Source organism: Rhodococcus sp. IEGM1339 (assembly GCF_050321925.1).
Classification (GTDB): domain Bacteria; phylum Actinomycetota; class Actinomycetes; order Mycobacteriales; family Mycobacteriaceae; genus Rhodococcus; species Rhodococcus pyridinivorans.
On record NZ_JBNQFT010000007.1, the window covers coordinates 115,344 to 158,381 of the forward strand.

The 43,038-nt window shown below is 68.3% G+C and carries 41 protein-coding genes, 2 tRNA genes and 1 other RNA gene (1 of these 44 cut by a window edge); 19 read left to right on the forward strand and 25 right to left on the reverse strand.

What is annotated here, in order from left to right; all coding sequences use genetic code 11:
• The 3 genes from ACQR3U_RS10240 to ffs form a co-directional block, all read right to left on the reverse strand.
• A protein-coding gene (locus ACQR3U_RS10240) for a hypothetical protein (protein ID WP_269572346.1) crosses the window boundary here: on the reverse strand, positions 1-452 show its start. It extends 898 nt beyond the left edge of the window; 452 of the gene's 1,350 nt are visible here — the first part of the coding sequence; its start codon is at positions 450-452; the stop codon falls past the left edge of the window.
• 390 nt (positions 453-842) lie between these two features.
• Positions 843-2,135, reverse strand: coding sequence for an aminotransferase class I/II-fold pyridoxal phosphate-dependent enzyme (locus ACQR3U_RS10245; protein ID WP_269572347.1), 1,293 nt, complete (start codon positions 2,133-2,135; stop codon positions 843-845).
• A gap of 47 nt (positions 2,136-2,182) precedes the next feature.
• Positions 2,183-2,277, reverse strand: an RNA gene (gene ffs, locus ACQR3U_RS10250) — signal recognition particle sRNA small type.
• Positions 2,278-2,393: 116 nt separating this feature from the next.
• On the opposite strand from ffs, the gene ACQR3U_RS10255 reads away from it, so the two are divergent.
• Both ACQR3U_RS10255 and ACQR3U_RS10260 read left to right on the forward strand, forming a co-directional pair.
• Positions 2,394-2,481: transfer RNA gene (locus ACQR3U_RS10255), tRNA-Ser, on the forward strand.
• Positions 2,482-2,566: 85 nt separating this feature from the next.
• Positions 2,567-2,830 carry a hypothetical protein gene (locus ACQR3U_RS10260; protein ID WP_230810466.1) on the forward strand — a complete coding sequence of 88 codons (264 nt, stop codon included), beginning with the start codon at positions 2,567-2,569 and terminating at the stop codon, positions 2,828-2,830.
• 44 nt (positions 2,831-2,874) lie between these two features.
• On the opposite strand, the gene ACQR3U_RS10265 is transcribed toward ACQR3U_RS10260, so the two are convergent.
• Positions 2,875-3,936, reverse strand: coding sequence for a GmrSD restriction endonuclease domain-containing protein (locus ACQR3U_RS10265; RefSeq protein ID WP_230810467.1), 1,062 nt, complete (start codon positions 3,934-3,936; stop codon positions 2,875-2,877).
• A 138-nt stretch (positions 3,937-4,074) separates the two neighbouring features.
• Between ACQR3U_RS10265 and ACQR3U_RS10270 the strand changes: the two genes are divergently transcribed.
• Both ACQR3U_RS10270 and ACQR3U_RS10275 read left to right on the forward strand, forming a co-directional pair.
• Entirely contained in the window at positions 4,075-4,740 is a 666-nt protein-coding gene (locus tag ACQR3U_RS10270; protein WP_230810468.1) for a YoaK family protein, read from the forward strand.
• Positions 4,741-4,792: 52 nt separating this feature from the next.
• On the forward strand, positions 4,793-5,377 hold the full coding sequence (locus ACQR3U_RS10275; RefSeq protein ID WP_024102753.1) for a TetR/AcrR family transcriptional regulator: 585 nt from the start codon (positions 4,793-4,795) through the stop codon (positions 5,375-5,377).
• 52 nt (positions 5,378-5,429) lie between these two features.
• Here the strand turns inward: ACQR3U_RS10275 and ACQR3U_RS10280 are convergent, their stop codons facing one another.
• On the reverse strand, positions 5,430-6,167 hold the full coding sequence (locus ACQR3U_RS10280) for a 3-hydroxybutyrate dehydrogenase (protein WP_230810469.1): 738 nt from the start codon (positions 6,165-6,167) through the stop codon (positions 5,430-5,432).
• Positions 6,164-7,552 carry an MFS transporter gene (locus ACQR3U_RS10285; protein ID WP_033097941.1) on the reverse strand — a complete coding sequence of 463 codons (1,389 nt, stop codon included), beginning with the start codon at positions 7,550-7,552 and terminating at the stop codon, positions 6,164-6,166. Before ACQR3U_RS10285 ends, ACQR3U_RS10280 begins: the two co-directional genes overlap by 4 nt.
• Positions 7,553-7,675: 123 nt before the next feature.
• On the opposite strand from ACQR3U_RS10285, the gene ACQR3U_RS10290 reads away from it, so the two are divergent.
• The 5 genes from ACQR3U_RS10290 (at position 7,676) to ACQR3U_RS10310 (ending at position 12,251) form a co-directional block, all read left to right on the forward strand.
• The gene (locus tag ACQR3U_RS10290; protein ID WP_006552513.1) at positions 7,676-8,575 is read left to right on the forward strand and encodes a LysR family transcriptional regulator; all 900 of its coding nucleotides are present in this window, start codon (positions 7,676-7,678) and stop codon (positions 8,573-8,575) included.
• A 9-nt stretch (positions 8,576-8,584) separates the two neighbouring features.
• Entirely contained in the window at positions 8,585-9,517 is a 933-nt protein-coding gene (gluQRS, locus tag ACQR3U_RS10295) for a tRNA glutamyl-Q(34) synthetase GluQRS (RefSeq protein WP_019290296.1), read from the forward strand.
• 86 nt (positions 9,518-9,603) lie between these two features.
• Positions 9,604-10,530, forward strand: a complete 927-nt coding sequence (locus tag ACQR3U_RS10300; RefSeq protein WP_229566828.1) for a hypothetical protein — start codon at positions 9,604-9,606, stop codon at positions 10,528-10,530.
• Positions 10,531-10,641: 111 nt separating this feature from the next.
• Positions 10,642-11,394, forward strand: a complete 753-nt coding sequence (locus ACQR3U_RS10305) for an RDD family protein (protein WP_230810470.1) — start codon at positions 10,642-10,644, stop codon at positions 11,392-11,394.
• Between the two features lie 125 nt (positions 11,395-11,519).
• Positions 11,520-12,251, forward strand: a complete 732-nt coding sequence (locus ACQR3U_RS10310) for a queuosine precursor transporter (RefSeq protein ID WP_064061104.1) — start codon at positions 11,520-11,522, stop codon at positions 12,249-12,251.
• Positions 12,252-12,270: 19 nt separating this feature from the next.
• Here the strand turns inward: ACQR3U_RS10310 and tgt are convergent, their stop codons facing one another.
• From tgt to ACQR3U_RS10325, 3 genes are all read right to left on the reverse strand, one after another.
• Entirely contained in the window at positions 12,271-13,530 is a 1,260-nt protein-coding gene (tgt, locus tag ACQR3U_RS10315) for a tRNA guanosine(34) transglycosylase Tgt (RefSeq protein WP_230810471.1), read from the reverse strand.
• Positions 13,527-14,765 carry an MFS transporter gene (locus ACQR3U_RS10320; RefSeq protein ID WP_060653995.1) on the reverse strand — a complete coding sequence of 413 codons (1,239 nt, stop codon included), beginning with the start codon at positions 14,763-14,765 and terminating at the stop codon, positions 13,527-13,529. Before ACQR3U_RS10320 ends, tgt begins: the two co-directional genes overlap by 4 nt.
• 160 nt (positions 14,766-14,925) lie before the next feature.
• Positions 14,926-17,667, reverse strand: coding sequence for a calcium-translocating P-type ATPase, PMCA-type (locus tag ACQR3U_RS10325; RefSeq protein WP_064061111.1), 2,742 nt, complete (start codon positions 17,665-17,667; stop codon positions 14,926-14,928).
• A 148-nt stretch (positions 17,668-17,815) separates the two neighbouring features.
• Here ACQR3U_RS10325 and ACQR3U_RS10330 point away from each other — a divergent pair, with 148 nt between their 5' ends.
• Positions 17,816-18,235 (forward strand): pyridoxamine 5'-phosphate oxidase family protein, encoded by a 420-nt coding sequence (locus ACQR3U_RS10330; protein WP_006552520.1) that lies wholly within the window; start codon positions 17,816-17,818, stop codon positions 18,233-18,235.
• A gap of 36 nt (positions 18,236-18,271) precedes the next feature.
• A complete protein-coding gene (locus ACQR3U_RS10335) occupies positions 18,272-19,138 on the forward strand; it encodes a cation diffusion facilitator family transporter (RefSeq protein WP_170318520.1) in 867 nt (288 codons plus the stop codon).
• A 4-nt stretch (positions 19,139-19,142) separates the two neighbouring features.
• On the opposite strand, the gene ACQR3U_RS10340 is transcribed toward ACQR3U_RS10335, so the two are convergent.
• Positions 19,143-19,745: a LysE/ArgO family amino acid transporter gene (locus ACQR3U_RS10340; protein WP_006552522.1), complete on the reverse strand. Its 603-nt coding sequence runs from the start codon at positions 19,743-19,745 to the stop codon at positions 19,143-19,145.
• A 72-nt stretch (positions 19,746-19,817) separates the two neighbouring features.
• Here ACQR3U_RS10340 and ACQR3U_RS10345 point away from each other — a divergent pair, with 72 nt between their 5' ends.
• Positions 19,818-20,699 carry a LysR family transcriptional regulator ArgP gene (locus ACQR3U_RS10345; RefSeq protein ID WP_230810472.1) on the forward strand — a complete coding sequence of 294 codons (882 nt, stop codon included), beginning with the start codon at positions 19,818-19,820 and terminating at the stop codon, positions 20,697-20,699.
• Between the two features lie 80 nt (positions 20,700-20,779).
• Here the strand turns inward: ACQR3U_RS10345 and ACQR3U_RS10350 are convergent, their stop codons facing one another.
• The 6 genes from ACQR3U_RS10350 to ACQR3U_RS10375 form a co-directional block, all read right to left on the reverse strand.
• The gene (locus ACQR3U_RS10350; RefSeq protein ID WP_230810473.1) at positions 20,780-21,757 is read right to left on the reverse strand and encodes a MarR family transcriptional regulator; all 978 of its coding nucleotides are present in this window, start codon (positions 21,755-21,757) and stop codon (positions 20,780-20,782) included.
• Positions 21,758-21,960: 203 nt separating this feature from the next.
• Positions 21,961-23,850 (reverse strand): ABC transporter ATP-binding protein, encoded by a 1,890-nt coding sequence (locus ACQR3U_RS10355; RefSeq protein ID WP_064257243.1) that lies wholly within the window; start codon positions 23,848-23,850, stop codon positions 21,961-21,963.
• The gene (locus ACQR3U_RS10360) at positions 23,847-25,574 is read right to left on the reverse strand and encodes an ABC transporter ATP-binding protein (RefSeq protein WP_006552526.1); all 1,728 of its coding nucleotides are present in this window, start codon (positions 25,572-25,574) and stop codon (positions 23,847-23,849) included. Before ACQR3U_RS10360 ends, ACQR3U_RS10355 begins: the two co-directional genes overlap by 4 nt.
• Before the next feature lie 94 nt (positions 25,575-25,668).
• Entirely contained in the window at positions 25,669-28,005 is a 2,337-nt protein-coding gene (locus tag ACQR3U_RS10365; protein ID WP_230810474.1) for an MMPL family transporter, read from the reverse strand.
• A 67-nt stretch (positions 28,006-28,072) separates the two neighbouring features.
• Entirely contained in the window at positions 28,073-28,666 is a 594-nt protein-coding gene (locus tag ACQR3U_RS10370; RefSeq protein ID WP_006552528.1) for a TetR family transcriptional regulator, read from the reverse strand.
• A 96-nt stretch (positions 28,667-28,762) separates the two neighbouring features.
• Positions 28,763-29,227, reverse strand: a complete 465-nt coding sequence (locus tag ACQR3U_RS10375; protein ID WP_019290305.1) for an RrF2 family transcriptional regulator — start codon at positions 29,225-29,227, stop codon at positions 28,763-28,765.
• 197 nt (positions 29,228-29,424) lie between these two features.
• On the opposite strand from ACQR3U_RS10375, the gene ACQR3U_RS10380 reads away from it, so the two are divergent.
• Positions 29,425-30,372 carry a sterol desaturase family protein gene (locus ACQR3U_RS10380; protein ID WP_039586724.1) on the forward strand — a complete coding sequence of 316 codons (948 nt, stop codon included), beginning with the start codon at positions 29,425-29,427 and terminating at the stop codon, positions 30,370-30,372.
• On the opposite strand, the gene ACQR3U_RS10385 is transcribed toward ACQR3U_RS10380, so the two are convergent.
• Together ACQR3U_RS10385 and ACQR3U_RS10390 are read right to left on the reverse strand one after the other, a co-directional pair.
• A complete protein-coding gene (locus ACQR3U_RS10385) occupies positions 30,353-31,039 on the reverse strand; it encodes a YceI family protein (protein WP_006552531.1) in 687 nt (228 codons plus the stop codon). The genes ACQR3U_RS10380 and ACQR3U_RS10385 overlap by 20 nt on opposite strands.
• Positions 31,040-31,048: 9 nt before the next feature.
• On the reverse strand, positions 31,049-32,593 hold the full coding sequence (locus ACQR3U_RS10390) for an MFS transporter (protein WP_230810475.1): 1,545 nt from the start codon (positions 32,591-32,593) through the stop codon (positions 31,049-31,051).
• A 98-nt stretch (positions 32,594-32,691) separates the two neighbouring features.
• Between ACQR3U_RS10390 and ACQR3U_RS10395 the strand changes: the two genes are divergently transcribed.
• Positions 32,692-33,234 carry a TetR/AcrR family transcriptional regulator gene (locus ACQR3U_RS10395; RefSeq protein WP_230810476.1) on the forward strand — a complete coding sequence of 181 codons (543 nt, stop codon included), beginning with the start codon at positions 32,692-32,694 and terminating at the stop codon, positions 33,232-33,234.
• Positions 33,235-33,297: 63 nt separating this feature from the next.
• On the opposite strand, the gene ACQR3U_RS10400 is transcribed toward ACQR3U_RS10395, so the two are convergent.
• Positions 33,298-33,792 (reverse strand): metallophosphoesterase family protein, encoded by a 495-nt coding sequence (locus ACQR3U_RS10400; RefSeq protein ID WP_006552534.1) that lies wholly within the window; start codon positions 33,790-33,792, stop codon positions 33,298-33,300.
• A gap of 76 nt (positions 33,793-33,868) precedes the next feature.
• On the opposite strand from ACQR3U_RS10400, the gene ACQR3U_RS10405 reads away from it, so the two are divergent.
• A complete protein-coding gene (locus ACQR3U_RS10405) occupies positions 33,869-34,666 on the forward strand; it encodes an SDR family oxidoreductase (protein ID WP_006552535.1) in 798 nt (265 codons plus the stop codon).
• 143 nt (positions 34,667-34,809) lie between these two features.
• Positions 34,810-35,355 carry a hypothetical protein gene (locus tag ACQR3U_RS10410; protein WP_039586726.1) on the forward strand — a complete coding sequence of 182 codons (546 nt, stop codon included), beginning with the start codon at positions 34,810-34,812 and terminating at the stop codon, positions 35,353-35,355.
• Here the strand turns inward: ACQR3U_RS10410 and ACQR3U_RS10415 are convergent.
• The 4 genes from ACQR3U_RS10415 to ACQR3U_RS10430 form a co-directional block, all read right to left on the reverse strand.
• Positions 35,309-36,112 carry an alpha/beta fold hydrolase gene (locus ACQR3U_RS10415; RefSeq protein ID WP_230810477.1) on the reverse strand — a complete coding sequence of 268 codons (804 nt, stop codon included), beginning with the start codon at positions 36,110-36,112 and terminating at the stop codon, positions 35,309-35,311. The two genes, ACQR3U_RS10410 and ACQR3U_RS10415, sit on opposite strands and share 47 nt — an antisense overlap.
• A 248-nt stretch (positions 36,113-36,360) precedes the next feature.
• Positions 36,361-36,451, reverse strand: a tRNA-Ser gene (locus ACQR3U_RS10420).
• A gap of 46 nt (positions 36,452-36,497) precedes the next feature.
• Positions 36,498-36,974: a nucleoside deaminase gene (locus tag ACQR3U_RS10425; protein WP_006552538.1), complete on the reverse strand. Its 477-nt coding sequence runs from the start codon at positions 36,972-36,974 to the stop codon at positions 36,498-36,500.
• Complete coding sequence (locus ACQR3U_RS10430) at positions 36,975-37,535, reverse strand: tRNA adenosine deaminase-associated protein (protein WP_024102735.1); 561 nt, start codon at positions 37,533-37,535, stop codon at positions 36,975-36,977.
• Between the two features lie 48 nt (positions 37,536-37,583).
• Here ACQR3U_RS10430 and ACQR3U_RS10435 point away from each other — a divergent pair, with 48 nt between their 5' ends.
• On the forward strand, positions 37,584-38,546 hold the full coding sequence (locus tag ACQR3U_RS10435; RefSeq protein ID WP_024102734.1) for a prephenate dehydrogenase: 963 nt from the start codon (positions 37,584-37,586) through the stop codon (positions 38,544-38,546).
• Positions 38,534-39,880 (forward strand): amidase, encoded by a 1,347-nt coding sequence (locus ACQR3U_RS10440; RefSeq protein ID WP_039586730.1) that lies wholly within the window; start codon positions 38,534-38,536, stop codon positions 39,878-39,880. The genes ACQR3U_RS10435 and ACQR3U_RS10440 overlap by 13 nt, the downstream gene beginning before the upstream one ends.
• Here ACQR3U_RS10440 and ACQR3U_RS10445 read toward each other — a convergent pair.
• Both ACQR3U_RS10445 and ACQR3U_RS10450 read right to left on the reverse strand, forming a co-directional pair.
• Positions 39,877-40,476 (reverse strand): putative glycolipid-binding domain-containing protein, encoded by a 600-nt coding sequence (locus ACQR3U_RS10445; protein ID WP_072740572.1) that lies wholly within the window; start codon positions 40,474-40,476, stop codon positions 39,877-39,879. The genes ACQR3U_RS10440 and ACQR3U_RS10445 overlap by 4 nt on opposite strands.
• A gap of 86 nt (positions 40,477-40,562) precedes the next feature.
• The gene (locus ACQR3U_RS10450; protein ID WP_230810478.1) at positions 40,563-41,582 is read right to left on the reverse strand and encodes a hypothetical protein; all 1,020 of its coding nucleotides are present in this window, start codon (positions 41,580-41,582) and stop codon (positions 40,563-40,565) included.
• A 146-nt stretch (positions 41,583-41,728) separates the two neighbouring features.
• Between ACQR3U_RS10450 and ACQR3U_RS10455 the strand changes: the two genes are divergently transcribed.
• On the forward strand, positions 41,729-42,844 hold the full coding sequence (locus tag ACQR3U_RS10455) for a GIY-YIG nuclease family protein (RefSeq protein WP_006552544.1): 1,116 nt from the start codon (positions 41,729-41,731) through the stop codon (positions 42,842-42,844).
• The last annotated feature ends 194 nt before the right edge of the window (positions 42,845-43,038 follow it).

A 43,038-nucleotide genomic window follows, 5' to 3' on the forward strand; every position in this document is an offset into this window, starting at 1 on the left:
AACACGTCGTTCAGGCAGGCGTCGGCGGTCAGTTCGAAGGGCGCGAGGAACTCGCCGAGCACCGGGCGCAGACCGGCGCCGTCGCGGTCCTGCAGCGGGTCGCTGCGCCAGTCGACGAGCGGCGACCCGTGGTCCGACAGCGATTCCAGCGCCAGGACGAGACCGTGGCCGGGGACGTCCCACAGCGACACGCACGTCGCGGGGTGTCCCACATACGGTCGGGTCGTGTCCGGCGCCTCACGCAGCGACCCCGTCGACGCACCGAACGAGATCTCCGGTCGTGTCGGGTCGACGACGTGCCGGAACGCGAGCAGGCACGGCGGACGCACACCGTGGTCCGCCTCGGGCTGCTCGGCGATGCGTGCCGGCAGGAAGGGCTCCACCTTCTCGACGGGTGGGACCCGCGGGGGCGTCTCGGGCGCCGCCTCGATGTCGAGCGCCAGTAGGAACACCTTCAGTACACCGAGACACCCCGTGACAGATCCGACGGCCGATACGCCGACTCCGGAATTCACGAGAGCGCGGTTTTCCATCACACTCACCACTTCCGAACCCGCCGCACGGTATGCGGCGACCCTGACCAGCGAGTATGTCAGGTCGGTAGGGGAAAGCAAGTCGTGGTGACGGCGGGCACCGAGAATGCCCCGACCAGGGCCGATCCGAGTTGTCCACCGCCCGTCCACGTGTTGTGCACAACCTTATCCACAGGCTGGGAACAAACTCACACCCGGAGTGCAGATTCTTGTCGACGGAGGTACGCAACAAAGAATCGAGGCTCGCAACGCCGGCAGTGACTGCCGATGTTGCGAGCCTCGTCCTCGCGTTGCGTACCTACCCACGCACTACTTGTCGGCGAGCGCCTTCTCCGCTGCGGCCAGCAGCACGCAGGTCGCGACACCGTCCATGGCCTTCTCGAGCTCACCGAGCGAAGGGAAGCTCGGTGCGAGGCGGATGTTCTTGTCCTCGGGGTCTTTCTTGTACGGGAACGCCGAACCGGCACCCGTCAGCGCGATACCCGCCTCCTTCGCCAGGGCGATGACGCGGGCCGCCGTGCCCTCGACGACATCGAGGCTGATGAAGTAGCCGCCCTCGGGCTCGGTCCACGACGCGACCTTCGACGTGCCGAGACGCTCCTCGAGGATGCGGCGCACGAGCGCGAACTTCGGCGCGAGGATCTCGCGGTGCGTGGCCATGTGGGCACGCACACCGTCGGCGTCGCGGAAGAAGCGCAGGTGACGCAGCTGGTTGACCTTGTCGGGACCGATGGTCTTGATGCCCAGGTACTTCTGGTACCAGGCGAGGTTCTCGGTGGAGCTGCCGAAGAAGCTCACGCCCGAACCGGCGAAGGTGATCTTCGAGGTGGACGCCAGCGCGAACACGCGGTTCGGGTGACCGGCCTGCGCGGCCAGACCGAGGATGTCGATCGCGGGCGCGAGGTGCTCGGTGAGCGGGTGCACCGCGTAGGCATTGTCCCAGAAGATGCGGAAGTCGGGAGCGGCCGTCGGTATCGACACCAACTCGCGGGCGACCTCCTCGGAGTACACCGCGCCGTTGGGGTTCGAGTAGGTCGGCACAGCCCACATGCCCTTGATCTGCGGGTCGTTCGCGACGAGATCGGCGATGAACCGCACGTCGGGGCCGTCCTCGCGCAGCTGCACGGGGATCATCTCGATGCCGAGCGACTCGGTGATCGCGAAGTGCCGGTCGTAGCCGGGCGCCGGACACAGGAACTTGACGACCGACTCCTGCGACCACGGGCGCGGCGAGTCGACGGTGCCGTGCAGCAACGACCAGACGACGAGATCGTGCATGATCTCGAGGCTCGCGTTATTTCCTGCGACGAGGTTCTCGACCGGGATGTTCAGCAGCTCGGCGAAGATCGCGCGCAGCTCGGGCAGGCCGGTGAGGCCGCCGTAGTTGCGGGTGTCGGTGCCGCTGCCGTCGCGGAAGTCGTCGGCACCCGGCAGCGACAGCAACTCCGCGGAGAGGTCGAGCTGCTCGGGCGAGGGCTTGCCGCGGGTCAGGTCCAGCGTCAGCTTCTCCGACTTCAACCGTTCGTAGTTGGCGGACTGGCGCTCGTGCTCTGCAACGAGTTCCTCATGGCTCATCAACCCGTACTGGGTCTGCGTAGGCATGCGGAGGGACCTTTCACCGTGCACGGCGACACGGGCATCGGCGGAAATTAAGAGGACCCCGCGCACCCGGCAGAGCCCGTTGACCCTTGCTGCCTTCCGGCCCTGGGGGAGTTCACAGGATGCGCGCCGCGCGGGATCCATCGGCAAGTGTAGAGGAACGAGCGCCTCGGCGGCGAACCCGCCCCCGCAGCACCCCTGAATCAGGGTGCGACGTGCCCGTTTGGCAAGTTGGGGTCTCCATTCGGTATGCTTCCCCACGGAGGATTCGCCTAGTGGCCTATGGCGCTCGCCTGGAACGCGGGTTGGGTTAACGCCCTCAGGGGTTCAAATCCCCTATCCTCCGCCACGGAACCCCGTGGGGCGCACAGCGTCCCACGGGGTTTCTGCTTTTCCGGTCCCCCTGTTCGCGTACCGGGCCGATCTCGGGCACGATGCGTCTCGTGACCGCGGACGACAATTTCCCGCTCGCCGGCGACGCCGACCACGAGCAGGCTTCGGTCTGGGTGGAGATGCTGGACCGGGAGATCGACGAGGTGTCCGCAGCCATCGAGAAGACCGGACAGAAAGCCCTCGCCGAACACCGGGTGGGGGCCGTGGACCGGGCGCGCCGGTTCGACGCCGAGGTCCAGCGGCTGGGCGCCCAGCTCCGCGAGCTGCACCGCATGCGCCGCAATCTCACCCACCGCTTCAGCTGACCGAGAGATCACGGCGGTGCGCTACTCGCAGGCGCTGCAGTGTGCTACTCGCAGGCGACGCCGTCCCCGTCACCGTCCATCTTCGGCCGGTAGCCGGGCTCTCCCACATACAGCGGTGCGGCTCCCGCGGCCCGGGCCGCCGCGCAGTTCTTGTAATACACCTCCGCCGGAGCAGGGGCCGGCTCGGCGGGGGCGGGTGCAGGTGCAGGAGCAGGAGCAGGTGCAGGAGCCGGCGAGGGTGCCGGCGCAGGTGCGGGCGCCTGGCGCGTCGTCGTGGTGGGCGCGGGTGCAGCTGCGGGAGCCCCACCTCCGCATTCGGTGAGGACCCGCGCCATCGCGTCGTGCTCGGCCTGCGTCACCCACAGGCCGTAGATCGCCTTGACCTCGATCTGCCGCGCGACATACGTGCAGCGGTACGCGCGGTTCGGCGGCAGCCAGGTGGCGGCGTCGCCGTCGCTCTTCTGCTGGTTGGTCGGCCCGTCCACGGCCTGGAGGTTGCGCGGGTCGTTGGCGAAATCGGCCCGGGTGCCCGCGTCGAGTTGCTGCGCTCCCTTCTGCCACGCGTCCGACAACGCGACGACGTGGTCGATCTGCACCGCGGTCGAGGTGTCCTGCCCGCGGGTGAACGCGATCGTCGTACCGGTGTACAAGTCGTTCAGGGTTCCCGACGCGACGACGCAGTCGCGGGTACCGGGCCGGTAGACGATATCGACGAGGTCGCGTCGCAGGATGTCGTTGCGGGTGTCGCAGCCGTTGCCCCCGAACTCCACCGACACGTCGTCGCTCCACGCCTGGCCGAACAGGTCGCGGCTGTACCCGGTCTTGGGCGCGCGCCCCTTGATCGGCAGGGTCGCCAGCCGGGCCAGGGCCTCCGACGAATCCGCCGACGCTGCCGGGTTCGGTGCGGTCGTCGAGGTGGAGCGCGTCGTGGTGGGGGACGGTGTCGTCGTGGGGGTTTCGGAGCTCGGCACCGGGGACCGTTCGGAAGTCGCCGCCGGAGCGACGGAAGTGTCCTCGGCGGTCGAATCACAACCGGTGAGGGTCAGACCCGCGACCGTCGCGACGACGAGCAGGGACAGCCGGGACGACAAGCGGGGCAAGGACATCGAGGGAACTCCTGAGAACGACAGCGCCGGACGGCTCCCCTTGTCCATCGCGCCCACAACGCCCGGTCGTTACACCGCGTAAGTATCCGCGAGCCGACGTCGTCGGCATCCGGCGGGAACGGTTCCTACTATCGTCTGGTGGTCGGTTACGGCAGGCAGTTGCAGGGACTCGCGATCGCGTTGTCCTCTCTCGCAGGGTTCATCGATGCCCTCGGTTTCATCACCCTGGGCGGCGTCTTCGTGTCGTTCATGAGCGGCAACTCCACGCGCTTCGCGGTCGGGACGGCCGACGGTGCGTGGCAGACGGTCACCCTCATCGGCGGTGTGCTCGCGCTGTTCGTGCTCGGAGTGATTCTCGGCAGCGTGGTAGCGGAACTGACCGACCGAGACCGACGGACCCGCAAGACCGCCGTCCTCGCGACGGTGACCGTGTTGCTGACGATTGCCGCCGCGGCCGTCTTCGTGGACTGGACGCCGGTCGCCGTGATCGCGATGACCTTGGCCATGGGAACGGAGAACTCGGTGTTCCGGCGGCTCGGGGAGACGACCATCGCCCTGACCTACATGACGGGTGCGCTGGTCAAGATCGGGCAGCGGATCGCGGCGGCGTTCTTCGGTGGTCCGCGCTGGAGCTGGCTGCCCTATCTGGGCCTGTGGGGCGGCCTGGTGACGGGCGCCGTTCTCGGCGCGCTCGCCCACCGGGTGCTGGGGCTGCACGCCCTGTGGATCGCAGCGGCATTCGCAGCCGCCCTGACGGTGTCGGTCCGTTTCCTCTCAGATCGCGAGCTCACCGACGGGGTGTGATTCCCGCCTCCCGTACGTTCGTATGGTGGAGAGCTCGGCTACGGTGCTCCCCATGCGCACGCGCCCCTACATCACCACCAGCCCCACCAGGCTTGCTGCGGCCCTGCTCGACGTGGCCGCACGCAACGGTCTCGACGCGGCGAGTGTGCGGGAGGTGGCCAACGAGGCAGGGGTCTCGATCGGGGCGGTGCAGCACCATTTCCCAACCAAGGACGAGATGCTCGCGTACTCGTTCCGCACGCTCTCGGACCGGGTGCTGAACCGGCTGACGAACGTCGATCCCGACATCGATCCGGCGCGCACCCTGTTCTCCGCGCTCAGCCAGCTGCTCCCCCTCGACGAGGAACGTGGCAGCGAGGTGCACGTGATGTCGGCGTTCGCCGTGCGGGCGGTCACCTCCCCCACGCTGAGCGCCATCCGCACCGCCACCCTGTTCACGATCCGCACGGGCATAGCGCGCGTATTGATCCGCGCCGGTACACCCGACCCGGAGACCCGGGCCGCTCTGCTGCTCTCGGCCGCGAACGGGCTCGCACTCGACGCGGCGGCGAGCCCCGAGCTCTACCCGCGCGAGTATCTGACCCACGCTCTGCACGCCCAGGTCCAGCTCGTCCTCGACGGCGCCGACGCGCACTGACCCGCGCCCCGGAATCCGGGACGCGGGTCGGTGATTGAGTCGGACCGTCCTGTCAGTGGGCCGACCAGCCGCCGTCCATCGTGTACGACGCGCCGGTGACCATCCCGGCTTCGTCGGAGGCCAGCCACGACACGAGCGAGGCCACCTCCTCCGGCTCGACCAGCCGGGTCACCGCCTGATCGGAGAGCAACACATCCGAGAGCACGCGATCCTCCGGGATGTCGTGCGCGCGGGCCTGTTCCGAGATCTGCTTCTCCACCAGCGGGGTGCGGACGTAACCCGGATTGACGCAGTTGCTCGTCACGCCACGGGGACCGCCTTCGAGCGCGACGACCTTGGAGAACCCCTCGAGGCCGTGCTTGGCAGTGACGTACCCGGCCTTGAACGCCGACGCCCGCAGCCCATGGACCGACGAGATGTTCACGATCCGGCCGAAGCCTCGCTCGTACATGCCGGGCAGCGCGGCCTTCACGAGCAGGAAGGGCGCCTCGACCATGAGCGTCTGGATGCGGCGGAAGTCGGCGAGGGCGAAGTCCTCCACCGGCCGCACCACCTGGATGCCGGCGTTGTTGACGAGGATGTCGACGTCGAGGCGGAGACCGTCGAGGCCGTCGGTGTCGAGCAGGTCGACACCCCACGCCTCTCCCCCGATCTCGTGGGCGAGCGTCTTCGCGGCGACCTCGTCGACGTCGGCGACGGTCACGCGGACTCCCTGCCGGGCGAGGGCGCGGGCGCAGGCCGCCCCGATCCCGCCGACACCACCGGTCACGAGTGCGGTGCGGGCCCTCATGCCGAGATCCTGGCGTTCTCGGCGGCCTTCTTCTGGGCGACCGTTTCCGCGTCCGCGGCGTCGATGTCGCGCAGCGAGATGCCCTTCGTCTCCCGGGCCACGATCACCGCGACGATCGTGATCAGCGACGAGCCGAGCAGATAGAAGGAGATCGGGACCGACGACTCGAAGCGGCTGAGCAGACTCGCGGCGATGATCGGGGCGAGCGACCCTGCGACGATCGAGGTGACCTGGTAGCCGAGGGAGACGCCCGAGTAGCGCATGCGGGTCGGGAACATCTCCGCCATGATCGCCGGCTGCCCCGCATACATGAACGAGTGGAAGACGAGTCCGATGACGATCGCCGAGATGATCCACGCACTGTTGCCGGTGTCCATCATCGGGAAGGCGAGGAAGCCCCAGGCACCGGCGGTGACGGCACCGATCATGTAGACGGGACGGCGTCCCAGCGTGTCCGACAGTCGTCCGACCATCGGGATGATCACGAAGTGCACGGCGTGCGCGGCGAGCATCCACCACAGGATGTGGCTGGTGTCGGCACCGACGACGATCTTCAGATAGGTGATCGAGAAGGTGACGACGAGGTAGTACATGACGTTCTCGGCGAACCGCAGGCCCATGGCCGTGAACACGCCGCGCGGGTAGCGCTCGAGCACCTCGAAGACGTTGAACGACGTCTCCTTCAGCTTGTCGGCCTCCTGCTGCGCCTCGAGGAAGATCGGGGCGTCGGTGACCTTGGTGCGGATGTAGTAGCCGATCAGCACGATGACGGCCGAGAGCCAGAACGCGACTCGCCAGCCCCACGACAGGAAGGCCGATTCGGGCAACGTGGTGGTGAGGACGAGCAGGACGATCGTCGCGAGGAGATTGCCCATCGGCACACCGGCCTGCGGCCACGACGACCAGAATCCGCGCGAGCGATTGGGGCTGTGTTCGGCGACCAGCAGTACCGCGCCGCCCCACTCGCCGCCGACCGCGAAGCCCTGGATGAACCGGAGCGTCACGAGCAGTGCCGGCGCCCAGTACCCGATGGCACCGAAGGTCGGCAGGCAGCCCATCAGGAAGGTCGCGACGCCGACCATGATGATGCTGGTCTGCAGCAGCTGCTTGCGTCCGAACCGGTCACCGAAGTGGCCGAAGACGATCCCACCGAGCGGCCGGGCGACGAAGCCCACGGCGTAGGTGACGAACGCCGCGATGATCGCGTCGAGTTCGTTGCCGCCGTCGGGGAAGAAGACTTTGGCGAAGACGAGGGTCGCGGCGGTGCCGTAGAGGAAGAACTCGTACCACTCGACGACGGTGCCCGCCATGGACGCACCGACGACCCTGCGCAATGCCGACGGTGAACTCTCCGGTCCATCCGTTCGTGCCTGTTCGACGCTCATGCCTGCACCCTCCCGGGACGCTGTGTGACGGGGAACACTTCCAAACACATATGCCGAGTATCGGTACGCACATTTGCATCCACAATGACGCGATTCGCAGATGCGATCTGCAAAGCTGCACACATGAGCGTGCCCTCGGCCGATGACCTCCTCGTCCTGCTCGCCGTCGGGCGCAGTGGCAGGTTCACCAGCGCCGCCGACGACCTGGGCGTCAACCACACCACGATCTCCCGGCGGATCGCCGCGCTCGAGCGCAGCCTCGGCGGTCGCGTGCTCACGCGGTCGGCGGCGGGATGGGAACTGACCGACCGCGGTCGCGAGGCGCTCGAGGCCGCCGAACGCATCGAGGCCGCGGTCGGAAGTCTGCGGAACCCCCGGGGTGAGCGCCGCCTCGAGGGCGTCGTGCGTATCTCCGCCACCGACGGCTTCAGCGCCTACATCGCCGCCCCGGCCGGCGCGCTCGTGCGGCAACGCCATCCGGGTATCTCCGTCGAGATCGTCGCGACCACCCGTCGCGCCTCACAGCAGCGGTCCGGCATGGACATCGAGGTGGTCGTGGGACGCCCGCAGGTGCATCGGGCCGAAGCGCACCGTCTCGCCGACTACAACCTGGGCCTGTATGCCTCGCGCGATTATCTCGCCACGCACGGCTCCCCGTCGTCGGTCCGCGACCTGCGTGAGCACACCCTCGTGTACTTCATCGATTCGATGCTGCAGGTCGACGATCTCGACGTCGCGCGGCGCATCGCCCCCGACATGCAGGATTCGATCAGCTCGACGAACGTGTTCGTGCACGTCGAAGCGACCCGCGCCGCCGGAGGACTCGGTCTGCTGCCGTGCTTCATGGCCGATCGGCACCCCGATCTCGTCCGGGTCCTGCCCGGCGAGGTCGAGGCGCGTCTGGCCTACTGGCTCGTCGCACGCTCGGAGACGCTGCGGCAGCCGGAGGTCGCGGCCGCGGTCGCGGCGATCCGGGAGGTCGTGCACGCCCAGCGAGCGGTACTCCTGGGGGTCGCTCGATAGAGTGCACGGGTGTCACTTTCGGACGAGGACGAAGCAGGAGCGGGTCGCTTCGCACCGAGTCCCTCCGGCGACCTGCACTTGGGCAATCTGCGCACCGCCGTCCTGGCGTGGTTGTTCGCGCGGTCGACCAACCGTCGGTTCCTGGTCCGCGTCGAGGATCTCGACCGGGTGCGTCCCGGCGCGGAGCAACGCCAGCTCGCGGATCTCGCGGCGATCGGTCTCGACTGGGACGGCCGGGTGGTCCACCAGTCCCGCCGCCGGCGCCTGTACGACGAGGCGATCGCGCGGCTCGAGCAGGCCGGTCTGACCTACGAGTGCTACTGCACCCGACGCGAGATCCTCGAGGCCACCTCCGCACCCCACGCCCCTGCGGGCGCCTATCCGGGCACCTGCCGCAACCTCACCGACGAGCAGCGGGCCGAGCGCCGGGCCTCCGGCCGCGCCCCCGCGATCCGGTTGCGGGCGACCGAGGAGTGGTTCACCGTCCACGACCTGCTGCACGGAGATTTCACGGGCATCGTCGACGATCTCGTGTTGCGCCGCAACGACGGAACCCCCGCGTACAACCTCGCAGTGGTGGTGGACGACGCCGACCAGGGCATCGATCAGGTGGTACGCGGAGACGACCTGCTCACTTCCGCGCCCCGGCAGGCCTGTCTCGCACACCTTCTCGGACTGTCGGAACCCGTCTACGCGCACGTGCCGCTCGCGCTCGACAAGGAGGGTAAGCGACTGGCCAAACGGGACGGCGCGGTGACACTGGCCGATCAGCTCGCGCTCGGTCACACGGCCGCCGACGTGCTGGGCACGATCGCCGTGTCGCTGCGACTCGCCGACCCCGGCGAGCCCGTGTCGCCGGAACTGTTGCTGGACCGCTGGAATCCCGTGAGACTCCCCCGCGATCCGTGGGTGTTCACCCCGTCGGAGGAAGGCATCCGATAGGACACGATGCGGACATAGCGGATGCGGACCCGAGGTGATGTCCGTACTCTCTCGGAAGTGTCCGATCCCGGAGACGAGAGGCAGCCATGACCACCGGTGGTTACGACCCGAATCAGGATCCGAAGAACCCGGGTGGTTATCCGCCACCCGGAAGCTATCCGCCGCCCTCGGGCGGTGGCACTCCCCCGCCGGGTGGGAACTATCCGCCGCCCGGCAACTACCCCCCTCCGGGGAACTACCCCCCGCCCTCGGGTGGCAACTACCCGCCGCCGGGTGGGTCCTACCCGCCGCCGGGGAACTATCCGCCTCCCCCGTCGGGTGGTGACTACCCGCCCCCTCCGGGTGCGTACGGCGCCGGGAGCTTCGGTGGTCCGCCTCCGAATCAGCTGAGTGTCGGCGACGCGATCTCCTACGGCTGGTCGAAGTTCAGCGGTAACGCCGGCGTGTGGATCGTCTTCATGCTTGCCGCGTTCGTCATCCAGGGCCTGATCAGCGGCATCTTCAACGGGTTCGACTTCACCGGTGAGGCGACGGACTTCACCCTGCTGAGCGCCATCGGCAGCATCGTCTCGGCGATCGTCGGATACCTGATCCAGGCCGCCTTCGTGCGCGGTGCGCTGGCCGAAACCGACGGGCAGCGCCCCGCTTTCGGGACGTTCCTCCAGATCGGCCCGATCGGTGCGGTCATCCTCGCAGGTCTGCTCGTGGGCATCGGCACGTCGATCGGTCTCGTGCTGTGCATCCTCCCGGGCCTGGTGTTCGCGTTCTTCGCGTGGTGGACGATGCAGTTCGTCATCGATCGCAATCAGGATGCCGTCACCGCGATCAAGTCGAGCTTCAATGCCGTCAAATCGAATGCGGGAACGCTGGTGTTGCTCGCCCTCGCACTGCTCGGCATCAATCTCCTCGGTGCCCTGTTGTGCCTGATCGGCCTGCTGGTCACCGTGCCGGTGTCGATCATCGCCGTCACGTACGCCTACCGGGTCACCACGGGTGGTCCCGTAGCGGCCTGACACAAACCCCGGCGGGACCCTCCCGTCGCATCCGTAGGCATATCTACCGACGCGCCACGGCACGCTGTACCGTGGCGCGTTGCCATGCCGATCGCGACAAGGGAGACATAAGTGACCACTGGTGGCTATCCACCCCCTCAGCAGGATCCTCGGGCGACGGGCGGTCATCCCGGCGCCCCCTCGTACGGCGCCACCCCGCCCGATTACACCCAGCAGTTCCCGCAGTACGGCGCGCCCCAGAACGGTGGCCCCCAGTACGGCGCTCCTCAGTACGGAACCCCGCAGAACGGAACGCCCCAATTCGGTGCGCCCCAGTTCGGCGCTCCTCAGTACGGTGCACCCCAGTACGGGGCGCCGCAGGACGGTGGGTTCGGCGGCCCGGGATTCCCCGGCCCGGATCCGAATTTCGGTGCCGGCACCCCGGGGGAACTGCTCCCGCGTCTCGGCGCCCGCATCATCGACGGCCTCATCGTTGGTATCCCCATGGGGATCCTGAGCGCGATCATGATCCTCGCGAGCGGTGGAAGCGGTTTCGTGGACTTCTTCATGACGGTCGTCAGCGGTGTCGTCGCCTTCGGCTACTGGACGTACATGGAGTCCGCTCGGGGCGCGACGATCGGCAAGAAGCTCCTCGGCTTGTCGGTCGCCGGCCCTGCCGGTGGTAACCCCACCCTCGAGCAGGCCGCCAAGCGCAACGCCTTCGTCGCGCTGCAGATCCTCACCGGCGTCCCGCTGCTGGGCTTCCTCGCCGGTCTGCTGTCGCTCGCCGCATACATCGGTATCGCGGTCACCATCGAGCAGGACGGCAACAAGCAGGGTTTCCACGACAAGTTCGCCGGCGGCACCCGGGTACGTAAGTCCTGATCTCCCGTGCGCTCCGGGTCCCGTCCTCGTCAGGACGGGACCCGTTCGTCGCATATGGGGTGTTCGCGCACGTACAGACGGTCCGCAACTTCGTGATCACCCCGCGGAGATGCTTGGATGTCCGGGTGACCGAGCACGGATCGAACACCTCCCCCGCCCTCTTCGACCACGCCGCCTTCGCGCGCGTGGGACGCAGCCCGTACACGGGGATCGTCGTGCTGTTCACCGCGGTGCTGATGATCTCCAACATCTCCGCGACGAAGGGCATCGCGTTCTTCACCGGCTCCGAACTCACCGTCGGGCCGCTGCAGATCCTGCCGATCATCACCGACGGCGGGTTCTTCCTGTTCCCTCTCGCCTACATCCTCGGCGACGTGCTCAGCGAGGTGTACGGCTTCGCGGCCACCCGCCGCGCCGTCTTCTACGGCTTCGGGGCGGTCGCGCTGTCCGCGCTGTGCTTCTGGATCACGCAGCAGCTGCCCCCGGCCGACTTCTACGCCGGTCAGGAGTCCTTCGAGAACGTCCTCGGTGTGGTGCCCCGGATGTTGATCGCCGGGCTCGCCGGGTACGCGGTCGGGCAGTTGCTCAACTCGTACGTGCTCGTCCGCATCAAGGAACGCACCCGGGAGAAGCACCTGTGGGCGCGGCTGATCGGGTCGACCGTCGTCGGCGAGTTCGCCGACACCCTCATCTTCTGCTCGATCGCCGCAGGGGCCATCGGCATCACGACCTGGGCCGACTTCGTCAACTTCGTGATCGTCGGGTTCCTGTGGAAGACGCTGGTCGAGATCGTCGTGCTCCCGGTGACCTACCGCGTGATCGCGTACGTCAAGGAGCGCGAACCCTCCTACGCCTGACGACTCACGCCCTGACGACTCAGGCCCGACGCCGGCTCGCGTAGAACCGGCCGAGCGTCTCGGCCTTGAACTCGGCAAGCGTGCCGTTCTCCATGTTCGACCGGATGTCGTCGACGAGGCGCACCGTGAACCGTTCGTTGTGGATCGTGCACAACGTCGAGGCGAGCATCTCCTTCGCCTTGAACAGGTGGTGGATGTACGCGCGCGTGTAGTTCCGGCAGGTGTGGCAGTCGCAGTTCTCGTCGATCGGCGTGAAGTCGCGCCGGTGACGGCTGGTGTTGATGTTGAACCGGCCGTCGGGGTGGTAGATCGCGGCGTTGCGCGCGACCCGCGACGGATTGACGCAGTCGAAGGTGTCGACGCCCTGCTCGACCGCGACGAAGATGTCGTCGGGTTCGCTGATGCCCAACAGGTGTCGCGGCTTGTGCTCGGGCAGCTCCTCGGTGCACCACCGCACGATCGTGCCGAGATTGTGCTTCTCGAGCGCACCGCCGATGCCGTAGCCGTCGAATCCGCGGCCGGTCTCGCCGACGATGGACTCGAGGCCCCGGCAGGCCTGTCGTCGCAGGTCCTCGTACTGCGCGCCCTGCACGACGCCGAACAACGCCTGGTAGGGGCGGCGAGCGCGTTCGGCGGTGAGCTTCTCGTGCTCGGCGATGCACCGCACCGCCCACGCCTGGGTCCGTTCGAGGGAGCGTTCCTGGTAGCCGCGGGTGTTCATGAGAGTCGTGAGCTCATCGAAGGCGAACATGATGTCGGCGCCGAGCTCGTGCTGGATACGCATCGACACCTCGGGGGTGAACCGGTGCCGCGACCCGTCGAGGTGCGATTTGAAGGTCACCCCGTCGTCGTCGACGTGGGCGAGCCGCTCCTTGCCCTTGGCGATGACGTCGTCGTTCTGGACACCGACGGACTCCATCGCGATGACCTTCTTGAACCCGGCTCCGAGCGACATGACCTGGAAGCCGCCGCTGTCGGTGAAGGTCGGACCGGGCCAGTTCATGAACTTCCCGAGCCCGCCGGCCTCGTCGACGATGTCGGAGCCGGGCTGCAGGTAGAGGTGGTAGGCGTTGGCGAGCAGCGCCTGCGAGCCGAGCTCGGCCATCGTCTCGGGCAGCACCGCCTTGACGGTCGCCTTCGTGCCCACCGGGACGAAGGCCGGGGTGCGGATGTCTCCGTGCGGGGTGTGGATCGTGCCCGTGCGGCCGAGTCCGTTGTCGAGACGCGCTCCGACCGTGAAGAAGGGATCGGGCGGGGTCGGAATGCTGGAATCGGTCACTTCCGTATCCAATCACGTCGGGAAGGTGCGGCCTTCTCGCGGCGGCGGACGGAGATCGCGAACACGGCGACACCGGCGAGCGCCAGCAGCACACCGACCGCGGCGGGAGCGGTGTAGCCGAACCCGGCCGCGATCACGACCCCGCCGATCCACGCACCGAACGCGTTGGCCAGGTTGAACGCGGCGTGGTGCAGCGACGCCGCGAGCGTCTGGGCGTCCTCGGCGACGTCCATCAACCGCACCTGCAGGGCCGGGCCCACCGCGGCGCATCCGACACCCAGGCCGAAGACCATCACGAAGGCGGTCCACGGGTTGTGGGCTGCGGCGACGAACAGCGCGAGCAGCACCGCGAGCGAGGTGATCGACGCGTAGACGCCGGGGATCACACCGCGGTCGGCGACGCGACCACCGATGGCATTGCCGACGACCATGCCCACGCCGAAGAGCATCAGCGCGACCGGCACCAGCGATCTCGACACTCCGGCGACGTCGGTCAGCGTGGTGCTGATGTAGGTGTACACCGCGAACACACCACCGAAGCCGATGACGGCCACGGCGAGCGTGAGCCAGACGGTGCTGCTCTTCAACGCCCCGAGTTCGACCCGCACGCTGGTCGTCGGTATCGACAGTGTCGGCACCCAGGCGGCGAGAGCGACGACGGTGGCCACTCCGATCACCGCGACCAGCACGAACGCCGCGCGCCAGCCCAGCGCCATGCCGAGCCACGAGGCAGCGGGCACCCCGACGACGTTCGCCACCGACAGCCCCATCATCACCAGCGACACCGCCCGCGCGCGGCGACCGGGTCCGGCGAGGTGCGCCGCGACCAGTGCGGCGACCCCGAAGTACGCGCCGTGCGGCAGGCCGGCGACGAAGCGGGAGACGACGAGCAGACCGTAGTTCGGGGCCAGCACCGTGGCGGCGTTCCCGAGGGTGAACGCGACCATCAGCGCGACCAGCAGTGTCTTGCGCGGCACGCGGGCGGCGATCGTCGCGATGAGCGGGGCACCGACGACGACACCGGCCGCGTAGGCGGAGACGACGTGGCCCGCGGTGGGTTCGGAGACCCCGATGCTCGTCGCGATCTCGGGGAGCAACCCCATGGCGACGAACTCGGTGGTTCCGATCCCGAACCCACCGAGGGCGAGCGCCCACATCACGAGCGTGCGCGCGGGATGTCCGGAGTCGGTGTGGGCAGGATCGTCGAGTGGGCGGCCGGAAGCCGTGGTGGTCATCGGTGAGGAAACCTTCGATCTGTCGAGGGTCCGGAGCCGGAGGTCGTGCGGGCCGGGACGCGGGCGCGCTGGGGAGCGACGCGGGGGCAGCCTCCATTCTGGGGCAGTCCGGCCTCACACTTCTCCCCGTGGCGACGTGAGTTCCGCCATCTCCCGATCGTCAGGTGAGGAAGGTCGTATCCGCCCGCTCGGCCCTGCGCGCCTCGATCCTCCTGGCGACGAACTTGCCGATCTCGTCCACCCACAGCACGGACGAGCCGACGGCGACCGCGAGCAGCCACTGCTCGGAGGTGAGCGAGGTGGTGTCCATGAATCCCTGCAGGGCGCCGAGTTGCACGACGCAGATCTGAAGGACGACGACGGCGCCGATCGCGATCCAGATGGTGTGGTTGGTGAACGTCTGCGCCGAGAACACCGATCCGAGATCCGAGCGCACGTTGAACAGGTTGAACACCTGGTAGAAGACGAATGTCGTGAACGCGAGGGTGGTGGCGAACAACGGGTCGGATGCACTGTCGGGGAACAGTTCCGGCCCGAAGTGCAGGACCGCGATCGTGCCCACCGTCATCACGATGCCGAGGCCGAGGATGCGCTGGACCCGGGAGCGTTCGAGCAGCGCCTCGTTCGCGGGCCGCGGTCGTCGCCGCATCGCGTCGGGGGCGGTCGGGTCGACACCGAGCGCGAGCGCCGGCGGTCCGTCCATGATGATGTTCACCCACAGGATCTGCAGTGCGCTGAAGGGCGCGCCACCCGCGAGGCCGAGCACACCGGCCGTCAGGAAGATCAGGACGAAGCCCCACGCCGTGGTGAGCTGGAACTTCACGAATTTGATGATGTTGTCGTAGATTCCGCGTCCCTCGGCCACGGCGGCGACGATGGTCGCGAAGTTGTCGTCGGTGAGGATCATGTCCGCGGCGCCCTTGGAGACGTCGGTTCCCGTGATGCCCATGGCCACACCGATGTCGGATTGTTCGAGCGCGGGAGCGTCGTTGACGCCGTCGCCCGTCATCGCGACGATCTGCCCGTCGGCCTGCAGCGCTTCGACGAACCTGATCTTGTGTTGGGGCGCCACGCGGGCGAGGACACCGAATTCCTTTGCCCTCCGGCGCAGTTCGTCGTCGGTGAGTTTGTCGAGATCCGCACCGGAGGCAGCCGACCCGCGGATTCCGAGTTCCTCGGCGATCGCGGAGGCCGTCACCAGATGGTCGCCGGTGATCATGTGCACCGAGATGCCCGCCTCGTGGGCGACGGCGATCGCATCCTCGGCTTCGGTCCGCGGCGGGTCGACGATGCCGACGATCGCGTGGATCGTCAGGTCGGCCACCTTCTCCTGCAGGGCATCGGTGTCGCCGCGGGGAACGGCGTCGAGGTCGCGCCCGGCGATCATGAGAGTTCGCAGACCTTCCGACGCGAGCGCCTCCACGGCCCGGTGGATCCTCGCGCGACCGTCGTCGTCGAGTGGAATCGGACCGTCGGGACCGGCGATCGAGGTGGCACGGTCGAGGAGCACACCCGGTGCACCTTTCACGAAACAGCGGTATCCGCCGTTCGGCAGGGTGTGGAAGGTGGCCATGTACTTGTAGTCCGAGTCGAACGGCACCTCCGCGATGCGGTTCAGCGCGGCCCGCGCACCCTCGACGTCGATGCCGCCCTTCTCGGCGAGCACCACGAGGGCGCCCTCGGTGGGATCGCCGACCAGTATTCCGTTGCGCACGGTCGCGTCGTTGCACAGTCCCATCCCGAGCAGTGCGTCCGTGAAGTCCGGTGCGGGCAGGCCGTCGCCGACAAGGATCTTGCCGTCGGTTCCGTACCCGGTGCCGGTGACGCGGAAGGCACGACCCGCGACGAGCAGTCGCTGCACCGTCATCTCGTTGAGGGTGAGGGTGCCGGTCTTGTCGGTGCAGATGTGGGTGGTGCTGCCGAGTGTCTCGACCGCGGCGAGTCGTTTGACGATCGCGCCGCGGGCCGCGAGGCGTGAGGCTCCCATCGCCAGGGTGAAGGCGACGACGGCCGTGAGCCCTTCGGGGATCGTCGCGACCGCCAGCGACACCGCGGTGACGAGGAGATCCGACCAGGTCTGCCCCCGCAGCAGTCCGAGGACGAACACCAGCGCCACCGTCACGATCGCGATGATCGTCAGGGCCTGGGCGAGCTGGCCGATGCGTCGTTGCAGCGGCGTCTGTTCGACACCTGCCGCTCCGAGAAGGGTTGCGATGGCTCCCATCTCGGTGCGCATGCCCGTTCCGGTGACGATCATCGCGGCACGTCCGCGTGTGACCTCGGTGTTCATGAACAGCATGTCGGTGCGGTCGCCGAGCGGTGCGTCGGGATCGTCGACGACGTCGACCTGTTTGTCGACGGGCTGGGATTCGCCGGTGAGGGCGGCCTCGGCGACCTGCAGCCGGACGGCGGTGACGAGTCGGCCGTCGGCCGGGACGGTGTCGCCGGCCTCGAGGAGCACCACGTCTCCGGGGACGAGTTCGGCGCGCGGCACCTCCGTCCCGCGACCGTCGCGCAGCACCCGGCTGGTGGACACCGACATCTTCTTCAACGCAGCGAGGCTGCTCTCGGCCCGGGATTCCTGCACGTAGTTCAGCACGGTGTTGAGCGCGATCACCGCGAAGATGACGACGGGGGTCTCCCACTCACGGGAGACGGTGGCGCTGACCACCGCCGCGACGACCAGAACGAGGGTCATCCTGTCGGCCAGCAGCGACAGCACGCGTCGCCAGGTCGGCACCTTCTTCGCCTCGTCGAGCAGGTTCGGGCCGTACTCGCCGCGGCGTCGTTCGACCTCGTCCGCGCTCAGTCCTCGTTGCGGATCGACCTCGAACGCCTCGGCGACGTCGGTCGCGGCGCGGGTGTGCCAACTCGAGGTGGTCGCGGGAGCCTGTGCGGACATCGGCACTCCTCGTTCGGGCTGCTGTCGGCGGATCGGGCGAACACGGTCCTGACGGCCGGTTTCACCGTAACCGGCAGAGCGTTCCACTGCGCCGGAAGCCGGTTCGTGATGTGCTGGATACGGCAGCGGAACCGGAGGAGTGAACGCGATGCGCGACAACCCGAACACCGACGATCCTGTCGTCCCCCTCGACGAGGACCAGTGCTGGGACCTGCTCGCGACGGGCAAGGTGGGCCGCCTCGTCACCGTCGTCGGCGGACGACCGGAGATCTATCCCGTCAACTACGTCACCGACGATCGCACGGTGTACTTCCGCAGCGGTGAGGGCAGCAAGCTCTCCGAACTGGCGGTGCACCCGCAGGTGGCCTTCGAGGTGGACGAGATCCGCGAGGACTCCGCATGGAGCGTCGTGCTGCACGGACACGCCCGGATCCTGCGGAGCTTCGACGACGCGGCGCGGATCGACGCCCTCGGACTGTCGCCGTGGGTTCCCACCCCGAAGTACGACTACGTCGCGCTGACGGCCACCGACCTCACCGGGATGCAACTCACGCTCGTCAAGCGCTGACCGGTGGTGCCCTCTGCGCAGCAGCACCGCCTGTTGATGCGGTTCATGCTGCTGTCGGTGGCGACCGCGCTCGCGACGATGCTGCTGAAGGCATCGGCGGCGTGGATCACCGGATCCGTGGGTCTGTTGTCGGACGCACTCGAATCCGGGGTCAACCTCGTCGCGGCGCTCGTCGGTCTCGCGGCGCTACGTCTCGCCGCGAAGCCGGCCGATGCGAACCACGATTTCGGGCACGGGAAGGCCGAGTACCTCTCCGCCGCGGTCGAGGGCACCATGGTCTTCGCCGCCGCGACGGTGATCCTGTGGACCTCGGTCGAGCGCCTGATCTCACCGCAGCCGGTGACCGAGGTCGGACTCGGTCTCCTCCTGTCGGCCGGATCGTCGGCGCTCAATCTCGTGGTCGGTCTGCTGCTCATCCGGCAGGGTCGGGCACACCGGTCGATCACGCTGGTCGCCGACGGGAAACACCTGCTGACGGACGTGTGGACGTCGGCGGGCGTGCTCGTCGGCGTCGCGCTGGTCGCGCTGTCCGGGTGGGACGTGCTCGACCCGATCGTGGCGATCCTCGTCGCCCTGAACATCCTGCGGATCGGTTTCGGCCTCGTGCGGCAGGCGGTCGTCGGCATGCTCGACGCGGTTCTTCCCCCGGAGGACGTGACGGCGGTGAACGCCGTCCTCGACCGCTATCGGGAACCGGGGGTGGTGACGATCCTGCCGCCGCGCACCCGCGAGTCGGGACGTCAGCGCTTCGTCTACCTCGTCGTGCGGGTGCCGGGCGACTGGACGGTGCGGGCCGGGCACGACCTGCTCGACCGCATCGAGGCCGATCTCGCCGAGGCGCTGCCCGGTGTCGTGGTGTTCAGCCATCTCGAGCCCGACCGCGCCCCCACGGGACGCAGATGAGTGATCAGGACGAGGCGACGAGTCCGGCACCGAGGCCGAGCATCAGGACCGCGACGCCACCGTCGAGGATGCGCCACGAGGACGGCTTGGCGAACCAGGCGCGCAGATAGCGGGCCCCGTACCCGAGGGCGGCGAACCACACGACGCTCGCGGTGATCGCCCCGGCACCGAACCACCACCGGCCGGGGTTGCCGTAGTGGTTGGCCACCGAACCGAGCATGAGCACGGTGTCGAGATAGGTGTGCGGGTTGAGCCAGGTCAGCGCCAGACAGGTCAGCAGAGCCGCGCCGATGGTGACGGCACCGCCCGGGGCAGCGGACAGTGCCGACGGCTTCAGCGCGCGACGTGCCGCGAAGAGTCCGTAGCAGATGAGGAAAGCGGCACCCGCCCAACGGATCACGTCGATCGCGCCGGGAGCGCGGTCGAGGATCGTCGCGATCCCGGCGATGCCCGCGGTGATGAGCACGGCGTCGGAGATCACGCAGATCGCGATCACAGGCAGCACGAATCGTCGCGCGATCGCCATGCGCAGGACGAAGGCATTCTGCGCACCGATGGCGGCGATGAGGGACAGACCTGTGACGAATCCGGCGACGACGAGTGACATGGCATCGACGCTAGGAATCCTGTCGAGATAAGAACAGTTGATTTTGCTGTACCTGCATTAGAGTTTCTTAATGTGGATCTCGACTTCGCTCAACTTCGCACTTTTGCAACGGTATTGGACGAGGGCACTTTCGAGGGTGCGGCGGCTGTTCTTCGCGTCACACCGTCCGCGGTGAGCCAACGCATCAAGTCCCTCGAACAACACGTCGGTCAGGTACTGCTGCGACGGACCCGGCCCGTCAGCGCGACCGCGGCCGGCGAAGTGGTGATGCGGCTCGCCCGGCAGGTCGCGCGGCTGGAGCAGGACGCCTCCGAGGAACTCGGTCTCGGCGCCGACACCGGGAGTCACGCCACGATCCCGCTCGTCGTCAACGCCGACTCGATGTCCACCTGGATGCTGCGCGCCCTGGCCCGGATGCCCGTGCGCTACCGAGCCCTGTTCGAACTGCATCGCGAGGACGAGTTCCACTCCACGGATCTGTTGCGTGACGGAACCGCCATGGCAGCGGTCACCTCCGTCCCCGAACCCGTGCAGGGCTGCACGTCCGAGAAGCTCGGCGCCATGCGCTATCACGCGATGGCGAGCGTGGACTTCGCCGAACGCTGGTTCCCCGAGGGCATGACCCCCACCGAACTGCGGGAGGCCCCGATGCTCACCTTCGACCGCAAGGACGACATGCAGGATCGCTTCGTCCGCAAGCGGACCCGGCGGCGGCTGAATCCGCCGCGCAACTACGTTCCGGGCGCCCTCGAATTCGTCGAGGCCGCGCGGCTGGGGTTGGGCTGGGCCATGCTCCCCGACGCGATGGTCGCCGACACGACCGATCTCGTGAGCCTGGCCCCGGACGACCCGATCGCCGTGCCGCTGTACTGGCAGCGGTGGCGGCTGGACTCCCCCGTGCTCGACGCGCTGACCGATGCGGTCCGTCGCACCGCGCGCGAAGTGCTGCACTGACCTCCCGGAATCCGACCTTCCGAAACGGGAGCGGCCTGACGCCCCACCTCGGTCAGCGGCATGCGCCAGACCTTGTCGTCTCACCGCGCCTGCATCGCGCCGATCGGGTCGACATACATCACCCGCGACGCCGCACCGAGCGCCGCCGCCGACCGCAGATCGTCATCGGCTTCCGAGAACCGCAGCGGCACATCGTTGTACGACGACTGCTGCCGGTAACCGTCGGACACGTCCTCGCGCTCCCGTCCATGTCGGGTGAACAGCTCACCACCGACGGTCACCACGTCGGGATTGACGACGTCGCGCACCAGCGCGACCGCACGGCCGAGGAGCACCGCCTGGTTCGGCGACGGGTCGGTGCCATCGGCACTCCCCGGTTCGAGTACAGCACAGAACGATTCGATGTCGTCGGCCGAGGACCGTGCGAGGCCGTCCACGAGCCACGCCATCGAGATCGATTCCTCCGCACACAGATACAGCCAGCTCTCGGGTCGTCGCCGGAAGGCGCTCTCGCACCGGCGGTATTCGACCTCCGCGACCGCCTCCACGTACGGAACGACCGTGTACGGCGTGGGCACGATCGCCCGGAACAACACGTCCACGGACGCTTCGCACCAGCCCAGTCGCGGGTGGTCGAGCGCCCCTCGGTGCTCGTCGTACAGACCACCCACCGCGAGCCCTGCCCACAGCGGCTGCCTGCCTCGCTGGTGGGACTCGTGCACCCGCAGCGCCGCACCGATCGCGGCGAAGACGTCGAACACCGACGCCGGTGTCGCGAAGGTCGTCCGGTGCAGTTCCCGTCCGAGCAGGTCGCCGGAAACCACCCGGGTCTCCCGCTCCCCCAGATGGATACCGGCGAGGAAACCCCGTTCGGTGTCCACCTCCACCGGCACGTGCGGCCGTCCCACCCGTCCCCGCGGAGCGAGATCGGGGCGGTCGCGCAGCAACCCGTGCTCGAGCAACGACGTCACCGCCCGGTTGACCGTCGACGCCGACAGGCCCGTGAAATCGGCGAGCATCGTGCGCGTCGCCGGTCCCCCACGTCGCAGGTGCTGCATGATCCACCCCGCCGGTGTGGTCTCGTCGACCCGGAAGACCCCCGGTCGTCCAGATCGCACGGAGACCCCCGGTCGCGCAGAGCGCAGGAGATCGAGAGGTGACCGTACCGCTGTTGTCCGCACCTCCGTCATGGCCAGAAGTGTCCCGTCCCGCCCGCGAGGACGGAATGTTTTGTATCAGGCCGCGCCGAAGTCTCCCGCGTTCACTCCACGAGTGCCTTGAACTGCGCGTCGTACAGCCTCGCGTACGCACCGGCCGCCTCGAGCAGCCCCTCGTGGGTGCCCTGTTCGACGATCCGTCCGTCCTCCATCACCACGATGCGGTCGGCGTTCCGGATGGTCGACAGGCGGTGAGCGATGACGAAGCTGGTGCGGTCGTCGCGCAATCGCGCGGTGGCCTGCTGGACGAGCAGTTCGGTGCGGGTGTCGACCGAGCTCGTCGCCTCGTCGAGGATGAGGATCGACGGCTTGGACACGAACGCCCGCGCGATCGTGATGAGCTGACGCTCACCGGCGCTGAGGTTGCCGTCGTTCTCCTCGTCGATGATCGTGTCGTAGCCGTCGGGCAGGGCCCGCACGAAACGGTCGACGTAACTCATCCTGGCCGCGGACATGATCTGGTTCTCGGTGGCGTACGGATTGCCGTAGGCGATGTTCTCGCGGATGGTGCCGCCGAACAGCCAGGTGTCCTGCAGGACGATGCCGATGCGCGAGCGCAGTTCGTCGCGGGACATCGAACGGATGTCCACGCCGTCGACGAGGATCCGGCCCGCGTCGACCTCGTAGAAGCGCAGGATCAGGTTGATGAGGGTGGTCTTGCCGGCGCCCGTGGGTCCGACGATCGCGATCATCTGACCCGGTTCGGCCCGCAACGACAGGTTCTCGATGAGCGGCCGATCGGGGGTGTACGAGAAGGCGACGTTCTCGAACTCGACGAGTCCGTGCCGGCTCCACGGCATCGTCGGCGCCGCGACCTCCGGTTCCTCCTCCGGTTCGTCGAGCACCGCGAACACCCGCTCGGCCGACGCCGACGCCGACTGCAGGAGGTTGACCATCGCGCCGATCTGCGCGAGCGGCTGCACGAGCTGACGCGAGTACTGGATCATCGCCTGGATCTCACCGAGCGTCGCGGTGCCCGACGCGATCCGCAGACCACCGAGCACGGCGATGACGACATAGCCGACGTTGCCGAGGAAGGTCACGAACGGCATCACCAGTCCGGACACGAACTGCGCGCGGTAGGAGGCCTGGTACAGCGACTCGTTGGTGTCGGTGAAGCGTCGCTGCACCTCCGCGGTCCGGCTGTAGGCGGTGATGAGCTCGTGCCCGGTGAAGGCTTCCTCGATCTGCCCGTTGAGCTTGCCGGTCGTCTCCCACTGCGAGAGGAAGTGCTTGCGCGAGCGACGCGCGATCACTGCCGTCGCCACGACCGACGCCGGAACGGTCAGGATCGCGACGAGCGCGAGCATCGGCGAAATGAACAGCATCATCACCACGAGACCGAGCAGCGTCAGCACCGCGAGGACGAGCTGGGAGATGGACTCCTGCATGCCCGCCGCGACGTTGTCGATGTCGTTGGTGACGCGGCTGAGCAGGTCGCCGCGCGAATGCGTGTCGAAGTACCGCAGCGGCAACCGGTGGATCTTGCGTTCGATCCGCGACCGCATGTCGCGCACGACGCGCTGCACGATCTCGTTGAGGCCGTAGGCGGCGACCCAGATCAGACCGGACGAGAGCAGGTACAGCGCCAGGACGATGACGAGGATCCGGCCGAGGGCCGAGAAGTCGATGCCGAGTCCGGGCACCACGTCCATCCCCGAGACCATGTCGGCGAACTGGTCGCGGCCCTCGGCGCGCAGACCGGCGACGGCTTCTTCCTTGGTCTGTCCGGCGGGGAACTGCATGCCCACCACCCCGTCGAAGATGACGTCGGTGCCGCGGCCGAGCACGAAGGGCGCCACCGACATGCTCACGACGCCGAGGAAGGCGGAGAGCAGCACCGAGTAGACGGCGTAGCGGTGCGGGTGGAGCAGGCCGAGCACCCGGCGGACGGTGCGCAGACGCGACGGTGCCGCCGCTTCCGGAGTCGTCATATCGTGGCCATCCTCTGCGACTCGACGATCTCCGAGTACGTCCGGCACCGGCCGAGCAGACCGAGATGCGTCCCGGAATCGACCATGACGCCGTTGTCGAGGACGACGATGCGGTCGGCGTCCTGCACGGTGGAGACCCGCTGCGCGACGATGAGCACGCACGCGTCGCGCGTCTCGGGTTCGAGCGCCGCGCGCAGGCGGGCGTCGGTCGCCGGGTCGAGTGCGGAGAAGGCGTCGTCGAACAGGTAGATGGCGGGCCGGCGGACGAGGGCGCGAGCGATCGCGAGGCGCTGCCGCTGCCCGCCGGAGACCGTGGTGCCGCCCTGGGAGAGGACCGTGTTCAGTCCGTCCTCGGTCTTGTGGACGAAGTCGGCGGCCTGCGCGACCTCGAGGGCGTGCCACAGTTCGTCGTCGGTGGCGTCGGCGCGTCCGTACCGGAGGTTGTCGGCGATGGTGCCGGAGAACAGGTAGGCCTTTTGCGGCACGACGGCGATGCGCGAGCGCAGCACGTCGGTGTCGAGCGCCCGGACGTCGACACCCGCGACGAGCACCTGCCCGGCGGTGACGTCGATGAGCCGCGGCACGAGGCGCATCATGGTGCTCTTGCCCGATCCGGTGCCGCCGATGATCGCGGTGGTGGAACCGGGGTCGGCGCGGAACGACACCCCGCTGAGCACGGGAGCGTCGGCACCGGGATACGAGAAACCGGCATTGCGGAGTTCGAGGGTGACGCGGGTCGGGAGTTCGCGGACCGGTTCGGCGGGCGAAGACACCGTCGGTTCGGTGTCGAGCACGTCGAGGATGCGCTCGGCGCAGACCGCGGCGCGCGGAGCCATGATCGCGACGAACGACGTCATGAGCACGGCCATGAGGATCTGGGCTATGTAGGTGATCATCGCGGTGATGGAGCCGACCTGCATCGCACCGGAGTCGATACGGTGGGCGCCCACCCACAGGACGCCGACGGTGCTCACATTCGAGATCAGCAGCACCGCCGGGTACAGCACGGAGTTCACGCGGCCGACGCGCAAGGCGGTGGCGGTGAGGTCGTCGTTGGCGCCGTCGAAGCGGGCCTTCTCGGTTTCGTCGCGCACGAATGCCCTGATCACGCGGATGCCGGTGATCTGCTCGCGCAACACCCGATTCACAGAGTCGATGCGCTTCTGCATGACCCGGAAGCCGGGCAGCATGAGCGCGATGAGCGCGGCCATGGTGAAGATCAGCACCGGGACGGCGACGACCAGCACGAGCGAGGTGCCGGGGTCCTGGCGGATCGCCATGATGACGCCACCGATCCCCATGATCGGGGAGGTCACGACGATGGTGCAGGTCATCAGCACGAGCATCTGAACCTGCTGCACGTCGTTGGTGTTGCGGGTGATCAGCGACGGGGCACCGAACGTCCCGAACTCGCGCGCCGAGAACCGCCCCACATTCCGGACGAGCGCGAGCCGCACGTCGCGGCCGAAGCCCATCGCGGCGCGCGCCGCGAAGTAGACGGCACCGGTCGCGGCGCCGACCTCGACGGCGCTGATGACGAGCATCAGCAGACCGGTCCGGACGATGTAATCGATGTCCCCGGTCGCCACGCCGTTGTCGATGATGTCGGCGTTGAGACTCGGGAGCAGCAACATGCCCCCGGTCGCGACCAGCTGCAGGAGTACGACCCCCGCGAGGGCACCCCGATAGGGCGCCATGAAGCGGCGCAACAGCCGTAGCAACATGGGCATTACGCTACCTGCGACTCCCTGCAGCAATCTTCACGATCCATCCGGGCGGCCACGCACCGCGTCGGGTACGTGGCCGCCCGGGGGTTCGTCACACGCGTGCGGATTCCGGTGCGGGCTCGGTGGCACCGAGCTCGCGGGTGAGCTTCTCGCCCTCGACGTCGACGTTCGGAAGGATCCGGTCGAGCCACTTCGGCAGCCACCACGCCTTGTCGCCGAGTAGCGCCATCACCGACGGGATGATGACCATGCGGACGATGAAGGCGTCGAAGAAGACCGCCGCGGCGAGTGCGAAACCGATCGACTTGATCAGCGAGTCCGGTTCGGCGATGAACGCCGCGAACACCGAGATCATGATGATCGCCGCTGCGCTCACCACGCGCGCGCCGTGTGCGAAGCCGCTGCGGACGGCCTCGAGTGCGCTCGCGCCGTGGACGTAGTCCTCACGCATACGCGTCACCAGGAACACTTGGTAGTCCATCGCAAGACCGAAGACGACGCCGATGAGGATGATCGGCATGAAGCTCACGATGGGCTGCGGGTTGGCGATCAGGCCGCCCCAGCCCTCCTGGAAGACCGCGACGGTGGCACCGAAGGTCGCCAGGACGCTGAGCAGGAAGCCGAGGGTTGCGGTGAGCGGCACCAGGATCGAGCGGAACACCAGCATCAGCAGGATGAAGGCGAGGCCGACGACGACCGCGAGGTACGGAGCCAGTGCGCTCTGGAGGCTGTCGGAGACGTCGCCCTCGAGCGCGGTCTGGCCGGTCACGCCGTAGGACAGGCCGAACTCCTCGTTCAGCTCGGTCTCGCCGTCGCGGATGCTCTGGACGAGGTCCATCGTCGCGGGATCGGTCGGGCCGCTGCGCGGAGTGACGAGGATCTGGGCGGTGTCTCCCGCCTCGTTCACCGCGACGATCTGGGCGTTGACGACCTCGTCGTTCTCGTACAGCTTGCCGACGACGGCACCGAACGCGACTGGGGCCTCCACGTCGGCGTTCTGGGTGTCGACGACGACGACCAGCGGGCCGTTGCGTCCGGGACCGAATCCCTCGTCGACCAGGTCGTAGGCCTTGCGGGCGCTGGTCGCCGGGTCGGCGGTGGCCTCCGACGGCAGGGCGAGGTTCAGTCCGGTGGCGGGCAGCGCGAGCGCACCGAGGAGGACCACACCGGCGATGAGCGGGATGGCCGGGCGTCGCGTGATCAGGCCGACGAACTTGGCGCCCGCCTTGGGGGTGTCGTCGTCGGAACCGCGCTTGTTCAGGAACGGGATGCGGCCGGCGAAGGCCTTCTCCCCGAACAGTCCGAGCACGGCGGGCAGCAGCGACACGGCGATGAGCACGGCCATGAGCACCGTGAACGCGGCAGCGTAACCCATGACCGACAGGAACGGGATGCCGACGACGCTCAGCGCCATGAGGGCGATGATGACCGTCAGGCCGGCGAAGACGACCGCGGAACCGGCGGTGCCCACGGCACGGCCGGCGGCCTCGGTGCGATCAGAGGTGATGGTGAGTTCGTGCCGGAAGCGCGAGACGATGAACAGCGAGTAGTCGATCGCCACGGCCAGACCGATCATGACCGCCAGCGTCGGGGTCATCGAGCTGAGGTCGGCGAAGCCGGAGGCGATGGTGATGCCGAGGCTGCCGATGCCGACGCCGACGAGTGCGGTGACCAGCGGAAGTCCGGCGGCGACGAGCGAGCCGAAGGTCAGGGTGAGCACGATCGCGGCGATGCCGATGCCGATGAGTTCGGCGGTGCCACCGGGCATGCCCATCTCGGCGGCAGCCGTACCGCTGACCTCGACGGTCAGGCCGGCGTCACGGCCGATCTCGGCGGCGTCGAAGATCTGGTCGCGCAGGGCCTGGTCGACGTCGGTGATCTCGCCCTCGAACGGGACGGTGACGAAGCCGACGGTGCGGTCGGCGCTCAGCGGCGACAGGGCCTGGGCGTCGGACAGCGCAGCCTCTTCGGAGGTGCCCTGCTGCGCGGCGACGGCCTTCATCTGCTCGACGAGACCGGCGTCGGCGAGGACCGGGTTGACCAGCGCGCCGGCCTGTTCCTCCGGCGAGGCGGTGGCGGGGTCGACCTTGGCGGGCGGCGAGACGCGGTCGATGCCGCGGACCGCGGCGAGGACCTCGTCGACGGCGGCCAGGTTCTCGGGGTCGTCGAGCGTCTGCCCGTCGGGCGCGGCGAAGACGTAACGCGCGCTGAGCCCGTTCATCGGATCTTCGGTCGACGGGAACCGCTCCGCCATGAGGTCCTGGGTCTTCTGCGCGGGGGTGCCCGGAAGCGTGAACGCGTCCGTGGTGGGCCCGGACAGGGTTGCTGCACCGACCCCGAAGAGCACGAGCAGCGCGATCCAGAAGGACAGCACTGTGCCCTTCCGTCTGTGGGCGAACTTGCCCAGCCGGTACAGGTACGTCGCCACGGGGCACCCTTTCTATGTCGGAAGATCCTGGTGGGGTCGGATGGTCGGAACGGGCAGAGGTCCGGAATCAGGAGAATCCGCGTCGGAGCTGGTCGAACGCCTCGCGGATGAGCTCTTCGACCGACCGGTCCGTCGTCCCGGTCGCGTGTGTCTCCATGGCCGCGCGCACGGCGCCCATGGCGGCGTAGTTCAGCAGCGAGGGGTACAGGTCGGCATCGGGGTCGGTGCCGGTGCGTTCGGCGATGATCTCGACGAGCAACTGCGACGAACGCCGCTCGACCTCGATCTGCCGGGACAACAGCACGTTGCTCTCCTCGAGCAGGGTGATGCACGCGACGATCTCGCCGAACGGCCAGTCGGGGTTCTGCACGACGTCCAGGGCCACCGTGAGCAGCGAATCCATGATGTCCTCGTCGGCGGGACGATCGCGCAGCAGGTCGATCCACTCCTCGACCCGGGTCTCGAGATACGCGAGGACGGCGTCTTCCTTGCTCGCGAAGTAGTTGTGGAAGGTGCGGGTCGAGACACCCGCGCGCGCTGCGATCGCATCGGCCGTCACGGCGGCCAGACCGTGTTCGCGAGCGAGTTCGGCCGCGGCGGTCGCGAGAGCCGCACGAGTGGCCGCCTTCTTGCGGTCGCGCAGGCCGGGAGTGATGGTCACTCCATCCAGGTTACTGATTTTGCAGAGTTCTGTAAGTTTGCAGAGTCATGCAAATTTATGACATCGCCCACAGGCGTTCCCGGCCTATCGCGGGCTTCACACCCGGCGACGCTCCCAGGCGCCCGGATCCTTCGTAAGATCCTCCACGAAACCGGGGAGGTCTCCCGTGACGACATCCGCGAGCGATACCTCTTCGAGCACGGCGCGCAGGTTCACACGCACCGCGATCCACACGTCCTGCAGTCGTTCGGCCGCCCCGCTGTAGACGACGTCCTCGGGCCGCTCGCCACGCACCGACGCCAGCGGGCCCTCGACCGTGCGGATGATGTCGGCAATGGAGATCTCGGTCGCGGGTCGCGCGAGCCAGTAACCGCCCTCCGGTCCCCGCCGGCTGTTCACCAACCCACCGCGACGCAGGTCGGCGAGAACGGCCTCGAGGAACTTGTGCGGGATGGTCTGCGCCGTCGCGAGGGTCTCCGCCTTCGTCAGGCGACCGTCCTCGATCGCCGCGAGTTCGAGCAGGGTCCGCACGGCGTAGTCGACCCTCGCGGTGATGTGCATGCCATGCCTCTCGCGCTGCCTGATGTCGTCGGCCGGCCCGTCTCGACGGGACGGGTCAATTCCTACCAGCAATACCGAACCACCCGGAATCGTGAGGACGCGAGTCGCCACCCGGGTCCCGATTCGAGCGCCCTGGTGATCCAGGCCACACCAGCGGTAATGTGGACGGTTGTTCACAGCTATCGGAGGTCGTTGCGATGTGGGAAACCCTGCAGGAATCGTGGGGGTCGCTGCTCGACCCCCTCCACGATCCGGTGACCCTGGCGATTCCCGCCTTCCTCACCTTCCTGATCCTCGAATGGATCGCGGCCCGCACCCTCGAACACGTCGAGCCGGGCCCCGACGGACGCACCCGCCCCCCGCGCGGCGGCTACGAGAAGCGGGACGCACGCGCGAGCATCTCGATGGGTCTGGTCTCCATCGTCACGAGCGCCGCATGGAAGGTGCTGGCCCTCGTCGGATATTCGGCCCTGTGGGTCTACGTCGCACCCTGGCACCTGCCCGCCGACGCCTGGTACACGTGGGTGATCCTGCTCGTCGGCATCGACGTCCTCTGGTACTGGTACCACCGGATGGCGCACCGCGTCCGCCTGGTCTGGGCGACCCACCAGGCGCACCACTCGAGCGAGTACTTCAACTACGCGACCGCGCTGCGCCAGAAGTGGAACAACAGCGGCGAGATCATCATGTGGCTGCCGCTCCCCCTGATCGGCATCCCACCGTGGATGGTTTTCGTCGGCTTCTCCGTCAGCCTCGTCTACCAGTTCTTCGTGCACACCGAGCGGGTCGGCACGCTCCCCCGCCCGATCGAATTCGTGTTCAACACGCCCTCGCACCATCGGGTGCACCACGGCTCCGATCCCGACTACCTCGACCGCAACTACGCGGGCATCCTCATCATCTGGGACCGGATGTTCGGCACCTTCAAGGCCGAGGACCACCGGCCCACCTACGGGCTCACCAAGCCCGTCGGCACGTACAACATCTGGGACCTGCAGACGCACGAGTACCGGGCGATCGCCCGCGACTGGCGTACGGCCGGGACGTTCCGCGACAAGCTCGGTTACGCCTTCGGCCCGCCCGGCTGGGCGCCGAAACAGACCCACGCGGAGGAGACCGAGAACGTCAGTTCTGCTCGAACGTGACGAGGAAGTCGACGCTGCCCGCGCCGTCGACCGTCACGAATCCGAGGTTCGGCGGCTCCACGCCGTAATCGGTCCAGGTGGTGGGGATGCTCCCCGACGCCACGAGACGCTCACCCGTGCGCAGGACGTCGACGTCGACGGTCACGGGCCGTTCGGCGCCGCGCAGGGTGAGCGTGCCGGTCGCGGTGACGGAACCGATGCTGCCGTCGTCGGGCAGGGACGTCAGATCCACGGGCTCGGTGAGGGCGAACGTCGCCGTCGGGTGCGCCGCGGTGTCCATCACCCGAGTGCGAAACTGGCCGTCGCGCTGGCCACTGTCGGTGGTGATGCCCTCGACCTGCACGACGACCTCGGCGGCCTCGAGGGTGCCGTCGGTGATGGTCGCCGAACCGGAGACCTGATCGGTGCTGCCCACCACGGTGACGTCGGCGCCGCGCAGGATCTCGTGCACCGTGTAGCCGGCGGCGGTGCGGTTGGGTTCGGCACCCTCGACGACGGTCCACTCCCCGTCGAGCTCACCGGTCGCGGCTTCGGCACCTTCGGTCGAGACGGACGCGGCGGGCGCGTCGTCCTCGGCGATGAACGTCCCGTATACCCATGGGGCGACGAAGAAGCCGAGCAGCGCCACGACCACGACGGCGACGAGCGCCCACACCAGTTTCCGCATCCTGCAAATTTAAACGATGTCGGATTCCGTGTGGGGTGCTACGTCACTGCGGGGGCGCAACGTGAGCCACGCGATTCCGGCGGAGGCGATCATGAGGACCACCCCGATCCCGGAGGTGATCGTGACGCCGCTGTCGAACGCCGATCCTGCTGCGGCGAGCAACGCGTCGGCCCGGTCGGCGGGCAGGTTCCCGGCCACGGCGTGGGCGCCGCCGAGCGTCTCCCGAGCAACCTCCGACTGTTCCGTGCTCAGCCCGGCAGGGAGCAGGAGATGCGCAGTGTAGGACGCGGAGAGCACCGACCCGAGGATCGCCGTACCGAGCACGGCACCCATCTCGTAGGCCGTCTCCGACACCGCCGACGCGGCACCGGCCTTCGCGGGCGGGACACTCGACACGATGAGGTCGTTCGACAGCGTCTCCGCCGCACCGATACCCGCGCCGAGGACCGCGAACGCCACGATGATCGGGGTGAGCGCCGACGGTGAGGCGAGCAGGAACACCAGCGCGTAGCCGGTCGCCGAGAGCAGGAGCGCGCAGACGATGATCGACGACGGCTGCACCCACCGCACGAGCGCGACGACCGACATCCCGGCCACGACCATCACCGCCAGTCCCGGGACCAGGCTCAGTCCGGCCTCCATCGGGCTCTGTCCGATCACGAGTTGCAGATGCTGGGACACGAAGAACAGGAAGCCCACGAGGGAGACGACGGACAGCAGGTTCACCGCGACGGCACCGGAGAAGGTGGGCACGCGGAACAGACGGACGTCGAGCATGGGGTTCGGGCGCTGCAACTGCCGGCGCACGAACGCGACGAGTGCGACCACACCGACCACGGCCGGAACGACGGCGACGGCACCGAGGCCACTGTCGGCGATCTTCTTGATCGCGAAGACGATCGGCGCAAGGGTCAGCAGTGACAGCGCGATGCTCACGATGTCGATGCGGCCCGGATTCGGGTCCTTCGACTCGGGGACGAACATCGGCGCGAGCACGAGCAGCGGGATCAGCACCGGCACGGCCAACAGGAAGACCGAGCCCCACCAGGCATGTTCGAGCAGGAATCCGCACATGATCGGCCCGAGTGCAGCGCCCGCCGCGAAACACGAGGCCCAGATCGCGATGGCGAGACGGCGCTGGGTGGCATCGAGAAAGATGTTGCGCAGCAACGACAGCGTGGACGGCATGAGCATGGCCCCGAAGAAGCCGAGTGCACCGCGGGCGGTCACGAGCAGTTCCGCGGAAGGTGCGTAGGCCGCAGCGACCGAGACGGCGGCGAATCCGGTCGCGCCGATGATCAACAGGCGGCGTCGCCCGATGCGGTCGCCGAGGCTGCCCATCGCCACCAGCAGACCTGCGAGCACCAGCGGGTAGATGTCGATGATCCACAACTGTTGCGCAGCGGTGGGCTGCAGCGCGGAGGAGATCCCGGGCAGCGCGAAGGCCAGGACGGTGTTGTCGACCGACACGAGCAGCACCGGAAGCATCAGTACCGCGAGCGCGACCCAGTCCCGAGGAGCCGCCTTCGTCACGGTGGGTTCCGAAACAGGCACAGATGTCGCCACGGATATCGAACTTTCGCGAGAGAGGAATCGAACCGTCGTTACTGTACCAGCTGGACGGTACAGTAACCACGTCGTACGATCGGGCCGTGCCACCTGCCCCTGCCGCCCGCGCCAAACTTCTCGACGCCTTCGTGACGATCCTGCTCGAGCAGGGCGAGCGCGCCGCGACACTCGAGTCCGTCGCCGCGGCGGCGAACGTGTCCAAAGGTGGTCTGCTCTATCACTTCCCGTCCAAGGACGCCCTCGTCGCGGCTCTCGCCGAACACCTCGAGACACTCGCAGCCGACGACGCCGAACTGATGCGCGCGGCTCCCGAAGGACCGGCGACCTACTACATCCGCACCTCGGTCTTCGCCGACACCCCGCTCGACCGGGCCATCGTCGCCCTGACCCGCCTGAGCCAGACCGCGAACCCGCGCGCCCAGCAGGCGCTGCGCCGCATCCATCAGGGCTGGTTCGAGGCACTGTCCGACGAGGTCACCGATCCCGCTGCGGCACGAGCGGTGATGCTCATCGGCGACGGGCTCTACTACGGCGCCGCCATGTCGGGCGAGACAAGCACGACGCCGCCCGAGGACGTCGACGAACTCCTGAAAGTCGTGCGGAAACTGATCGGCCCGAGCGACTGAGTTCGGGGAGGTTGCGTGCGTCCGTTCGCGAAAATACGCACACAACCTCCCCTTCGATCGCCCTCACCCGAGCCGATGCAGTTCGACGTCGCGGAGCACGCCGTCGTCGATGGTCGCGGTCATGTAGGTGCAGTACGGCTGCCGACGCCGGTCGGTGGGTGAACCCGGGTTGAGCAGGCGCAATCCGCTCGGCGCGGTCGTGTCCCAGGGGATGTGCGAGTGGCCGAAGACGAGGACGTCGGTGTCGGGATAGGCCGCGGCCATCCGATTGTCGCGCCCGGTCGACGCCCCGGTCTCGTGCACCACCGCGACGCGCACACCGTCGAGGGTCACCCGCGCGACCTCCGGCAGCCGTTCCCGCAGGAGCGGACCGTCGTTGTTGCCCCAACACGCGACCAGCTGCCGGGACCGCTCTTCCAGCGCGTCGAGCAGTGTCACGTCCATCCAGTCGCCCGCGTGGATCACCACGTCCGCGCGGGCCACCTCGTCCCACACCTGCGACGGCAGGTCGCGGGCGCGCGTCGGTACGTGGGTGTCGGCGAGCAGCAGCAGTCGCATGGCCCCAGTCTGCCGTGGGTCACGGTCTGCCGTGGGTTCGCAGTGTGCCGCGGGCGCTCATGGGTAACCACGACGCATGACCACTCCAGCTCACGACAGACTCGCCATCGTCACCGGCGCCGACTCCGGCATGGGCAAGGCGACCGCCGAACTGCTCGCCACCGAGGGGTTCGACGTCGGCATCACCTTCCACACCGACGAGGCCGGGGCCGAGGACACCCGCGCCGGGGTCGAACAGCGCGGACAGCGGTGCTTCGTGGCCCGACAGGACCTGACCAGCCCGGACACCGCCGATGTGATCGACGAACTCACCGGAAAGCTCGGCGGTCTCGGGGTGCTGGTGAACAACGCCGGCACCGGACACCGCGACGAGGTGCTCGACCTGTCCTTCGAACGGTGGCGGGAGATGCTCTCCACCGACCTCGACGGCCCGTTCCTGTGCTCCCAACGCGCCGCGCGACACATGATCGACTCCGGGGGCGGCGGCCGCATCGTCAACATCACGAGCGTCCACGAGCACATCCCCCGCTACGGCGCCTCCGCCTACTGCACGGCGAAGGCCGGCCTCGGCATGCTCACGCAGTGCCTCGCCCTCGAATGGGCCCGCTACGGCATCACGGTCAACTCGGTGGCTCCCGGTGAGATCTCCACGCCCATGACCGGCATGGACGAATCCGAGGCCTTCCACGAGGAGCGACCGGGCAACCCCACCGGACGTCCCGGGCACGTCAACGAAGTTGCCTCCGTCGTCGCCTTCCTCGCGTCCCCACGCTCGTCGTACCTGACGGGGCGCTCGATCCCCGTCGACGGCGGCCTCATGTTGATGGCCGCGCACGGACACGACATGAACGACGGGAGTTGGCGCGAACTCTGACGACGACCGGCCGCCCATCCGCTAGCGTCCACCGGCGGATCGGTGGTCGACTCGGAATGGGGAACTGGATGCGCACGACACCGCCTGCGGAGCGATTCGGGCCGGGAACGGCGAGGGGTTACCGAGCGACCCATCGTCCCGAGGTGTGGGGAGCGCTGATCGGCGCGGGTGGCGCGTCGGCCTTCATGCTCGTGAACGGTGCCGCTCTGGGATCACCGTGGACCTGGATCGTCGTTGTCGGATGGTTCTGCGCCATCGCTGTTTTCGTCTGGGCCGTGCTCATACGGCCGCGGAGTTTCGAGCAGTTGGAGCCGCCCTCGAAGCAGGCATCGACGATCTACCTCGTGTCGGTCGCGGCCATGGTCGTGCTGATCGTCGGTGGCGCAAGACTTCTCGCGTTGTTCGATCGTTCGGAACTGACGGTCGCGTGGGTGGTCTGCGTCGTCGGTGCGCACTTCGTTCCCTTCGCACGGGCCTTCGGCCGCGCGATGTTCCGGGTCATGGGCTGGGGAATGCTGGTGATCGGAATCGTCGGTCTGGCAGGAGGTCTCGCATCGCCTGCCGTGGCAGCCGTCGCCGGTGTCGCGGCGGGGCTGTGGATGTTCGCCGTGATGGCCGCCGACGCCGTCGGCCGACCTCTCGTCACCGGGCGTCGGCCCGACTCCACAGTTCCTCGAGCGCCTCGTTGACTCGTTCCGGCTGCTGGACGTGCGGGTAGAAACCGGGAACTTCGAGCAGTTCTCCCCCGATCCGGTCGGCGACGACCCGCGCCGTGACCGTCAGCGGATCTCCCGCCAGCCGCTTGTACTCGTCGGGTGCGCCCGCCCAGTCACCGACGACGACGAGCTTCGGCCACGGCGCCGCCGCGAGCGACTCGAGGGGGATGTCGGCGTCCCAGCACGGTCTCTCCCGCATCGACGTCGCCGCTGCGCGTAGTCGCTTCGGGGTGGGTTCCGCCGGCGGCATGCCGACGCTCTCCGTGATGAGACGCAGATAGTCCTCCGCAGTGAGCTCGGGCGGGAGCGCTGCCTGGGACGCGCGGGCGCGGGCGAGGTTCTCGGCGACGACCGGTTCGCTCTCCGCAACCTTCAGGCATCCGGGCTGGATCAGGCACAGCGAACGCACCAGGTCCGGCCGTTCCGCCGCTGCGAGCATCGCTGCGACCGCACCGTACGAATGTCCGACGAGATGGGCACCGTCACCGAGCAGTTCGACGATGTCGGCGGCATCTACCTCGTAGTCGGTGCGATGGGCCCCGTCGAGATCCGGCGAGTCGCCGTGCCCGCGGCGGTCCATCAGGATGAGCCGACGTGACGCCCCCAAAGGTCGTTGCCGCCCGAATCCGTAGGTCTCGTCGTCTCCCCAGGCCAGCACCCCGTGCACGAGAACGGCCGGCGGGACGTCGGACTCGGCGGGTCCGACGATCGTCGAGCTGACGCGATCCACTGTTCCCCTTCCGATTGCGAGCATGCAGGCGCGAACCTATCGGAAGACCTGGGCGGATGCAGGTAGCCCGACCCACACTCCCTCGGGCGCTTCGTCGACTCCGCAGTCCACTCGCAATCAAGTTCGCTATCCGCCACAGCAATTGCCGCGGCGGATAGCAAGAGCCGTAGCGGATGCTTCGGACCCGGCCTTGGCGACCTGCAGGCATGAGAAAAGCCCCTCACCTGCCCTAACAGGTAAGGGGCTTCTGGCGGTGGCGGTGGGATTTGAACCCACGGACGGGGGTTACCCGTCACGCGCTTTCGAGGCGCGCTCCTTCGGCCGCTCGGTCACGCCACCGCTGACGACTCTAGCGGATTGCAGGCCTCATCCTGAAATCGCCTGGTCACAGCTCCGAAGCCGGCCCTCGATGTTCCCGGAAGAACGCCTCGAGCACGGCCGCGCACTCGGCTTCGAGCACACCACCGCGCACTTCCGGACGGTGCGTGAGGCGCCGATCGCGCACCACGTCCCACAGCGACCCGACGGCGCCCGTCTTCGGCTCCCACGCCCCGAAGACCACCCGCGATACCCGGGAGAGCACCAGCGCACCCGCGCACATCGTGCAGGGTTCGAGGGTCACGGCGAGGGTTGCGCCCTCGAGACGCCATCCGTCGCCGTAGACCTGCGCTGCCGCGCGCAGAGCGAGCACCTCGGCGTGCGCTGTGGGGTCGCCGGTGGCCTCGCGGGAGTTCGCCGCTCGCGCGATCTCGGTGCCGTCCGGCCCGAACACCACCGCGCCCACCGGTACGTCACCGGCGGGCGCGGCAGCGGCGGCCTCCAGCGCGACCCGGATCAATGCCTCGTCGTCGCGCAGCCCCATCTAACGGAGCTTGTCCAGGGTGTTACCCAGGACGTCGTCGAAACCGAGTCGCTGGGCGATCTCGTCGAGTTGCTCGTCGGGATACAGGTCGGTCTCCGACAGGATCACCGAGAGCACCGGCTCGGGCAGACCCATGTCGGCCAGGATGCCGAGGTCGCCTTCCTCCCACGGCTCGATGTCGTCGAGCTCGTCGGGATCGATATCGGGGATCTCGATGTTCAGCGCATCGAGGACGTCGGCGGCGATGTCGTAGTCGACGGCCATCGTCGCGTCGGACAGCAGCAACCTCGTTCCCGCAGGTGCGGGACGCACGATGATGAAGAATTCGTCGTCCACATTCAGCAGACCGAAGACTGCGCCGGAACTTCTCAGCTCCCGCAACTCGGTCACTGCGGTATCGAGACTCGTCAGTGCGGCACCGGACAACACCCGGCACTTCCAACGACCTTCCTCCCGCGTCACGGCGACGGCGAAGCCGTCGAGGTCGTCGCTCGAATTCCCGGCGGGGTTCCCGCTCTGGGTCACGGAAGGGCTCTTGTTCCCTACACGCTGTGCAGCCATGGGCGCAACGGTAGTCGGCCACGTCCGGTGAATGAAGCCCAGCACGGGATATGCCAACCTGATGAGGTGTCCTCAGCCGTCTCTTCCCCGCCCGTCTGTGTCCTCGGCCTCGGTCTGATCGGTGGTTCTCTGCTGCGCGCCGCCGCGGCCACCGGAAGGCAGGCGTGGGGTTACAACAGGTCGTCGCAGGCCGTGGAGGCCGCCGTCGCCGACGGCTTCGACGCGTCCACCGACCTCACGGCCACGCTGCGTCGCGCAGCCGACACCAGCGCCCTGGTGGTGATCGCGGTGCCGATGCCGGCAGTGGGCAGCATCCTCGAGGCGGTGGCCGAGCACGCCCCCGAGGTCGCGCTCACCGACGTGGTGAGCATCAAGGCGGAAGTGGCCGCTGCCGTCGCCGCTCACGGCCTGTCGCGGCGTTTCGTGGGTGGACACCCCATGGCAGGTACGGCGGAGTCCGGCTGGACCGCTGGGACCGCCGACCTGTTCCGCGACGCGGTGTGGGTGGTGACCGTCGACGACGGCACCGATCCCGAGGTGTGGCGGCAGGTCGCCGACCTCGCGCTCGACTGCGGCTCCGTCGTCGTGCCCGCCGAATCCCGGGAGCACGACGCGGCGGTCGCGCGAGTCTCCCATCTCCCCCATCTCCTCGCCGAAGCGCTGGCCCTCTCGGGCGCCGGAGGCGGCGATCTCGCACTCGGTCTCGCCGCCGGCTCCTTCCGGGACGGCACACGGGTCGCCGCGACGGCCCCGGCCCTGGTCGACGCGATGTGCGAAGGCAACGCGGAAGCCCTGCTGGTCGCGCTGGACGAGACACTCGAGGTGCTGAGAACGGCCCGGGAGCAACTGGCCGACCGCAGCACCTCCGAACTCACCCGCGCCGGTCACGCGGCTCGGACCCGCTACGAACAGCGCCGTCGCGACCCCATCGTCGGCACGCAGCCCGGCGACGAGGGCTGGATCGCAGCGTTCCGCGAGGCTGGACGACGCGGTGGAGTGTGGACACGATGAACCTCCGCGACATCGCCTCGGCGCTGACCACCGGCAAGACGACCCCCACCGAACACGTCCGCTCGGTTCTCGCCGAACTCGACGCCCTCGTCGGGACCCCCTGGGGGAACACCGTCGCCGCCCGCAACGACGAGGCGGCGCTCGAAGCCGCAGCCCTCGCCGACGAGCAGATCGCCGCCGGGAGCTGGATCGGCCCGTTGCACGGCGTCGCGGTCGCGGTGAAGGACAACATCGACGTCGCCGGGTTCCCCACCCGCTGCGGCAGCGCGGTCCTCGCCGATGCGCCTCCGGCCCGGCGCGATGCTCGCGTCATCGAGAAGCTCCGCGAAGCCGGAGCCATCGTGGTGGCGAAGACCCATCTCCACGAGTTCGCCTACGGGCCCACCGGGTTGATCAATGTGTCCGGCGCGGCCCCCCACCCCCACAACCCGGACCTGATCAGCGGTGGTTCGTCGTCGGGCTCCGCAGTGCTGGTCGCGAGGGGCGTCGTGCCCGTCGCGCTGGGAACCGACACCGGCTGCAGCGTCCGTACCCCGGCGGCGCTGTGCGGGATCGTCGGATTCAAGCCGGGCTTCGGTGCCCTGCCCGAGCAGGGCGTGTTCCCGCTGTCGACGACCTTCGACCACGTCGGTCTGCTCGCCGCCGACGCTCTGGACGCCTCACTCGCGTGGGGCGCCCTTCCGGGCATCGCGCACCTGCGCACCCCGGTCTCCGAACTGCGCATCGGACGCCTGCGGGGCGGCATCTGGGATCTGTCACCCGTCTTCGACGAGGCCGTCGAGACGGCGTGCCGCACCCTCACGGATCTGGGCGCCCGCGTCGTCGACGTGGAACTGCCCGAGACCGACGAGATGCTCGAGCTGTATCCCGTGGTCACCGGCTCGGAAGCGTACGAGACGCATCGCGCGTGGTTCGAAGCCGATCCCGACCGCTACCAGCCTCCGACGGCCGCTCTGCTCGCCGCGCAACGCGACCGGCCGGCCTACGAATACATCCACGCGGCCCGGGCGGTGGCGCGACTACGTCACGACGTCGTGCACCGCCTCCGCACCGTGGACAAGCTCGACGCGCTGATCACCGTCACTACCGGCGTGCGTTCGGCGCCGCTGACGAGCGATCCCGTCGAGCTGCGCGCACCGCTGCTGCAGATGTGTGTCCCGTTCAGCGTCCTCGGTGTCCCGGCCCTGTCGGTGCCGGCTCCTGACGGCGGGTCGTCGCCGGTCGGACTCCAGATCGTCGGCCTCACCGGCGGCACGCACGGGCACGGCAGCCACCCCGCCGAATCGGCCGCGTTCGCCGTGGCGATGGCGGTGGAGGCGTCGGGACAGCCCTAGATGCGGGAGGCGAGTCCTCGGTACTCGAGGACGAAGCCGTCCTCGTCGACGGTCACCGACGACGACGAGCGCGGCGACAGCACATGGATGCCGTCGGACGCACTGCTGTAGACGACCGTCGCCTCCTCGATGCTGAGATCGATGAGGTTGACGTAGACGACGGGCACCTCCACGTCGTCGGCTCCGGCCTGCAGGTCGTGCCGGCGGATGGGCAGGGCGTTGAAGAACGGGCTGAACACCACATCGACGTCCAACGCCCCGCCGAAGGTGGACCGCTGATGGTCGATGCCGTTGTCGGACATCCAGATGCCCTCTTCGGACCGAGTGAGGGACATGTGCCGTTCGCCCGAAGCGAGGGTGGTGCGCACCGACAATCGGCGGGTGACACCGTTCTCATCCGTCACCAGGTCGTACGACGCGCTGAAGGCCGGATGGTCGGTGCACTCCGCACCCACGATGCGACCGGACGCCTTGATGCGGCGGCCGGAGAGCTGTACTCGTACCGACTCCATCCGAGACGCATCGGCCGCACGCCACGTGAGTAGCGCGGGCCACGTCGACGCGGAACCGGTGGCGTCAGAGGCTGGGGTGCTCACGGTCTATACGGTATGCGACGAAGCGCACACGGTGGGCAGCGGTGCCGTGATTCGTCCACAACACGGTTGCGGCGGGGCCCACCTGCTCACGCCGTGTCCGGCAACGCCTCGTGCCGGGACATCTGACGCAGGTGGTGTGAGAACACCGACAGCGCCGCGGCGCCCACGGCGACGTTGAGCAGCGCCCCGAACTCCTGGACGGCGAACTCCAGCACGTCGACGAAGAAGACGGTGATCAACGCGGCCGTCCGGAGCGCACGGATCGCCCACCTCCGCCTGCGCCACAAACCCACCGATCCCACCACGCACAGCAGGACGGTGACGCCGGAGCCGACGAGCTGGATCACGGTCACCACGTTGCTCGTCCGCGCGGCGAGATCCTCCTCCAAGGTCGCAGCGGCATTGAGGAGAATGCCGACGGAGAAAACGGTGAGCAGGGCTGCCGCGACGCGGACGCTGCGCTCACCTCGCAGTCGCTCCGGCAGCCGGAGCGACACCCACGAGAAGCGCGATGGTACCTTCCGGCACCGGGCGAGCAGGAGATCGATCTGTTCGACGACCTCGGGATCGACTCCACCCTCACGTGCGCGTGCGAGCTGCACTCGCGCCTGGTCGCGATCGGTCGGGGTCAGGCCGTGGGCGAGCCCGTCCGTCGCCGTGAGCGCGGCGTTGGCGAGATACTCGTCGGGCGACGGCCCGCGACGGAGGTGCACCGCTCGATTGACGACGAGCAGCAACACGACCACCACGTACATGATCGCCACCGAGGGTCGGTAGAAGTAGTCGTTGGTCTTCGTGACGAACTTGCCGACCTCGTCGAGGAAGAGACCGAACCCGATACCGCCGAGCAGCACCGCGATGCGGTCGGGCGCCCTGCCGATCAAGGTCAACGAGACCATCAGCGCGGCGACCATGAGCAGACCGCCCCACAGCACGTGAGCGATGTGCAGGACCGACCCGCCGACCTGCGGATAGCCCGTCAGATGCAGGTACAGACGGGTGACGAGGATGGTCGCGACCGTGATGATCAGAAGTGCTTCGACCTGCGCGGACGACGCGGTGTCCCGCAACAACCGAGAACGGGAACGGGTCCGCACCGCTGTCATGGCACGCGAGCTTATCCGGCTCGGGTTCTTCCTCCGGATTCGGCGGCGCGGCGCCTGCGCGGAGCGACTCCCCAATCTTGTGTGTGGCCTAGAGTCGCTCTATGCGCACAGTGTGGACAGTTCCTCCGAACATTGCCCAAACTCTGTTGGAATCTCCCGAGATCCAGATGTTCCTGACCAGCAACGAGTTGCCGGATACAGCGGACGATCCACGCCAGAGACTTGCGGAGTTCACCCACGCGCTCGGCGCCCTCAGCCGTCACATCGGACGCACCTTCGGTTCCGTGGACGCAGCCAACCGCGAACTGTTCGGCGGCTCCGCCGGCAAGGTCCCCGTGGCACTGCGCCTGACCGTCCTGCGGGCTCTCGTGAACCATGTCGAAGACCGCGCCCCCAGCCCGAAACTGCTTCCGAAGAACATCTGCGACCAGCTCGGCGCCTACGTCTACGCCCTGCTCGACCCTCGCGACCGGAGCATCTTCTACGTCGGCGCCGGACGCGGAAATCGCATCTTCACCCTCGTCTGGACGGCGCTCGGAGAGACCTCGAAGCTGACCGAGGCCGGCGAGAAGACACCGCTGGCCACCCCCGAGACCGAGGCGGCTCTGCGGCGCGTCCGAACCGTCTACGAGTCCGGCTACGCGGTGGAGCATTTCGTCGTGGCCGACGCGCTGAACCCTAAGACCGACGCCGACCACACCGCCGCAGTGACGGCCGAAGCGGTCATCGCGGCGCTCGGACTGACCGAACCGCACCGCGGCGAATGCGTACTCACCAACCTGGCGGGCGCAACCGAGGAGTCCGAAGCCGATCGCACGGCGATCCCGATCGCGGAGCTCGTCCGTCAGTACTCGGCCTCGCCTGCTCCCGAGCTGCCGACGCCATGCGTGGTGCTGCGGGTCAACGAAGCGAAGAAGGCGTCGCCGGCTGCGGTGCGCGAACTCGCGTCCAAGCCGTGGCCGGCAGGATCGGCGGCGCGTGGAATCGACGGACTGCCGATCATCGTCGTCGCCGACAACATCGTCCGCGCGGTCTACCGCGCTACCGGGTGGGAGGCAGCCGCTCGCACGGAGGAGAACGGCGGCACGATCCTCTACCGGTTCGTTGGGGAGGCCGACGAAGAGCTCGAGGGCAAGTTCGTGAACACTCGCGTCACGCCGGACCGGCTGGGTCTCAAGCGTTGGCCGTCGCACGGTTGGGCTCCGCGTCTGACGCGTGCACTGCCGCGGCCGGTCGCGCGTCCGAAGGCACCGCGCCCCTGATTCTCCGGCTGCTTCCCGGTTCGTCTGCGGACCGGGAAGCAGCTCGTGCCGGTTCTCGAAAAACCGGCTCTTCGCAGTTGGTAGGGGCTGGTGCCGATCGACCCCGTTGCCGTGTCGGTGATTGAAAAAGGGCCCGCGCCCTTGTGAGCTGGGTGTTCTCAGGCATCCAGGACAGCAAGGAACGCGGGCATGCA

What these genes read in the sequence shown, in the direction of transcription:
- ACQR3U_RS10430 (WP_024102735.1), bottom strand. Translation starts at nt 37,535, where the DNA reads ATGGCTGCACAGCGTGTAGGGAACAAGAGCCCTTCCGTGACCCAGAGC.
- ACQR3U_RS10340 (WP_006552522.1), bottom strand. Translation starts at nt 19,745, where the DNA reads ATGTCACTCGTCGTCGCCGGATTCGTCACAGGTCTGTCCCTCATCGCC.
- ACQR3U_RS10280 (WP_230810469.1), bottom strand. Translation starts at nt 6,167, where the DNA reads ATGAGGGCCCGCACCGCACTCGTGACCGGTGGTGTCGGCGGGATCGGG.
- ACQR3U_RS10260 (WP_230810466.1), top strand. Translation starts at nt 2,567, where the DNA reads ATGCGTCTCGTGACCGCGGACGACAATTTCCCGCTCGCCGGCGACGCC.
- ACQR3U_RS10385 (WP_006552531.1), bottom strand. Translation starts at nt 31,039, where the DNA reads ATGCGGAAACTGGTGTGGGCGCTCGTCGCCGTCGTGGTCGTGGCGCTG.
- ACQR3U_RS10375 (WP_019290305.1), bottom strand. Translation starts at nt 29,227, where the DNA reads ATGCACATCACCGCGAGGGTCGACTACGCCGTGCGGACCCTGCTCGAA.
- ACQR3U_RS10265 (WP_230810467.1), bottom strand. Translation starts at nt 3,936, where the DNA reads ATGTCCTTGCCCCGCTTGTCGTCCCGGCTGTCCCTGCTCGTCGTCGCG.
- ACQR3U_RS10380 (WP_039586724.1), top strand. Translation starts at nt 29,425, where the DNA reads ATGTGGGAAACCCTGCAGGAATCGTGGGGGTCGCTGCTCGACCCCCTC.
- ACQR3U_RS10425 (WP_006552538.1), bottom strand. Translation starts at nt 36,974, where the DNA reads ATGGGGCTGCGCGACGACGAGGCATTGATCCGGGTCGCGCTGGAGGCC.
- ACQR3U_RS10400 (WP_006552534.1), bottom strand. Translation starts at nt 33,792, where the DNA reads ATGCGACTGCTGCTGCTCGCCGACACCCACGTACCGACGCGCGCCCGC.
- ACQR3U_RS10245 (WP_269572347.1), bottom strand. Translation starts at nt 2,135, where the DNA reads ATGCCTACGCAGACCCAGTACGGGTTGATGAGCCATGAGGAACTCGTT.
- ACQR3U_RS10320 (WP_060653995.1), bottom strand. Translation starts at nt 14,765, where the DNA reads ATGACCACCACGGCTTCCGGCCGCCCACTCGACGATCCTGCCCACACC.
- ACQR3U_RS10355 (WP_064257243.1), bottom strand. Translation starts at nt 23,850, where the DNA reads ATGACGACTCCGGAAGCGGCGGCACCGTCGCGTCTGCGCACCGTCCGC.
- ACQR3U_RS10325 (WP_064061111.1), bottom strand. Translation starts at nt 17,667, where the DNA reads ATGTCCGCACAGGCTCCCGCGACCACCTCGAGTTGGCACACCCGCGCC.
- ACQR3U_RS10275 (WP_024102753.1), top strand. Translation starts at nt 4,793, where the DNA reads ATGCGCACGCGCCCCTACATCACCACCAGCCCCACCAGGCTTGCTGCG.
- ACQR3U_RS10300 (WP_229566828.1), top strand. Translation starts at nt 9,604, where the DNA reads ATGACCACCGGTGGTTACGACCCGAATCAGGATCCGAAGAACCCGGGT.
- ACQR3U_RS10285 (WP_033097941.1), bottom strand. Translation starts at nt 7,552, where the DNA reads ATGAGCGTCGAACAGGCACGAACGGATGGACCGGAGAGTTCACCGTCG.
- ACQR3U_RS10290 (WP_006552513.1), top strand. Translation starts at nt 7,676, where the DNA reads ATGAGCGTGCCCTCGGCCGATGACCTCCTCGTCCTGCTCGCCGTCGGG.
- ACQR3U_RS10450 (WP_230810478.1), bottom strand. Translation starts at nt 41,582, where the DNA reads ATGACAGCGGTGCGGACCCGTTCCCGTTCTCGGTTGTTGCGGGACACC.
- ACQR3U_RS10405 (WP_006552535.1), top strand. Translation starts at nt 33,869, where the DNA reads ATGACCACTCCAGCTCACGACAGACTCGCCATCGTCACCGGCGCCGAC.
- ACQR3U_RS10350 (WP_230810473.1), bottom strand. Translation starts at nt 21,757, where the DNA reads ATGCAGCACCTGCGACGTGGGGGACCGGCGACGCGCACGATGCTCGCC.
- ACQR3U_RS10330 (WP_006552520.1), top strand. Translation starts at nt 17,816, where the DNA reads ATGCGCGACAACCCGAACACCGACGATCCTGTCGTCCCCCTCGACGAG.
- ACQR3U_RS10335 (WP_170318520.1), top strand. Translation starts at nt 18,272, where the DNA reads ATGCGGTTCATGCTGCTGTCGGTGGCGACCGCGCTCGCGACGATGCTG.
- ACQR3U_RS10360 (WP_006552526.1), bottom strand. Translation starts at nt 25,574, where the DNA reads ATGTTGCTACGGCTGTTGCGCCGCTTCATGGCGCCCTATCGGGGTGCC.